We start from the raw sequence: 57671 nt of genomic DNA, 5'->3' as shown, positions 1-57671 counted from the left end.
CTGCGGATTGCATGATCGTGATAACCCGCCTGCCAGATTGCACCCTGGCTCCCTCGCCGCCGGTTGATTAGAAAGCTGCTGCGCGCCTTGAAGCGCTGCACGCAGTAGCCCAGCGAATGGCCACGTAGTTGAGCCAGCCAGTGGATGTGATCCGGCATGATCACCCAGGCAAACGATGCAGTCAGGCCTTCCCGATCCATCGATCCGAGGAGCTGCATGGCAAGGTCGGCATTGGCAGGGCTATCGAAAACACGATGGCGGTTCCGGCACACCATGGTGATGGTGTAGACGTTGCCGACTATGGATCGGCGGCCGGCAAGCAGTTGAGGGCTGGGCATGAGTTCGAGAATGCCCGCCAGGATGGATGCTCGACATCGGTTCACTGCCAACGTCAGGATCAGGGATCATCTTGATGCAGCGTCCGGGGATGTGGAGTCGCCTGGGTAGAGTCGACTGTTAATCGACTATCGCGCGAAGCGCGGGCTTTCCAGCATGGGAGGGAAGAGCAGTCGACTAACAGTCGACTCTACCCAGTCGACTCTACCCAGTCGACTCTACCCAGTCGACTCTACCCAGTCGACTCTACCCAGTCGGCTCTACCCAGCCGGTTCTACCCCGTCGGCCCTATCTGGGCAACGCAAACGCAATTACGTAATCGCCGTTCGGGGTTTCCATGAAATGGTGGCCGCCGGCCATGATCACCACGTACTGGAGCCCACCCTGCTCGTACACCATCGGGTTGGCCTGACCGCCGGCAGGCAGCTTGGCATGCCAAAGCTCCTTGCCGGTCTTCAGGTCGATGGCGCGCAGCAGGTCATCGGTGGCGGCGGCGATGAAGATCAGGCCGCTGGCGGTCACTACCGAACCGCCGTTGTTCGGCGTGCCGATCTCGATCGGCAGGTTGGAACGGATGCCGAACGGTCCGTTGCCGCGCGCACTGCCAAACGGTCGGTCCCACAGCAGCTTGCCGGTGCGCAGGTCGATGGCACGGATACCGCCATAGGGCGGCTGCTTGCACAGCAGGCCAGTGAACGGCAGCCGCCAGCCGGCGTTGACCTGGATGGCGTAGGGCGTACCCACCTGCGGGTCGCCCGCGCCTTCGGCACCGCCCTTGTCGAACCGGACCTTCTCGCGCGGCAGCCAGCCCAGCCGGTCGGCCTCCGCGCGTGGCACCAGCCGGTTGTAGTTGGGCATGTCGTTGTAGTTGGCCACGATCACGCCGCGGCGCGTATCGATGGATACGCTGCCCCAGTCCGAGCCGCCGTTGTAGCCGGGGTACTCGATGGAATGTCGGTCGCTGCTCGGCGGCGTGTAGAACCCTTCGTAGTACGCCTTGCGGAACTGGATGCGGCAGACCAGCTGGTCGATCGGGGTGATGCCCCACATGTCACGCTCGGTCAGGTCATGTTCGCGGCGCAGCGTGTGGTACAGCGAAAACAGCTGGGTGGGAGAACGCTGCTCGGGTTCGACGCCGCCGACCGGCACCTTGCGCTCTTCGGCCGCGGTCAGGAGCCGGCCATTGCGGCGATCGAGGATGTACATGTCACCCTGCTTGGTCGGCAGCAGGATTGCCGGCACCTTGCCCGCCGCCGTCGGGTAGTCGATCAGGCTGGCCTGCGAACCCAGGTCGTAGTCCCACACATCCTTGCGCACCGCCTGGAAATGCCAGACCGGCTTGCCGGTGGCCACGTCGATCGCCACCAGCGAGGTGGAATAGCGGTTCTGGTTTTCCGTGCGCGAGCCGCTCCAGTAGTCGCCCGCGGCATTGCCCAGCGGCAGGTAGACCAGGCCCAGCGCTTCATCACCGGTGGCGGTGGTCCACATGTTGGACGTGCCGCGCGTGTAGGTCTGCTCGCGCGGCGGCAGGCCGCTGCGCTCGGGCTGGTCCATGTCCCACGCCCAGCGCAGCTTGCCGGTGATGGCGTCGTACGCCTGGATCACGCCAGAGGGCGCATCGCGGCGCTGCCCATCCAGCACCTGATGACCGGTCACGATCACGCCGCGCACGATGGCCGGCGGCGAGTTGATCGACACGTAACCCAGTGGCACCTCGCCCATGCCCAGGGTGATGTCGACCTGCCCGTTGTTGCCGAAATTCGCGCAGGGGCGGCCGCTGTCCGCGTCCACCGCGATGATGCGACCGTCCAGCGTGCCTTCAATGATGCGCGCCCAGCACGCCGGTCGACTGCCCGGTGCAGCACTGCGGGTGACACTGGGCGGCGGCTCCGGCAGGGCCAGATCGGCAGCGACATCGGCCAATGCCGCGTCGGCAAGGGTCGGCGTGCTGGGCTGTTCGTAATAGCTCACACCACGACAGGCAGCGGTATAGGGAATCGAGGCATCCTTCACCTTTGGATCGAACCGCCACAGTTCCTTGCCGCTGCCAGCATCAAGCGCGATCAGGCGGTTGCGCGCGGTGCACAGGTACAGCCGATCGCCGATCTTCAGCGGCGTGGTTTCCGCGCCCCAGCGCTTCTTCGGCATATCGCCCGTACGGAACTGCCAGGCCGGCTGCAGCGTGGCCACATTGGCCGGGGTGATCTGCTGCAGCGGCGAATAGCGGGTGCCTGCATTGCTGCGGCCCCAGGCCGGCCAGTCGCCCTCGGCGGGCTGGTCAGCCGGCTGCAGGCCCGTGGTATCGCGCGTAGGTTCCAGTCCGGCGCTGACTGCGCCTTCCGGGAACGGCAGGTGCCCGTCCACTTCCCCATGCGGGGCAAAGGCCAGGCCGAAGGCGGCCACGAACACCAGCATCAGCACGCCCGCCACGCTGCGCGACAGGCGTTTTGAAACCGGCTCGCGCAGCGTCGGCGCCAGCAGCGCCAGCACGATGCCGAGCGCGGTCACCAGCCCGAGCCGCGGTACCCAGCGCCAGTAGTCGCTGCCCGATTCCCACCAGGTCCACAGCAGCGTGCCGAAGAACACCAGCGCATACAGCAGCGCGCCGCTGCGGCGGTTGCCGAACAGCAGGATTCCGCTGGCCAGCAGGCCGAGTCCGGCGATGGCGTAGTACGTCGAGCCGCCAAGGCTGAGCAGCCACGCGCCGAGCCCGCCGATGACCAGGCCGAGCACGACCAGCAGCAGCGACAGCACGGTGACGAGGGGATGCCGGGAGGCGCGAACGGGAGCAGGAGCGGACTGCGGCGTGGCGGACATCGTCGATCTCCGGGGGCAGCATGCGCCGTTATCCCACCGCCTGCGTGAAGCGCGCGCGTATGCGTGGCACCCGGATACGACGACGCCGGCACAGAGCCGGCGTCGTCGGGTACCTCAGGCTCGCGGCAGGATCACTCCTGCGCGGCGTCCTCGCTGCTGGCAGCAGCCGGTGCGCCGTCGGTCGTGGCCGGGGCGGCGGCAGCCACCTCGTCCTCGTCCTCGTCGATCGAGGCATCCATGCGCTCCACCGCCTGCAGCTTCTCGTCCTTGGAGAGGCGGATCAGGGTCACGCCCTGGGTGTTGCGGCCGACGCGGCTGATTTCCGAGCCACGCGTACGCACCAGGGTGCCACCATCGGAGATCAGCAGGACTTCGTCGCTGGAGCCCATCAGCACCGCGGCGACCAGCTTGCCATTGCGCTCGGTGGTCTGGATGCCGATCACGCCCTGGGTGCCACGGCCCTTGCGCGGATAGTCCGGCAGCGGGGTGCGCTTGCCATAGCCGTTCTCGGTCGCGGTGAGGATGTACTGAACGCTGGCGTCGTCGGCGCCGTCGATCACCGCATCGCCATTGCCGGCGGCTTCCTCGACACCGCTGTCGTCCTCGTTCTCGTCCTCGATGCCACCGGCACTTTCGGCCACGATCAGGCTGACCACTTCCTCGCCGGCCGGCATCTTGATGCCCCGCACGCCGGTGGCAGTACGGCCCATCGAGCGGACCTTGTCCTCGCCGAAGCGCACGGTCTTGCCGTTGGAGGCGAACAGCAGGATGTCGCGCTGGCCGTCGGTCAGGCCGACGCCGACCAGCGCGTCGCCCTCATCGAGGTTGATCGCGATCTTGCCGCGCGCCAGACGGAAGGCGAACTCACCCAGCGGGGTCTTCTTGACCGTACCGTTCTTGGTGGCGAAGAACACGAACTGGCCATCGGCGTAATCGCGCACCGGCAGTACGGCCTGCACGCGTTCACCCGGTTCCAGCGGGATCCAGTTGATGATCGGACGGCCGCGGGCGTTGGAGCCCGCTTCCGGCAGCTGGTAGACCGGCAGCCAGAACACCTTGCCCGAACTGGTGAAGGTCAGCAGCGTGTCATGCGTGTTGACCAGCCACAGCTGTTCGATGAAATCCTCTTCCTTGGTCGCGGCCGCACTACGGCCACGACCACCACGGCGCTGCGCGCGGTACACGCTCACCGGCTGGCGCTTCACGTAACCGGCATGCGACACGGTGACCACCACGTCTTCCGGCGCGATCAGGTCGAGGATGTCCAGGTCTTCTTCGCTGTGGCGGATCTCGGTACGACGCTCGTCGCCGAATTCGGCCTTCACACTGACCAGCTCTTCGCGGATCACCTGCAGCAGGCGGTCGGGATCTTCCAGGATGTGGATCAGCCCGGCGATCACTTCCAGCAGCTGCTTGTACTCATCGGTCAGGCGGTCCTGCTCCAGCCCGGTCAGGCGGTGCAGGCGCATTTCCAGGATCTGGGTGGCCTGGATCTCGGTCAGCTGGTAGCCGCCCTCGATCAGGCCCACGCCCTTGGGCAGGTCTTCCGGGCGCGAGGCTTCGGCGCCGGCGGCACCCAGCATCGCACCGACCAGGCCCGGCTCCCACACGCGGGCCAGCATGCGTTCGCGTGCTTCGTTCGGGTTCGGCGAGGTCTTGATCAGTTCGATCATCTCGTCGATGTTGGCCAGCGCGACGGTCAGGCCTTCCAGCACGTGGGCACGGGCGCGCGCCTTGCGCAGCTCGAACACGGTACGGCGGGTGACCACTTCGCGACGGTGGCGGACGAACGCCTCCAGCATCTGCTTGAGGTTCATCAGCTGCGGGCGGCCATCGACCAGCGCCACCATGTTGATGCCGAACACCGATTCCATCTGCGTCTGCTGGTACAGGTTGTTCAGCACAACCTCGGCAGATTCACCGCGCTTGATCTCGATGTAGATGCGCATGCCGTCCTTGTCGGACTCATCGCGCAGCTCGCTGATGCCTTCGATCTTCTTTTCCTTGACCAGCTCGGCGATCTTCTCGATCAGACGCGCCTTGTTCACCTGGTAAGGAATTTCAGTGACGATGATCGATTCGCGGCCGTTGTCGGCCACTTCGATATCGGCCTTGGCACGGATGCGCACGCGGCCACGGCCGGTGCGGTAGCCGGCGACGATGCCGGCGGTGCCGTTGATGATGCCGGCGGTCGGGAAATCCGGGCCCGGGATGTACTCCATCAGGCCGTCGACGTCGATCTCCGGGTTGTCGATCAGCGCGATGCAGGCGTTGATCGATTCGCTCAGGTTGTGCGGCGGGATGTTGGTCGCCATGCCCACCGCGATACCGGCCGAACCGTTGACCAGCAGGTTCGGGAACCGGGTCGGCATGACCGTCGGCTCCAGTTCCTTCTCGTCGTAGTTGGGCTGGAAATCGACGGTTTCCTTGTCGATGTCCGCCATCAGCTCATGCGCCAGGCGCGACATGCGCGCTTCGGTGTATCGCATTGCCGCGGCGGAGTCGCCATCGATGGAGCCGAAGTTACCCTGGCCATCGACCAGCATGTAACGCAGCGAGAACGGCTGTGCCAGGCGCACCAGCGTGTCGTACACCGACTGATCGCCATGCGGGTGGTACTTACCGATGACGTCACCGACGATACGCGCCGACTTGAAGTAGGGCTTGTTGCTGTGCGCGTTGAGTTCATTCATCGCGAACAGCACGCGGCGATGCACCGGCTTGAGGCCGTCGCGCGCATCCGGGAGCGCGCGGCCCACGATCACGCTCATGGCGTAATCGAGGTAGCTCTTGCGCATCTCGTCTTCCAGGTTGACCTGGATGATTTCCTTGGCGGTTTCTGCCATTCGGGTTCCGTTGTCTGGTAGCGGTCCAGTCCGGCGCAGCCCCCTGCGGGAGGGGGTCGTGCCGGAACCTCGATTCAACCTGCGGATATTACCACAACAGGCCGTTTTCCGCCTCCCTTTACGGGTATTTTACCTGCACAAATCAGGAACTTAGGGGGTTGCCGGCCCGCGGCCGGCACCACCGGGGGGCGGAGGTCACGCGGCCCCTCCCCGCGCGTCAGCCGCCGAAGGCGGCGCGCATGTTCTCCGGGGTCGGGTTCAGGATCACGCCGCGCTCGGTCACGATGGCATCGATCAGCTCGCCCGGGGTGACGTCGAACACCGGGTTCCAGGCAGCGATGCCCTCTGCCACCGTGCGGGTGCCGCCCACGCCGTACAGCTCGCCCGGATCGCGCTGCTCGATCTCGATCTGGCTGCCGTCCACGGTCTCCATGTCCACCGTCGAGGACGGCGCCACGACCATGAACTTCACGCCGTGATGGCGGGCGGCGATGGCCAGCTGATAGGTCCCGATCTTGTTGGCGGTATCGCCGTTGGCGCAGATGCGGTCGGCGCCGACGATCACCCACTGCACAGCGCCGGTCTTCATCAGGTGCGAGGCGGCCGAATCGGCGATCAGCGTGGCGTCAATGCCATCCTGCTGCAGCTCCCACACGGTCAGGCGCGCGCCCTGCAGCCACGGACGGGTCTCGCCAGCGAACACGCGGGCAATGCGGTGCTGGGCCATGCCGGCGCGGATCACGCCCAGCGCGGTGCCGAAGCCGGCGGTGGCCAGCGAGCCGGTGTTGCAGTGGGTCAGCACGCCGCTGCCGGCTTCGATCAGGCCTGCGCCCAGCGCGCCCATGTGGCGATTGGCGGCCAGGTCTTCCTCGGCGATGGCCTGCGCTTCGGCCTCCAGCTTCGCCTTCCAGTCAGCACCGGCGGCATTCAGGCAACGGCGCATGCGCGCCAGCGCCCAGGCCAGGTTGACGGCAGTCGGACGCGAAGCGTTCAGACGCTGCAGCGCCGGTTCCAGCTGCTGCAGCGCGTGCGCACCGTCTCCAGCCTGCACGTCACGTGCGGCCAGCACCACGCCCCAGGCGGCGGCGATGCCGATGGCCGGCGCACCGCGCACGGTCAACGCGTGGATGGCTGCAGCCACTTCGTCACTGTCATGGCAGACCACATGCTCGACCACGAACGGCAGCTTGCGCTGGTCCAGCAGTTGCAGGGCATCGCCGGTCCACAGGATCGGGCGGATATGGTCGTAACGGGCGTAGTCGATGTCGGAGGCAGTGTTCATGGGCCCATTGTAGGGCCACGCCCCCCGGGGTTGGAGCCCGCCCGGGCTCAATTCACCGAGAACTCGGCGCGGCAGCCACCGTCCACCCAGATGCCGTTGCGGTTCCAGCCCCAGGTACTGCCTTCCTCGCACGGGGTGCTGGACAACTGTTCGGTGACGACGGCGCCGACCGAAATGCTCGCGCCGCAGAAACGGCGCTTCTTCGACTTCGATTCACAGGTCAGCCGGCGTGGTACGTCAACGAATCGGCCGTCCTCGTCAGCCACTTCGAAATCCCCCTGGCAACCGCGGCTGGTCCAGACTTCATTGCGCTTGTAGCCCCAGCCCTGCCCTTCGCGGCATGGCAGCGCCGACAGCTGGCGCAGCAGGCGCACTGGCGCGCCATCCAGGCGCACCGGGCAGCTCTGCGGGCGACCATTGGATTCACAACGCACCACGCGACGGACCAGGCGCTTGCCCTCGCTGGCTACCGGTGCGCCACCCGCAGCGCGGCGTGCGCGGAACTCGGCGCGGCAGCCCAGCGTGACCCACACGCCACTGCGGTCGGTGCCCCATTCGCTGCCACGGATGCAGCTGCTGTTGGAAAGCTGGCGCACCAGGTCGACGCCGTTGCTGACATCGATATCGCAATGCACCCAGCCCATGTCGCGTGATTCGCAGGTCACCACTTCACCGTCGTAGCCGGCCTGCTGGGCAGATGCCGATGACGGCAGCCAGGCACCCCAGAGCGCGATGGAGTAAACCGGTGCAGCGACAACCGCAAACCACTTGACCAAAGCCTTCCCCAGCAGTAATGGATGAACTGCGTGCCAGTGTCCGGCATCTGCCGTGATAAGAGCATCATCCTGCTTACCGAAGCAAGCGCGGAATCGCGGAATTCCGTTCAGTCTTTGACGTTCAGGAACGCAGGTCGCTCATGCGTGGGCAAAGTCGTAGGCCAGCACGTCGGCGATGCGCGGCGTGCGGTTCATCGCCATCAGGAGGCGATCGACCCCCACCGCCACGCCCGCGCACGCCGGCATCGATGGCAGCGCGGCCAGCAGCGCCTCGTCCAGCGCCGGTTGCACCTGGCCACGTTCATGGCGTCGCTGCAGGTCACGCTGGAAGCGCGCGCGCTGCTCGTGGGCGTCGTTCAGTTCGTGATAGCCGTTGGCCAGCTCCACCGCGCCCAGGTACAACTCGAAACGCTCGGCCAGGGGTGGTGTACCGGCACGGATGCGCGCAAGCGCCGCCTGGCTGGCCGGCCAGTCATGGACCACGGTCATCACTGCGTCATCAAACTGCGGCTGGATGCGATGGGTCATCAACAGGTCCAGCCAGTCGTCGCGGGTCAAACCGACCGGATCGATGTGCACATCACCCAGCGCGGCCCGCAATGCAGCCTCATCGGCCTTGAACGGGTCAACGCCCACATGCTGCTGGAACAGCTCGCGGTAGCTCAGCACGCGCAGGGTCGCACTGCGCCCGACCAGCGCCAGCGCCTGGCCGATCAGCTCGGCGGTCTCCTGCACCAGGCGATGATGCTCCCAGCCAACCCGGTACCACTCCAGCATGGTGAATTCCGGGTTGTGGCGGCCGCCCGCCTCGCCATTGCGGAACACCCGGCCCAGTTCGTAACAGTCACCCACGCCCGCCGCCAACAGGCGCTTGAGCGGATACTCCGGCGAGGTGCGCAGCCAGCGGCGGCGTCCGCCGGCATCGACATGGCCGGTGAAATCGGTATGGAAGCTGTCGATGTTCGGCTCGGTGTTGCCGGCCACCGACAGGATCGGCGTTTCCACTTCCAGCACATCGCGTTCGGCGAAGAAGCGGCGGACCAGCGCATTGAGCGCGGCGCGCTGCTGCAGCGCGCGCAGCAGGGCCTCGCTCACAGGATGCCCTCCGGGCGCGGGTGGTCCAGCGGCAGGGTCAGCAGATCGCGGGTGTCATCGATGTAACCGCTCGCCAGATAGAGGCGACGGGCCAGCTCGTTGTGGTGGTTCACTTCCAGGCGCAGGCGGCTTACGCCGCGGCCCCGTGCCCGCTGTTCGCAGATGGCCAGCGCCTGCTTGCCGCGGCCGCGACCACGCGCACGATGGCTCAGGTACAGCTCGTCCAGCAGCATGAAGTGGCCGCCCTGCTCCAGGCTGAAGCCCATCGCGATCACTGCGTAACCGACCACCTCGGCCGCCTCGTCCAGCCACAGCAGCACTTCGCCGTTGCGTGGGTCGGCCAGCAGCGCATCCACGCCGCGACGCACGCGCGCGTCGTCGAAGTCGATCCTGTCTTCGGCATAGAACTCGCGCATCAACGCGATCAACAGTTCTTCGTCGGCACGGGTGGCCAGGCGGAAATCCAGTGGGGCAGTCTGCATCGGTATTCCTTTGTGCTTCATGCCGGGTGCCGGGCACCCGGCGGCGTCATCATTCGTGTTCGGCAAGATAGGCCAGCAGGCGGTCCTCATCCCACACCGGCACGCCCAGCGACTGTGCCTTGTCCAGCTTGGAGCCGGCCTCGGTACCGGCCACCACGAAGCTGGTCTTCTTCGACACACTGCCGGAGACCTTGGCACCCAGCGCTTCCAGGCGTTCCTTGGCGACATCGCGGGTGAGCTGGGCCAGGGTGCCGGTCAGCACCACGGTCTGCCCATCCAGCGGACCCGCCACGATCTCGGCCAGCGCCGGCGCCTTGGCCAGGATCTCCCGCATCGCGTTCTCAGCGGCCAACAGCATCGCACCGTGGCCATCAGCGTCCAGCCATTCGGCCAGACCGCGCGCGGTGTCATCGGGCAGACCGGCGTTGACGAACTGGCCATGCTCGGCGTCGAGCACCGCCTGTGCGCCGGGAAGCGCAGCCACCAGCTTTTCGGCGCGCAGGCGGGTGATGCCGGGGATCTCCGACTCGACCAGCAACTGCGCCAGATCCAGCCCGTCGCGCAGCTTGGCACTGGGCGCATGCACGTCGCTGATGCGCACCTGGCCGACCTGCAGCAGGTCATCGATGGCCTGCTGGTTGCCCTGCTGCTCGAAGAAGTGGCCAAGCGAACGCGCCACTTCGCCACCGATGTCCGGCACACGCTTGAACAACGGCCACGGCAGGTGACGGATCAGCTCCAGGTCACCGAACCACTGCGCCAGCGCCTTGGCGGTACTTTCGCCCACATGCTCGATGCCGAGCGCGAACAGCAGGCGCTCCAGCGTGGCCGCACGACTGGCGTCGATCGCCGCGATCAGGTTGTCGGCCCACTTGGTGGCGATCTTCTTCGTGTTCCATTCGAAGCTGGCCGGCTGCGCCAGCGCCTGCGCGCGCCAGCCCGGATCGTTGCCGTCCAGCTTGAGCACCGCATTGAGCACCGCACCACTGCCCTCGGCGGGAACGTGCAGCTTCAGCGCCGCTGCCAGCGCCGACGGCTCCTCGGCGTCGAGCACCAGCTTCAGGTGCAGCAGCGTATCGCGGCTGAGCCGGTACAGGTCGGCCACGCTCTTGACGATGCCCGCGTCCACCAGGGTTTCGATGTACTTGTCGCCGAGACCGTCGATGTCCATGGCGCGGCGCGAGGCGAAATGGGCAATGGCTTCCTTGCGCTGCGCCGGGCAGGACAGTTCGCCCGAACAACGCCACGCCGCCGCCCCCTCCTCACGCACGATCTCCGAGCCGCACACCGGGCAGCGCGTCGGCATCTGCCACGGCGTGGTGCCCTGCGGGCGGCGGTCGAGAATGACGCTGACCACCTCGGGAATCACGTCGCCAGCGCGGCGCACGATCACGCTGTCGCCGACGCGCACATCGAGGCGCGCGATCTGGTCGGCGTTGTGCAGGGTGGCGTTGGACACGATCACGCCAGCCACAGCCACCGGCGCCAGTCGCGCGACCGGCGTGGCAGCACCGGTGCGGCCGATCTGGATCTCGATCGCCTCCACCGTGGTGCTCTGTTCCTGCGCGGGGAACTTGTGCGCGATGGCCCAGCGCGGCGCACGGGAGACGAAGCCCATCGCCTGCTGACCCGCACGGTCATCCAGCTTGTAGACCACGCCATCGATATCAAACGGCAGGCCGTCGCGGCGTTCACCGATAGTGCGGTAGTAACCGAGCAGGCCGTCGGTGCCCTCCACCACTTTGCACAGCTCACTGACCGGGAAGCCCCAGGCGCCGAGCTGGGCCAGGGTGCCCGAATGGGTGTCCGGCAGCTCGCCGCCCTGCACTTCGCCGGTGCCGTAGGCGAAGAAACTCAGCCTGCGCTGCGCACTGATCCTCGGGTCGAGCTGGCGCAGCGAACCGGCCGCCGCGTTGCGCGGATTGGCCAGCACCTTGCCGCCCTGCAGGCGCGCACGTTCGTTGTAGGCCTCGAAGTCGGCGCGGGCCATGTAGACCTCGCCGCGCACCTCCAGCACATCCGGCCAGTCCTTGCCGTGCAGGCGCTTGGGAATGTCACCGATTTCGCGCAGGTTGGCGGTCACGTCCTCGCCGGTACTGCCATCGCCACGGGTCGCGCCAAGCACGAAATGACCGTCCTCGTAGCGCAGGCTGATCGCCAGGCCGTCCATCTTCGGCTCGGCCGAGAACCGCAGGCTGCGGCGGCCCAGGCGCTCATCGATGCGGCGCACGAAATCGGCCACTTCCTCGTCGCTGAAGGCATTGGACAGCGACAACATCGGTACCGCGTGGCGCACTTCCGGGAAGCGGCCAGAGGGGCGCGCACCGACCTGCTGGGTCGGGCTGTCGGCACGGGCCAGTTCCGGGTGCTCGCGCTCCAGCGCTTCCAGCTCGCGCACCATCCGGTCGTAGTCGACGTCGGGGATCTCCGGCGCGTCCAGCTCGTGGTAGGCGCGGTTGGCCTGGGCGATCTGCCGGCGAAGGTCTTCGGCGCGTTCGGCGGGGCTGGGGCTCATCGGGATCCGGTGGTTCTGGGATGGCCGGGGATTCTACCGCGCCCGGCCGTCAGGCCCTGTAACGCCCCCGCCTTTGCAACGTCGAGCGTGCTCGACGGGCACTCCCCGCTCCGGTGCCAACCTTCTCTCTCATTCCGATAGGTGCCAACCTTCTCCCTCGTTCCGGTAGGTGCCAACCTTGGTTGGCACATCTGCATGGCGCGACGCCCCAAAAAGCAGCTTGCCGCCCACCCTCGCCGGCGCTAGCGTGCGACGGTCTGCCCTTCGGAATCCTGCCCGTGACCCTGCCCGCTTCCCGTCGACGCTTCCTGCAACTGGCCGGCGCCGGCCTCGCCGTCGCCGGCAGCGGGCTGCCGCAACTCGGCCATGCCCAACCCGCGACTGCCGCCGCCCCCGCCCCCGCCGAGGGCGCGGTACTGCTGAACTTCAACGAATGCCCCTACGGCCCCTCGCCCGCAGCCCAGCAGGCGGCACGCGACAGCATCGCCGGTTGCGGCCGCTACCGTTTCGCACTGGCCGGTCAGGTGCGCGACGCCTTCATCGAACAGGCGCGCATTCCGGCCGATCACGTGCGGCTCTATCCGGGCTCCAGCGAACCGCTGAACCGGGCCGCCGTGCTGTGGACCGGCCCGCAGGCGGGACTGGTGGTGGCCGACCCGACGTTCGAGACGCTGGGCGAGGTCGCCGCCGCACACGGTGCATACGTGCAGAAGGTGCCGCTGCGCAACGATGGCGCACATGACCTGCGCGCGATGGTGGCCGCCGCACACGCGCGCCCGACCGGCCTGCTGTATGTGTGCAACCCGAACAACCCGACCGGCTCGATCAGCCCGCCGGATGAGCTCGCCTGGCTGCTGGCCCACAAGCCCTCGTCCACCCGCGTACTGGTCGACGAGGCCTACCTGCAGTACAGCGAGCAGCCGAGCCTGATCGCGCAGGTAGCGCAGCGCGATGACCTGATCGTGTTGCGCACGTTCTCCAAGCTTTATGGCATGGCCGGCCTGCGCCTGGGCGTGGCGGCCGCGCATCCCGACCGCCTGCGCGAACTGGCCAGCCTGGGCGACAACCCGCTACCCGTGCCAGCACTGGCCGCAGCACTGGCCAGCCTGCAGGATCCTCAGTTGATCGCGCAGCGGCGCCTGCAGAATGCCGAGGTGCGGCAGGCCACCGTCGCGTGGCTGGGCAGGCGTGGTTTCAGCTGCGTGCCGTCGGAAGCGAACTGCTTCGTGGTGGATGTGCAGCGCGACGGTGCCGCCTTTGCCAAGGCGATGGCAGACAACGGCGTGATCATCGGCCGCAGCTGGCCGATCTGGCCGCAGCGCGTGCGCGTGACCGTCGGCACCGAGGACGAGATGGCCGCGTTCCGCGGGGCATTTGCCAAGGTCGCCGGCGTACCGGCCTGACCCTGTTGGTGGGGGCGAACCTTGGTTCGCCCCATCCACGCATGGCGTGGATCCACTGTTGTGGGTGCCGACCGCTGGTCGGGGTGGGTGCCGACCGTTGGTCGGCACACCATGGCGCTCACCAGCGCGGGGTCTTGGTCAGCGGCGGTGCCTGGTGCTGGCGATCATAGGCACGCAGTTCGTCACGGATGTGCGCGATGCGCTGCCGGCCGAGAGCGTTGCGGCTGTCGTCCAGCACCACGCCGTCGAGCAGCTCGGCCATGCGCTGCACGGTGGGCAGCATCTTCTCCCAGGCATCCAGCGCGGTCAGCGGCGCCGGCAGGGTCAGGAAGAAGGCGATGGCCGGGGTCTCCATGGCGCGGATGTTGGCCATGTCGAAGCTGCCCGGCTTCATGATGCTGGCCATCGAGAAGATCGGGCCGCGCTCGGGGTGGCCTTCCACCAGGCGGTGGAACACGTTCATGTGGCCGAACACCAGGCCGGTCTTCTCCGCCGCCACCACGATGTCTTCGCCACGCAGCTGTTCGCCGGCGCGAGCGGCCACGAACAGCGACACGATCTTGTCGAAGTCCTGGGTGGCGCGCTTGCCAAGGTCGCTGGCCGCGCCGGCGTCGGTGTCGGCCAGGCCAAGCTCGGCCTGCTCGCCTTCCGAGCCCATGCCCGGCTCTACGCGGCCATCGGCCACAGTGACGCCATCATCGCCCAGCACCGGCTCGCGACGCTCGCCGCCGGTCGGTTCCGCGCTTTCCACGCGACGCCCCTGGGGCTTCTTCTTCGGACGGCCAAACAGGAAGATCGCAGCGATCAACAGCAGGCCGGCGGCCAGGATGCCGATGCGCAACAGTGCCGTGTCGGACATTCGATAGGTTCTCCGGCTAGTTCATTCAGGTAATTAGGATGGCACGTCAGGCCGCGCCCGCCAATCGTGCGGCTTCTTCCAGGTCCACGCTGACCAGGCGGCTGACACCCGGTTCGCGCATGGTCACGCCCGACAGCTGGTGCGCAGCCTCCATCGTCGCCTTGTTGTGGCTGACGAACAGGAACTGCACCTTCTCGCTCATTTCCTTGACCATGTTGGCCAGGCGACCGACGTTGGCTTCATCCAGTGGTGCGTCCACCTCGTCCAGCAGGCAGAACGGTGCCGGATTCAACTGGAAGATGGCGAACACCAGCGCTACTGCGGTCATCGCCTTTTCGCCGCCGGACAGCAGCGAGATGCTGGACACGCGCTTGCCCGGCGGGCGCGCCATGATGGTCACGCCGGTGTCGAGCAGGTCTTCACCGGTCAATTCCAGGTAGGCGTGGCCGCCACCGAACAGGCGCGGGTACAGCGCCTGCACGCCGGCGTTGACACGGTCGAAAGTGTCCTTGAAGCGGCCGCGGGTCTCGCGGTCGATCTTCCGGATGGCATCTTCCAGGGTTTCCAGCGCTGTGGTGAGGTCGGCGTGCTGCGAATCCAGGTAGTCCGAGCGCTGCGACGCCTCGCCGTACTCGTGGATGGCTGCCAGATTGACCGGCTCCAGCCGGCGCATGCGGGCATCGATCTGGTGCACGGCCTGCTCCCAGTCGCCCAGGCGGGCATCCTCGGGCAGTGCGTTGAGTACGTCCTGCAGCACGAACCCGGCCTTTTCCACCGCCGCCTGCAGGGTATCCGCGCTGAGCACCAGCGCCTGCTGGTCGAGCTTGCGCTGCGAAATACGCTCACGCTGGGCCAATGCCTGTTCGTCGCGCTGGTGGCGGGTCTGTTCGTAATTGCGCAGCTCGGCGTCGATGCCGTCCAGCAGCGTGCGCGCCTCGGTCAGCACGCGATCAGCGCGCACGCGCTCTTCCAGCGCATTCTGGTGTTCGGCCTGCAGCGCTTCGACCGGCGAATCACCTTCGTCCAGCTGCGAATGCAGCTCGCCCAGCCGCGAATCCAGCTGCCCGCGCTGGGTGCCCATGCGCTCCAGCGCCTGGCTCAACGAGGCCAGCTGCGCACGCTGCGATTCCAGGGTCAGGGCCAGCGAGTGCGCGCGCTCGCGTACCGCACGGGCGGCGTCGCGAGCCAGGTCGCGCGCCTCGGTCAACTGGCGGCGCTCGCCCTCCAGCCGCTGCCGGGTCGATTCCAGGTCGCCCATGCTGCTGACCGCGTTCTCCAACCGCGAGCGCGCTTCACGCGCTTGTTCGTTGTTGGCTTCAATGGTTTCCTGCAGCTGCTTCAGCTCGCCTTCGATGCGATCGATGCGCGTGCGCGCTGCCTCCACCTTGCCCTGCTGGCCCTGCAGCTGGCCGGCCAGTTCGGACACCGCGCGATGGGCCTGGTACAGCGCACGCTGCGCGTCTTCGCGCTGCTGTTCGGCAGCCTGCAGCTGCTCTCGGAAGCCGGCCAGCTGTTCTTCCAGTTCGGCCTCGCGGTCCTGCAGCTGCTCGATCTGCTCACGCAGTTCCTGGATCTCACGTTCGCGCAGCAGCGCGCCCTGCGCGGCGGCACCGGAGCGCGATACGCGCAGCCAGCCCTGGCCCAGGCGCTCGCCACTCTGGGTGATGATCGAATCGCCTTCCGGAAGGCTGGCCTGCAGCGCCTTGGCCTCGGACAGATCCCTGGCACCGTGCAGGTGTGCCAGCAGGCGCCGGATCGCTGCCGGGCCACGCACGCGTGCAGCCAGCGAGGTCGGCGCGACCTTCAGGTCTGCGCCATCGTTGGCGACCAGCGCAATGTGGCCCTCGCCCAGTTCGCCCAGCGCGTCGACCAGGCTGGCCGGGTCATCGACCAGCACGCCTTCGATCAACTGGCCGAGCGCGCTTTCCACCGCGTTTTCCCAACCGGCATCGACATCCAGGCGTTCGCCGACACGCGCCGCCGAGTCCAGCCCACGCGCCTTCAGCCAGGCCACGGCAGCACCCTGCTCCTGGCCCAGCGCGGCCTGCTGCAGGGTTTCCAGCGAAGCCAGGCGACCGCGAAGGCCATTGGCCTGCTTGCGCAGTTCGGCCAGTTCGTTCTGGCCATTGCGCTGCTGTTCCTGCACCGCCGCCACGCCCTGCTTGCGCAGCTCGACGTCTTCGCTCAGTTCATCCAGCGCGGTCTTCTGCGTGTCGTGCTGCAGGTGCAGCTGCTCGAAGGCTTCTTCCAGCGCATCCACGTCCAGCCCGGCGCGCTCGGCGGCCAAGGCTTCACGACGCCGGTCGGCATCGAGGATCTGCTTGTCCAGGTAGTCCACGCGCGTGCGCTCGACGTCGCCGGCGCGCGAGGCTTCCGAACTCTGCGAGGTGTGCTGTTCCCAACGCTGCTGCCAGCTGGCCAGCCGGTCTTCAGCCTCGCGCAGGCTTTCCTGCTTTATCTCGTTTTCTTCCTGCAGTTCTTCCAGCTGCGGGGTCGCGGCCTCTACCGCCTCCCGCAGCACCCTCAGCTTGGCCTCGTCGCCACTGATGTGCTGCCCCAGTTCGGCCAGGGCCTGCTGGGTTTCGTCGCGCGCCTTGTGCAGGCGCTGCGACAGCTCGCGCTGGTGCTGGATCTGCTGCTCCAGCCGGGCCAGCGTGCTGCCGACCTGATAGACCGCCGCCTGCGCGGTGTTGAGCGCATCGGCGGCCTCTTCGCGACGCACTCGCGAGGTTTCGATGCGGGCCTCTGCGTCGCGCTGATCGGCGATCAGCTGCTGCAGCTTGGTCTCTTCCTGCGACAGGCCTTCGCGCAGCTTCGACAGGCGCCCATCGAGGCCACGGAATTCCAGCGCCTTCCACTCGGCATCCTTGATCCGGCGCTCTTCCTGCAGGGCCTGGTACTGCTCGGCCTGCTTGGCCTGGCGCTTGAGGTGTTCGAGCTGCTTGCTGATCTCGTCGCGCAGGTCACCCAGCCGGTCCAGATTCTCACGGGTGTGGCGGATGCGGGTCTCGGTCTCCTTGCGGCGCTCCTTGTACTTGGAGATGCCGGCTGCCTCTTCCAGGTACACGCGCAGGTCTTCCGGGCGCGCCTCGATGATCTGGCTGATCATGCCCTGCTCGATGATCGAGTAGCTGCGCGGGCCCAGGCCGGTGCCGAGGAACAGATCGGTGATGTCGCGACGACGGCACTTGGTGCCGTTGAGGTAATAGTTGCTGGTGCCGTCGCGGCTGACCGTGCGCTTGACCGAGATCTCGTTGAACGAGGCGTACTCGCCGGAAATCGTGTGGTCGGAGTTGTCGAAGATCAGCTCGACCGTGGCCTGCGACACCGGCTTGCGGGCATTGGACCCGGAGAAGATCACGTCGGTCAGCGAGTCGCCACGCAGGCGGCTGGCCGAACTCTCGCCCATGACCCAGCGCACGGCGTCGATGATGTTCGACTTGCCGCAGCCATTGGGCCCCACCACGCCGGTCATGTTGGTCGGCAGGTGCAGGGTGGTCGGATCGACGAACGACTTGAAGCCGGACAGCTTGATCGTGGAAAGACGCATAGGGGTTCCGGACTGGGGCCGGCAAGCGGCCTGCGTTTACCCTCCAAGCCATTGATCCTGTTGGGATCGATGCCCGTGGAACGGGTGTGACGCCCTGAGTATACCGATGTGGACGTGTTCTACGAATGGGCGTGGAACATTGTCCACCCCCACCCCGTCGGACGGACCTGGCCCTACGCCGCGGAACGGCGCCAAAAACAAAACGGGCACCCTTGCGGGCGCCCGTTCTGCGGTGATGCCAGGCCTTGCGGCGTGGGATCAGGCTTCGGCGACGACGACGACCTTGACGGTGGTCTCGACGTCGGCGTGCAGGTGGACCAGCACGTCGTATTCGCCGATGTTGCGGAAGGCGCCTTCGCCCAGGATGACTTCGCTCTTTTCCAGCGGCAGGCCGGCGGCGGTGAAGGCCTCGGCGATGTCGCGCGGGCCAACCGAGCCGTACAGCTTGCCTTCGGTCGAAGCGTTGGCGGCGATGGTCACGCTCGCGCCTTCCAGCTTGGCCTTGCGGCCTTCGGCGTCGGCGTGGATGGCCTGGGCCTTGGCTTCGTATTCGGCGCGCTTGGCTTCGAACTCGGCCTTGTTGCTCTCGGTGGCCGGCACGGCCTTGCCCTGCGGCACGAGGAAGTTACGGCCGTAGCCCGGCTTCACGTCGACCAGGTCGCCCAGGTTGCCGAGGTTGGTGACTTTCTGCAGGAGGATCAGCTGCATGGTATTGCTCCAGATAAGTTATTCGTTAGCGAGGCGATGCCCCGCAACAAAGGCTGTCCGAATAGCTGGCACAGCGGGGGCGGCGCCGGGCCGCCCCGCTGGCATCAGACGTCGTGGTTGTCGGTGTACGGGATCAGGGCCAGGAAGCGAGCGCGCTTGACGGCGGTCGCCAGCTGGCGCTGGTACTTCGACTTGGTACCGGTGACGCGGCTCGGCACGATCTTGCCGTTCTCGGTCAGGTACTGGCGCAGGGTGTTGAGATCCTTGTAGTCGATCTCCTTCACACCTTCAGCAGTGAACTTGCAGAACTTGCGGCGACGGAAGAACTTGGACATGGGAAGGCTCCTTAGGCGGCGGAAGCGGCGTCGTCGCCGGCTTCGTTGTCAGCGGTGTTGTTGGACTCGCCTTCTTCGTCGTCACGACGACGGCGCTCACCGCGCTCCGGCTTGTCACCCTTCTCGTCCTTGCTCTTCATGATCAGCGACTGCTCGGTGTCAGCCTCGTCACGCTTGATGACCAGGTTGCGCAGCACGGCGTCGTTGAAGCGGAAGCTCTCGGTCAGTTCGTTCAGAACGGCCTGGTCGGCTTCGATGTTCATCAGCACGTAGTGGGCCTTCACCAGGTTCTGGATCGGGTACGCCAGCTGGCGGCGGCCCCAGTCTTCCAGACGGTGGATGGTGCCGTTGCCGTTCTCGACCAGCGACTTGTAGCGCTCGATCATGGCCGGGACCTGCTCGCTCTGGTCCGGGTGGACCATGAACACGATTTCGTAATGACGACTCATGTTTTTTTTCTACCTTTCGGATGTGGCCTTGCGGCCGGACAGCCCCCCGCCGTTGATACCGCGGTGGGGCAAGGATTCCCGCCGGGGAGGCAGGAAGCCGCGCATTATGGCGCAGATGGGGGTGCCGGGCAACCGGCGGGTCACAGGGCAACCTGAACCGGGGGCGCAGCCCCATGCCAACCCAGGCTGGCCGCTACCGGAGCCCCGCACAATCCACGAATCCGCCTGGATTCACCCCAGGTCGACGTGAAGGCGGTGCTGGCCGCATTCCAGGCACTGGAACAGGCAGCCGACCATCATCCCGTCCTGGCTCAGGTGCGCCAGCACCCAGTCGGCGTCGCGCGGATTGACCTCCGCCACATCGGGCCGGACCTGGTCGAGGATGGGCAGCAGATCGTCTCTGCCGGCGAAACCGAGGAAGGCGCAGGGCCGTTCACAATGGCTCAGCCAGACCGATTGCTGCCAGGACGGGTAGCCCGGGGTGCGCTCGCAGATCTCCAGCAGCAGCTCACGGGCGATGCTCGGCGGCGGGTCGGCCAGGTCTGGCGAGACCCCTTCGATATCACTCCAGCCGGTGAATTCACCCTCGTAGCTGGCCGCCGCCCTGCCGTCGGCGATACACCAGGGGCAAAGGTAATCCGGACGCAGACGGGTGTAGAACGGCCCGCGGTAGCGCAGTGTGCGCGGCTGGCCGCAGCAGTCACAGATTCCGTCGACCTCTTCGAAGGAGAGGGCGTAGGCGTTGGGATGATAGGTAAAAGCCGGTCGTTCCATCCGTGGGGTCCCTGCCGAGCCCCGCGTGCCGACCAAGGTCGGCAGCTACCGGGACGCGCCGGGCCGTCAGGCCTTGTCGGCGTCGGTGGTGAAGCTCTCGCCGCAGCCACACTCGGCGGTGGCATTGGGGTTGCTGAACGTGAAGGTCTCGCTCAGACCGTGCTTGCCGAAGTCGATCACGGTGCCGTCCACCAGCGCCAGGCTCTTGGCGTCGACATAGATCTTCACGCCGTCCTGCTCGAACACGGTATCGCCCTCGCGCTCGTCGCGTGCCAGGTCGGTGATGTGGCCCCAGCCGGAGCAACCGGTCTTGGTCACGCCGAAACGCAGGCCCAGCGCACCGGGGGTCTGGGCGACAAAGCGCTGCACGCGCTCGAAGGCAATGGGGGTCAGGCTGACGGCCATGGGGCTACTCCAGAGGTACGGGGACATTATAAGGAGCCGTTGCCGCGAAAAATGCCTCGCAAGCAGAACGCTGCAACCGGTAAACTCCCGTGTTCACAGATCGAGTCGATCAGCAGAGGATTCAAGTCATGACGGTGGTCAGCGTTGAACATGCGCTTGCCGGGAAGATCCCGGAAGGCGGCGAAGTCACGGTACGCGGATGGGTGCGCACGGTGCGCGGTTCAGCGAATCTGGCCTTCGTGAATGTGAGCGACGGCTCCTGCTTCGCCCCGATCCAGGTCGTGGCCGGCGACAGCCTGGCCAACTTCGACGAGATCAAGCGCCTGACCAGCGGCTGCTCGGTCATCGCCACCGGCACCCTGGTGAAGTCGCAGGGCAAGGGCCAGTCGTTCGAGATCCAGGCCAGTGCAGTGGAAGTGGTCGGCTGGGTCGAAGACCCGCTCACCTACCCGATCCAGCCCAAGCCGATGTCGCCGGAGTTCCTGCGCGAAGTGGCGCACCTGCGCCCGCGCACCAACCTGTTCGGCGCGGTCACCCGCATCCGCAACTGCCTGGCCCAGGCCGTGCACCGTTTCTTCCACGAGAACGGCTTCAACTGGATCAGCACCCCGATCATCACCACCTCCGACGCCGAAGGCGCCGGCCAGATGTTCCGCGTGTCCACCCTGGACATGGTGAACCTGCCGCGCGATGAGAAGGGCGCGATCGATTTCAGCCGCGACTTCTTCGGCAAGGAAACCTTCCTGACCGTGTCCGGCCAGCTGAACGTCGAGGCCTACTGCCTGGCGCTGAGCAAGGTCTACACCTTCGGCCCGACCTTCCGCGCCGAGAACAGCCACACCACCCGCCACCTGGCGGAGTTCTGGATGATCGAGCCGGAAATCGCCTTCGCCGACCTGGCCGAAGACGCACGCCTGGCCGAAGAGTTCCTGAAGTACCTGTTCCGTGCGGTGCTGAACGAGCGCAGCGACGACCTGGCCTTCATCGCCGAGCGCGTGGACAAGAACGCGATCACCAAGCTGGAAGACTTCATCAACGCACCGTTCGAGCGCATCGACTACACCGACGCGGTCAGCCTGCTGCAGAAGTCCGGCAGGAAGTTCGACTTCCCGGTCGAATGGGGCCTGGACCTGCAGACCGAGCACGAGCGCTGGCTGACCGAGGAACACGTCGGCCGCCCGGTGGTGGTGACCAACTATCCGGAGCACATCAAGGCCTTCTACATGCGCCTGAACGACGACGGCAAGACCGTTGCCGCGATGGACGTGCTGGCCCCGGGCATCGGCGAGATCATCGGCGGCAGCCAGCGCGAAGAGCGCCTGGACGTGCTGGACGCGCGCATGGCCCAGTTCGGCCTGGATCGCGAGCACTACAGCTGGTACCGCGATTTCCGCCGCTATGGCTCGGTGCCGCACGCCGGCTTCGGCCTGGGCTTCGAGCGCCTGGTGGTGTACGTCTGCGGGCTGTCCAACATCCGCGATGCGATCCCCTACCCGCGCGCCCCGGGCAGCGCGGACTTCTAAGCCCCATACGACCACGGAGGTACTGCCCCCATGACCCTGTTCTTCGCCCTCTGTTTCGTCGGCGTTGCAGTGGCCGGGTTCAGTGCCTTCGTGATCTTCTGGCCGCTGACCCTGGTGCACGTGCGCGACCGCCATCCGGCGCTCGCCGCGCGCTTCGGCAGCGGCGCCTTCCTCAAGCCCGATGCCCTGGCCTGGCTGCTGCGCCGCGACTATCGGCAGCAACCGGACCGCTCGCTGTCCGGGCTGGCGACACCGGCCTGGGTATCGCTGCTGACCCTGCTGGCCGGACTGGGCATGGCCGCCCTGCTCTGGCTCGCCTCGCTCTGGTAATACGCTCATGAACGACATCACCGCCTCGCGCGACAGCTGGTGGCTGGCCAGCCTCGGCAACACCCTGATCTGGGCGCGCCTGCGCGTTCGCCCGGCCGGCACCGCCGAAGTGCTCGACAGCGATGGCAACACGCTGAGCTACGACAGCGAAGACACCGCCCGTTCGCAGTTGTTCGACGCCGAGTTCGTCGAGTACGACGGCCTGGACGAGGAGGACGCACTGGTGCGCGGCTTCAGCCTGCACGAAGTGCAGCCGCCGCAGGCCGACAGCGACGAGGGTCTGCGTGGCCGCATGATCCAGTCGCTGGGCGGGCGCGCCTGACCTCTGCATGTTCACCCCGCGCGCCTTCGCCGAGACCGACCTGCTCTGGCTGGACCGCCTGCTGGCGCGCGACCCGTTCGTTACCGTGCTCACCCCCGGCAGCGATGGCCTGCCGGAGCTGACCCGGATGCCGGTGCTGTACCGGCGTGACGGCGACCAGATCGAACTGCGCGGCCACTGGGCCCGCGCCAACCCGCAGTCGCGCCACAGCGGCGCGGCCAAGGTACTGGTCGATGGCCCACACGGCTACGTCTCGGCCAGCTGGTATCCGGACAAGGAACCCGCTGCGCGGGTACCCACCTGGAACTACGCCGCTGCCGAGCTGCGTGGCCAGCTGCAGACCTTCGACGACGCTGATGCGCTGGCCGAACTGGTCGGCGCGATCAGCGACCGCTTCGAAGCCAGCGTCGGCCAGGCCTGGCGGTTCGATCCCGCGCGCGCCGAACACGGCCCGGAGCTGCGCGCCATCGTCGGCTTCCGCTTCCAGGTGGAACACGTGCAGCTGAAGCTGAAACTCAGCCAGAACCATCCCGACGCCAACCAGCAGGCCGTGATCGCCGCACTGGAAGCGCTCGCCTCCCCGTCCTCCCATGAGCTGGCGCAGTGGATGCGCTGGCACCGTGAACAGTCTGCCTCCAGCGGCTGATCACCCCAGCTTCCCGCGACGGCGCGACCATAACGGCCGCGCCTTGCCCCCACCCGACGCCAGGGATACCGCACATGAAAGACATCCAACGCCTGCTGCAGAACAACCGCGACTGGGCCGACCGCATCGCCAAGGAAGACCCTGAGTTCTTCCAGCAGCTGTCCAAGCAGCAGCATCCGGAATACCTGTGGATCGGCTGCTCCGACTCGCGGGTGCCGGCCAACCAGATCATCGGCATGGCCCCGGGTGAAGTGTTCGTTCACCGCAACGTCGCCAACGTGGTCGCGCACACCGACCTGAACTGCCTGAGCGTGGTGCAGTACGCGGTGGACCAGTTGAAGGTGAAGCACATCCTGATCGTCGGCCACTACGGCTGCGGCGGCGTGCACGCCTGCCTGCACAATACCCGCGTCGGCCTGGCCGACAACTGGCTGCGCCATGTCGGCGACGTGGTGCAGAAGCACCAGGGCATCCTCGATGCAATCGAGGATGACGAGCTGAAGCATGCCCGCCTGTGCGAACTGAACGTGATCGAGCAGGTCGCCAACCTGTGCCGTTCGACCATCGTCGAGGACGCCTGGGCGCGCGGGCAGAAGCTGATGGTGCACGGCTGGGTCTACAGCCTGAAGAACGGCCGGGTCAGCGAAATGGGCATCGATGTCGGTGGACCGGAGGAGCTGAAGCCGGCCTATGAAAAGGCACTGTCCTACGTGCCCCGCCAGGGCCGGCGCGACTGACCTCACTACGGACCACGACCATGCTCGCCTCGCCGATCAACCTGCACGCCTGGATCGAAGAAAACCGCCACCTGCTGAAGCCGCCGGTGGGCAACAAGATGATCGACAACGGCGACTTCATCGTGATGGTCGTGGGCGGGCCGAATTCGCGCACCGACTATCACTACGACGAAGGCCCGGAGTGGTTCTACCAGCTCGAGGGCGAGATGGTGCTGAAGGTGCAGGAGGACGGCGCGGTGCGCGACATTCCGATCCGCGCCGGCGAGATCTTCCTGCTGCCGGCCAGAGTGCCGCACTCGCCGCGGCGCCCGCCCGGCGGCATCGGCCTGGTGGTCGAGCGCAAGCGCCTGCCGCACGAGAAGGACGGCGTGATCTGGCACTGCGAACGCTGCAACCACAAGCTGCACGAAGAGTTCTTCCCGCTGCAGAACATCGAGACCGACCTGCCCAAGGTGTTTGCGCGCTATCACGCCAGCCTGGAGCTGCGTACCTGCAGCCAGTGCGGGCACGTGGATCCGCTGCCGGTGCCGGCGGCGGGCTGACGCCCACACCGGTAGGCGCCCACCTTGGTGGGCGCATGGATCCACGCGCGCCAACCAAGGTGGGCCACTACCAGAAAACGCGGCGCTTGAAGCGTGGCCGCGTCTACCGGGCCATGCCCCAGGCGCTACACTGGCGGTCCCGTTGCAGCCTGTTGCCCGACCATGTCCGACCTGCTCAGCCGCACCCACGCCATTGCCCTGGACGCCGCCGATCCGCTGCGCCCGCTGCGTAACGAATTCCTGATTCCGCGCCATGGCGGTGGCGAGCAGACCTACTTCGTCGGCAACTCGCTGGGCCTGCAGCCGCGTGGCGCCCAGGCCGCGGTGCAGGAAGTGATGAAGCAATGGGGCGAGCTGGCGGTGGAAGGCCACTTCACCGGCCCGACGCAGTGGCTGTCCTACCACCGCCTGGTGAGCGCGCAGCTGGCCCGCGTGGTCGGTGCACTGCCCAGCGAAGTGGTGGCGATGAACACGCTGAGCGTGAACCTGCACCTGATGATGGTCAGCTTCTACCGACCGACCGCGCAGCGCCCGGTGATCCTGATGGAAGCCGGGGCATTCCCGACCGACCGACACGCGGTCGAAGCGCAGATCCGTTTCCACGGGTTCGACCCGGCCGAGTGCCTGGTGGAAGTGCAACCGGACGAAGCCAACGGAACGATCTCGCTCACCGCGATCGAGCGCGCCATCGCCGAACACGGTCCGCGCCTTGCACTGGTGCTGTGGCCCGGCGTGCAGTACCGCACCGGCCAGGCCTTCGACCTCGATGCAATCACCCGTGCTGCCCGCCTGCAGGGCGCGCGCATCGGCTTCGACCTGGCGCACTCGGTCGGCAACCTGCCGCTGCGCCTGCATGACGTCGCACCCGATTTCGCCGTGTGGTGCCACTACAAATACCTCAACAGCGGCCCGGGTGCGGTGGCCGGCGCGTTCGTGCACGAGCGCCATCACCGCGACACCACGCTGCCGCGCTTTGCCGGCTGGTGGGGCCATGAGGAAGCCACCCGCTTCCAGATGGCACCGCAGTTCACCCCCGCCATCGGTGCCGAAGGCTGGCAGCTCAGCAATCCGCCGATCCTCGGCCTGGCGCCGCTGCGCGCGTCGCTGGACCTGTTCGAGCGCGCCGGCATGGAGGCACTGCGCAGCAAGTCGCTGGCGTTGACCGGCATGCTCGAAGCGCTTGTACGTGCACGCCTGTCCGGCGTGCTCGACATCATCACCCCGGCCGAGCTGCAGCGCCGCGGCTGCCAGCTGTCATTGCGCGTGATCGGTGGCCGCGAGCGCGGCCGTGCGCTGTTCGAGCACCTGCGCGGCATCGGCGTGCTCGGCGACTGGCGCGAGCCGGACGTGATCCGCATCTCGCCCACCCCGCTCTACAACCGCTACCTGGACGTGCACCACTTCGTCGAGGAAGTGGAAGCCTGGGCCGGCCTCTAAGCCGGTCCCTCCCCTACTGCTGGACAGTTCGTTGATCGCACATGCTTCCCGCTCGTTGAGCATTATCGGTGCCGGCCTCGCCGGGTCGCTGCTGGCCATCCTGCTGTCACGCCAGGGCTGGCGCATCACCCTGTACGAACGCCGTGGCGATCCACGCGTGGCCGACTATGAGAGCGGCCGCTCGATCAACCTGGCGCTGGCCGAGCGTGGGCGCAATGCGCTGCGCCAGGCCGGTGTGGAAGACGAGGTCATGGCGCGCGCGGTGATGATGCGCGGACGCATGGTGCATCCGCGCGAAGGCGAACCGCAGCTGCAGCGCTATGGCCGCGACGACAGCGAAGTGATCTGGTCGATCCATCGCAGCGACCTCAACACCACGCTGCTGGAACTGGCCGAACAGGCTGGCGCGACCGTACACTTCCACCGCCGCCTGCACACCGTCGATTTCGACGCCGGCTACGCACGCTTCATCGACGACCGCGACGACAGCCCGCATGACATCCGCTTCGACACCCTGATCGGTGCCGATGGTGCAGGCTCGGCGCTGCGCGCGGCGATGAACCGGCGGGCGCCGCTGGGCGAGGACATCGCGTTCCTCGATCACTCCTACAAGGAGCTGGAAATTCCGCCGGCCGACGATGGCAGCTTCCGCATCGAGCGCAATGCGCTGCATATCTGGCCGCGCGGCCATTACATGTGCATCGCCCTGCCCAATCACGAAGGCACCTTCACCGTCACTTTGTTCCTGCCCAACCAGGGCGATCCCAGCTTCGCCACGATCAATACCGGCGCGCAGGCCGAGGCGCTGTTCGCGCGCGAGTTCGCCGACACCCTGCCACTGATCCCGAACCTGCGCGCAGACTGGGAACAGCACCCGCCGGGCCTGCTTGGCACGCTGACGCTCGATCGCTGGCACCAGCAGGGCCGTGCCGTGCTGATCGGCGACGCCGCGCATGCGATGGTGCCGTTCCACGGCCAGGGCATGAACTGCGCGTTCGAGGACTGCGTTGCGCTGGCCCGCCACCTGATGGAGGCCGATGATCTGGAAGGTGCATTCGCCGCGTTCGAAGCCGAGCGCAAGCCGAATGCACGTGCCATCCAGCAGATGGCGCTGGAGAACTACCTGGAAATGCGCGACCGCGTCGCCGACCCTGCATTCCTGCTGCAGCGCGAACTGGAACAGGAACTGCAGCGGCGCTGGCCGACCCGCTTCGTGCCGCACTACACCATGGTCACCTTCCTGCACACGCCGTACGCCGAGGCGCTGCGCCGCACCGAACTGCAACGCGACATGCTGGTGGCCGCCACCACCGGCCATGATTCACTGGACAACATCGACTGGGCCGCGCTGGAAGCGCAGATCCACGCGCAGCTGCCGGTCCTGGAGGGCGCGCACTGATGGCTGACAGCTTCCTGTTCTACGATCTGGAAACCTTCGGCCAGGACCCGCGGCGCACGCGCATCTCGCAGTTCGCCGCCATCCGCACCGACGCCGATCTCAACGAAATCGACACCCCGGTCAGCTTCTTCGTGCGCCCGGCCGATGACCTGCTGCCCTCGCCGATGGCCACCCTGGTTACCGGCATCACCCCGCAGCAGGCACTGGCCGAGGGCATCAGCGAGGCCGAGGCCTTCGACCGCATCAACGAGCAGCTGTCGCGCCCCGGCACCTGCGCGCTGGGCTACAACACGCTGCGCTTCGACGATGAGTTCGTCCGCTACGGGCTGTTCCGCAACTTCCACGACCCGTACGAACGCGAGTGGCGCAACGGCAATTCACGCTGGGACCTGCTGGACATGCTGCGGCTGATGCGCGCGATGCGCCCGGACGGCATCCAGTGGCCGCTGCGCGAGGATGGCGCCACCTCGTTCAAGCTCGAACATCTGGCCGAGGCCAACCACGTGCGCGAAGGCGATGCACACGAAGCACTGTCCGACGTGCGCGCCACCATCGGCATGGCGCGGCTGTTCAAGCAGTCGCAACCACGCCTGTGGGACTACGCCCTGAAGCTGCGCGACAAGCGCTTCGTGGGCGGCCTGCTGGACGTGGCCGCGATGAAGCCGGTGCTGCACATTTCCATGCGCTACCCGGCCAGCCGCCTGTGCGCGGCACCGGTGCTGCCGTTGGCCGTGCACCCGACCATCAACAACCGGGTGATCGTGTTCGACCTGGAAGGCGAGATCGACGATCTGCTGGAGCTGCCTGCCGAGGTGATCGCACAGCGCCTGTACATGCGCGCCAGCGAGCTGCCCGAAGGCGCGGCACGGGTACCTCTGAAGGAAGTGCATCTGAACAAGGTGCCGGCGCTGATCGCCTGGAACCACCTGCGTGCCGATGATCACGCGCGCCTCGGCCTGGATGTGGCTGCGATCGAAGCCAAGGTGGAGCGCCTGCGCGCGTTCGCCCCGCAGCTGGCCGAAAAAGCCCGGCAGGTCTACAACCAACCCCGCGCCGCCACCGTGGCCGACGTCGATGCCTCGCTGTACGACGGCTTCCTCGGCAACGGTGACAAGCCGCTGCTTGCGCTTGCACGCACCACTGCGCCCGAGCAGCTGGCCGCGCTGGAAGGTCGCTTCCGCGACCCGCGCCTGCCGGAGCTGCTGTTCCGCTACCGCGCGCGCAATCATCCCGACAGCCTCGCGCCGCCTGAACGCCAGCGCTGGCAGGATTACCGCCGCCAGCGCCTGCTCGGAGACGGCGGCCTGGGCGAACTCAACCTGCCCCAGTACCAGCAGCAGCTGGATGCACTGGCCGCTGAAGCGCCCGATGACACCCGGCGCCAGGCCCTGCTGCAATCGCTGCGCGACTGGGGCCAGCACCTGCAGGAGACGCTGTGAGCACTTATTTCTCGGACGCCAGCTTCAAGTTCCTGCGCAGCCTTGCGCGGCACAACGACAAGGCCTGGTTCAACGATCACCGCCAGCAGTACGAAGACCACGTGCGGCAGCCGTTCCTGCGCCTGCTGGGCGACCTGCAGCCGGCGCTGGCCGAGGTCAGCGAGCACTTCCGCGCCGATACCCGTGGCGTCGGTGGCTCGCTGTTCCGCATCCATCGTGACGCGCGTTTTTCCAACGACAAGTCGCCGTACAAGACCTGGCAGGGTGCACGCCTGTTCCATGAGCGCCGCCGCGAAGTGGCCGCGCCCTCGTTCTACGTGCACCTGCAGCCTGGCGAGAGTTTCGTCGGCGCTGGCCTGTGGCATCCGGAACCGGAAACCCAGCGCCGCGTACGCCACTTCATCCTCGACAATCCGGGCAGCTGGAAGGCCGCCGCGCATGCACCGGCCCTGCGCAAACGCTTCGATTTCGAGGAGAGCGAAAAGCTGGTGCGGCCCCCGCGTGGCTTCCCGGCCGACTTCGAGTTCATCGACGACCTCAAGCACCGCAACTGGGTGATGTGGCGCTCGCTGGACGATGCCACCATGACCGGCCCGCGCCTGCTGTCCACGCTGGGCAAGGACCTGGCTGGGCTCGGCCCGTTCGTTGACTACCTGTGCGCGGCGCTGGACCTGGAGTTCTGAGCCGCATCACCTGCCGTTCACCACTGGCTGCCTCACTTGCGGCAGTCTGGACAGCATGAAGAAGCTCACTGCACTGGCTGTGCTGCTGGTCCTGGCCTTGGCTGCGTGGTGGTTCGGCGGCCCGTACATGGCCGTGCATGGCCTGTCCAAGGCCATCGAAGAACGCGACACGGCGCGACTGGAACGCTATGTCGATTTCCCTCGCGTGCGCAGCAGCCTGCGCGCCCAGCTCAACGACTATCTGGTACGCCAGGCCGGCCCGGATGTAGCGGCCAGCCCGTTCGGCGCCCTGCTGTACGGCCTCGGCGACCAGATCGGCGGTGCAGCGGTGGAGACCATGGTGACCCCGACCGGGATCGGCGCAATGCTGCAGGGCCACGTGCTGTGGAAGCGCGGCCGCAATGAACTGCAGGGCGGTGATGCCTTCGGCGCGACCGAGCCGGCACGGCCATTGAAGAACGCCGAGCATCACTTCGAAGCGGTGGACCGCTTCGTGATCGACGTCGATCGCGGCCCCGACCAGCCGCCGATGAAAGTGGTGCTGGAACCGCAGGGCCTGCGCTGGAAGGTGGTGGATCTGCAGTTGGGGATGTCCGGCAGCCCGTGACGGGTCATGCCCTTCGACGGCGCTGCTTTCGGTAGGTGCCCACCTTGGTGGGCATGGGTCCAGGACGGCGCCAACCAAGGTTGGCGACTACCGCGGTACAGCGCTCTGGTAGACGCCCACCTTGGTGGGCGCCGATGCATGGCAGTGCCAACCAACGGTTGGCACCTACCCGGCATGGTTTCACCCCTCGTTGGCGACACCGTGCGGTACGTGGCCGGCGGCCACGTGTTCGCGCGCACTGTCGATGTTGTGCTGCGAGTCATCGAAGAAGATGTCGGCACCGAACGCCTGCAGGAACGGCCCCTTGTGGCGGCCGCCGAGGAACAGCGCTTCGTCCAGGCGCACTCCCCACTCGCGCAGGGTGCGGATTACGCGCTCATGCGCCGGTGCCGAGCGTGCGGTCACCAGCGCAGTGCGGATCGGCGCGCTCTCGCCGGCCGGGAATACTTCCTGCAGCGTATGCAGGGCCGACAGGAAACCGCGGAACGGGCCGCCGCTGAGGGGTTCGCGGGCCCGTTCACGCTCGTGCCGGCCAAACGCCTCCACGCCCTGCTCGCGTGAGATGCGCTCGCTCTCGTCACCGAAGATCACCGCGTCACCGTCAAAGGCGATGCGCAGCTGGCCGGCCGGGCGACCGGTATCGATCTGGTCGGCCGCTGCGGCGGCGGTTTCGCCGGGCGGCTTGGGCAGGATGGTCGCTGCGGCGATGCCGTGGCGCAGCGCGCTGCGCACCGATTCCGGGTTGGCCGACAGGAACAGGTCGGTGCCGAACGGCTTCACATACGGCCAGGTCGGCTCGCCGGCAGTGAACGTCGCGCGGATGATGCCCAGGCCGTAGTGCTGGATCGAATTGAAGATGCGCAGGCCGGTATCGGCCGAGTTGCGCGACAGCAGGATCACCTCGACGCGAGGATTCTCCGGGCTGGCCCCCTGGTTCAAAGCCAGCAGCTTGCGTACCACCGGAAACGCCACGCCGGGGCCGAGGATATCGTCCTCGTGCTGGCGCTGGAATTCGGCATAGGCCGCCACGCCATCGCTCTCGAACAGCGCGTGGCTTTCCTCGAGGTCGAACAGCGCGCGCGAGGTCACCGCGACGGTCAGCAAACGGGGGGAGTTGTCGCCCATCGGTGGGGGTCCTTCAAGCGGTCGGCACGGCCGGCTGCCCATTGTCCTCAAAAAACGAACTGTTCGCTCAGGATCCGGTCTTCCAGGTTGTGCTCCGGGTCGAACAGCAGGGTCACGCGGCGGTCCTTCGACTCACGGATGGTCACCTCGACCACGTCGCGGGTCTCGTGCGAGTCGGCAGTCACGCTGACCGGGCGCTTGTACGGATCGAGCACGCGGAAGCGCACTTCGGTATCGGCCTTCAGGATCGCGCCGCGCCAGCGCCGCGGCCGGTACGGGGCCAACGGCGTCAGCGCGATGGTGTGCGAGCCCAGCGGCAGCACCGGACCATGCGCGGAATAGTTGTAGGCGGTGCTGCCGGCCGGGGTGGCCACCAGCACGCCGTCGCCGATCAGTTCGGCCACGCGCTCCTGGCCGTTCAGATCGATACCGATATGCGCGGCCTGCCGGGTCTGGCGCAGCAGCGAAACATCGTTGTAGGCCAGCGAACCGGTACTGGTGCCGGACTCGGTCAGCGCCACCATTTCCAGCGGGCGCAGGTTGGCCGGTTCTGCGCGTGCGATGCGGGCCTGCACGTCGTCGTCTCCACGGTACTGGTTCATCAGGAAGCCGACCGTGCCCAGCTTCATGCCGAACACCGGCTTGCCCAGGTGCCCATGCCGATGCAGGGTCTGCAGCATGAAGCCGTCGCCCCCCAGCGGGCACAGCACGTCGGCCTGCTCCGGCGCGTGATCGCCATAACGCGAGATCATCGCCGCGCGGGCCATCTGCGCGGGCTCGGCGGTGCTGGCCAGGAAAGCGATGCGGGGGGTGTCGCTCATCGGTGGATCCGGGGGGAAGGCATGAGGAAGAGCATAACCGAGCGCCGGGGGTTGGACCCCGCTGGGCGGATGACCGGCCCGTCCGCCGGGACACGCCGTAAACCCATCCATGGGGGCTCGGTCGCGCCATCCATGGCGCTCACGGTCCCGGCGGACGGGCCGGTCATCCACCTGGCAGGTTCACGGCCGGCGTCGGGTCAGATGGTCGCAAAGGTCAAGGGCAGAAACAAAACGGCCCCGCTTTCGCGGGGCCGTTCCGGTTCACGCATGCCAGGCATGGCCTGGCACTACTTCACTTACGCGCCGTGTGCCGCCAGCTGGCCCAGGCGCTGCACCGCGACCGAAACGGTCGGGTAGTCCAGGGTCTTCTGCTCGGCCAGTTCGGCCAGCATCGCCAGGGTGAAGCGCAGGCTGTTGTCGTCGCGGCCCATCCAGGCTGCGACCTTGGCCTCCGCGCTGCTGCCCTTGGTGCCCAGCACCTGGCCGGCCAGGTTGCGGTGGTTGGCGGCCAGCTCGTCACGCAGCACGCCACGTGCCACGGCGTGCCAACGACCGTTGACCTCCAGCGCATCGACCTGCTCGAACAGCCACGGCAGCTGCAGGGCGTCGCCCAGGCGGAAGTGGACCTTGGACACGTCCACCGGCTTCAGCTTGCGGGTGCGGGCCAGTTCGATGATGTCGAACGCCGGCTCCAGGAAGTGCAGTTCGGCCAGCTGCTGCGCCAGCGCGGACGGCAGGCCCTTTTCCTTCCACTCGGCCACCAGGGCCTCGTAGGTCGGACGCTGCGAATCCGGCAGCACACCCGAGGCAACGCGGATGTCGTTGAACGGACCCTGGTAGCGGTTGACCGCTTCGGTGATGCCCGGCATCGCGCCCGGGCGCGACAGCAGCCAACGCACGAACGAACGCTGCAGCTTCCAGATCACTTCCAGTGCGTCGATCTGCACCGACTCCGGCACCTTGCCGTCGAGTGCATCGATCTGCGCCCACAGCGCGCGTGCATCCAGTGTTTCGCGGCTGATGGTGTAGGCCTTGGCGACCTCGGCGATGGAACGGCCGGTGTCTTCCTGCATGCGCATCAGGAAGGTGGCGCCCATGCGGTTGATGGTCTGGTTGGTCACGGCCGTGGCGATGATTTCGCGCTTCAGGCGGTGACGCTCCATCGCGTCGGCGTACTTCTTCTGCAGCGGGGTCGGGAAGTAACGCTGCAGTTCCTTGGACAGGTACGGATCTTCCGGGATGTCCGATTCCAGCAGCTGGGCGAACGCCACCAGCTTCGAGTAGGACAGCAGCACCGACAGTTCCGGGCGGGTCAGGCCCTGGCCGCGTGCCTTGCGCTGGGACAGCTCGGCGTCGGACGGCAGGAACTCGATCTGGCGATCCAGCAGGCCCTGCTGTTCCAGGGTACGGATGAAGTGCTGCTTGGAACCCAGGCGCTTGACCGCCATCCGCTCCATCAGGCTCAGCGCCTGGTTCTGGCGGTAGTTGTCATTGAGCACCAGCTCGGCGACTTCATCGGTCATCGAGGCCAGCAGCTTGTTGCGCTGCTCGACGGTCAGCTTCTTGGCCCGCACCACATCGTTGAGCAGGATCTTGATGTTGACTTCGTGGTCGGAGGTGTCGACACCGGCCGAGTTGTCGATGAAGTCGGTGTTGAGCAGCACGCCGGCCTGGGCGGCTTCGATGCGGCCCAGCTGGGTCATGCCCAGGTTGCCGCCCTCGCCCACCACCTTGCAGCGCAGCTCGCCACCGTTCACGCGCAGGGCGTTGTTGGCGCGGTCGCCGACATCGCTGTGCTGCTCGCTGGCAGCCTTCACGTAGGTACCGATGCCGCCGTTCCACAGCAGGTCGACCGGTGCCTTCAGGATCGCGCTCATCAGATCGTTCGGCGACAGCGCCTTGACGTTGTCATCCAGGCCCAGCGCTTCACGCACCTGCGGGGTGATCTCGATCGACTTCAGGCTGCGCGGGTACACGCCGCCGCCCTTGCTGATCAGCTTGGCGTCGTAGTCCGCCCAGCTCGAACGCGGCACGGTGAACAGGCGCTCACGTTCGACGAACGTGGTGGCCGCATCCGGGTTCGGGTCCAGGAAGATGTGGCGGTGGTCGAAGGCAGCGACCAGGCGGATGTGGCGCGACAGCAGCATGCCGTTGCCGAACACGTCGCCAGACATGTCGCCGACGCCGACCGCAGTGAAGTCCTGGGTCTGGCTGTCACGGCCCAGCGCACGGAAGTGGCGCTTGACCGATTCCCACGCACCGCGTGCGGTGATGCCCATGCCCTTGTGGTCATAGCCAACCGAACCACCGGAGGCGAACGCATCGCCCATCCAGAAGCCGTGCGCGATGGCCAGGCCATTGGCGATGTCGGAGAAGGTCGCGGTGCCCTTGTCGGCGGCCACCACCAGGTACGGATCGTCCATGTCGTGGCGCACGACATCCACCGGCGGCACGATCTTGTTGTTGACGATGTTGTCGGTGATGTCCAGCAGGCCCTGGATGAACAGCTTGTAGCAGGCCACGCCGTTGGCGAAGATCGCGTCGCGGTCGCCGTTCACCGGCGGGGTCTTGGCGAAGAAGCCGCCCTTCGCGCCGACCGGCACGATCACGGTGTTCTTGACCATCTGTGCCTTGACCAGGCCCAGCACTTCGGTACGGAAGTCTTCGCGACGGTCCGACCAGCGCAGGCCACCACGGGCGACCGCGCCGAAGCGCAGGTGGGTACCTTCCACGCGCGGGCCGTAGACGAAGATCTCGCGGTACGGGCGCGGCTTCGGCAGGTCCGGCACCAGCGCCGAATCAAACTTGAAGCTGATGACATGGCCGTGCTGGCCGTTGGCATCGGTCTGGTAGTAGCTGGTGCGCAGGGTCGCGTCGATCACGCCCATGAACGAGCGCAGGATGCGGTCCTCGTCCAGGCTGGACACACGGTCCATCAGCTTCAGCAGCGCATCGCGCGCAGCCTGCATCTGCGCGTCGCGGTCACCCTTGCGGGCGTCGACCACGGTCTTGAGCACCTTCAGGGTGGCGTCGTCGCCAGCAGCCAGCACATCGAAGTGGGCCTTCAGCTGGGCCTGGCCGGCGGCGATGTCGTCCTTGCTCTCGTGGCCGGTAGCCGGATCGAAGCGCGCTTCGAACAGCTCGACCAGCAGTCGGGCCAGCAGCGGGTAGCGCGCGAAGGTGCCTTCCACGTAGGCCTGCGAGAACGGCACGCCGGTCTGCAGCAGGTACTTGCAGTAGCCACGCAGCATGGCGACCTGGCGCCAGTGCAGGCCGGCAGCCAGCACCAGGCGGTTGAAGCCGTCGTTCTCGGCATCGCCGTGCCAGACGCGGGCAAAGGTCTCGCCGAAGGCTTCATCGACGCTGGCGGCATCGATCGCGCCGGCGGTCGATTCGACCTCGAAGTCCTGCACGTACACCGGGGCGTTGTCGACCGACAGGCGGTACGGACGCTCGGCGATCACGCGCAGGCCCATGTTTTCCATCATCGGCAGCGCGTCCGACAGCGGGATGTCGTCCAGCTGGCGATACAGCTTCAGGCGCAGGCCATCACCGCTTTCGCGCGGCACGGCCTGCAGGCTCAGGCGCAGGTCGTCCGGGCCGGTCAGGGCATCAAGCTGGCTGACATCGTTGGCAGCAACAGCCGTGCTGTTGTCTTCGATGTAGCCGGCCGGCAGCGCCTTGCCGATACGCGCGGCGATGCGCAGGCCTTCGGTCTCGCCGTGGCGGGCCACCAGCGCTTCGCGCAGGTCGTCCTGCCAGTTGCGCAGCACCTGGGCCAGCTTCTGCTCCAGTTCGGCGGTATCAACGTCGAGCATTTCACCCGGCTTCGGGCGCACGATCAGGTGCACCTGGGCCAGCGGCGATTCGCCCAGCACCACCGAGCTATCCACGTACTCACCGTGCAGCGCGTCCTTCAGCATCGCCTCGATGCGCAGGCGCACGTCGGTGTTGAAGCGCTCGCGCGGCAGGTAGACCAGCGCGGAAATGAAACGGCTGTACTTGTCGCGGCGCAGGAACAGGCGGCTGCGCACGCGTTCCTGCAGGCCCAGCACGCCCATCGCGGTGCGGAACAGTTCGTCCTCGCTGGACTGGAACAGTTCTTCGCGCGGCAGCGTTTCCAGGATGTGGCGCAGGGCCTTGCCACTGTGGCTGGCCGGGGCCAGGCCCGACTGCTTCATCACGTGCTCGTGGCGCTGGCGCACCAGCGGGATTTCCCACGGGCGACGGTTGTAGGCGCTGGAGGTGAACAGGCCAAGGAAGCGCTGCTCGCCGATGATCTTGCCCTTGGCGTCGAATTCCAGCACGCCGATGTAGTCCATGTAGCCGGCGCGGTGCACGCGCGAACGGGCATTGGTCTTGGTCAGGATCAGCGCGTCCTTCAGGCCGGCCGTGGCGTTCAGGCCCTGCGCGGCCAGGGTCTTGACCGGACGGGCGGCGGACTTGTCCTTGCCGCGCATCAGGCCCAGGCCGGTGTCGTTCAGCGGCGCCAGTACGTCTTCCTTGCCCTGCTTCTCGACGCGGTACTCGCGGTAGCCGAAGAAGGTGAAGTGGTTGTCGGCGGCCCAGCGCAGGAACTCCTGTGCTTCCTTGCGCGATGCATCGTCGACTGGCAGCTGGCGCTTGCCCAGGTCGTCGGCCAGCGCCAACGCCTTGTCCTTCATCAGCTGCCAGTCGCGCACGATCGCGCGTACTTCGTCCAGCGCCTTGTTGATGGCCTGTTCGATGGCGGCCATGGCTTCGGCCGGCTGGCGGTCGATCTCCAGCAGCATCACCGACTCGGCATCACCCTCGCCGACCTTGACCAGCTTGCCGGCCTTGTCGCGGGTGAAGCGCAGCACCGGGTGGCCCAGCACGTGGACGCCCACGCCCTGCTCGGCCAGCGACATGGTGACCGTATCCACGAGGAACGGCATGTCATCGTTGACGATCTGCAGCACGGTGTGCGGCGATTCCCAACCGTTGGCCTTCGCGGTCGGATTGAACACGCGGACGTTGGCCTTGCCGGCCTTGCGGGCACGCGCGAATTCCAGCGTCTCAGCCGCGAGAGCGGCCCACTCTTCAGCGCTGTGGTGCGGGAACTCGTCCGACTCCATGCGCTTGTAGAAGTCAGTAGCAAAGGCCACAGCTTCGGCCTGTGCGGCCGCGGGGTAGCGCTTGCGCAAGGCCGTGTACACCGGCTCCAGGGAGAAACCAGCGGTCACTGCGACCTCCGACTCTGCTGGTTTCGTCTTGTTCTTCACGGTCTTGGCTGCGGTTTTTTGCGGTTTCATGGCAGAGCGATGCGCTTGCTCAGTTGGGAAAATGAAATTGTAGCCCTACCGCGCGAAAAGGCCTTGCTGCAGGACGGAATAAGCAGATTCGGGTTTGCTGCGGTTCAAACGCCTATTCAGTTCGCACCGGTATGGTGCTGGCGCCTGTTTCAGCACTGGCGACAGGATCGGCAAAACGTGTTACCGGAAGACACACGCGGCGACGCCGATGCGATTCCACAATCCTGAACTGGACGGTATAGTCCACCGCGTGAACCCGGCCTACCTCCCCGTTGCCCTCGATGCACGCGATGAGCGTGTGTTCGACGCCGTACGCGAACTGCTGGCCCAGCAGGGCATGCAGATGAGCATGGAGGCGGTGGCCCAGCACGCCGGCTGCTCCAAGCAGACCCTGTACTCGCGCTACGGCAGCAAGCAGGAACTGCTGCGCCGGGTGATGCAGCGCCACGTCGGCCACGCTACCGGCGCCATGGTTCGTGCACTCCGCACTGACGACCTGCGTGCCAGCCTGCTCCAGTTCGCCACCGACTTCCTGGAGCACTTCAACCAACCGCACGTGGGCCAGGCCTGCCGGCTGATCGCCGCCGACGCGGCCCAGTTTCCCGAAGAGGCGCGTACGCTGTACCGGCACGGAGCCGGCGCACTGACGCTTCATCTTGCTGAATGGATTGAAACCGTTTGCATGCGTGGCCAGCTCCGGCATGACGACCCGCACTTCATGGCCGAACTGCTGCTGAGCATGATTGCCGGTCAGGATTTCGACAAACAGCGTTTCCATACCCCCCATCGTGATGACGCGCGGCTGCGTCGGCGCTGGGCAGAGTTCTCCGTCGACAGCTTCCTGCGCGCCTTCGCGCCTCAGCCGTCGCCGGCCCCGTCTTCAAACCAACCCCGGAGTTCCTCCTGATGACCGCCCCACTCCGCACCCTTGCCTTGACGTGCGCCGTTGCTGTCGCGCTGGCTGCCTGCAAGAAGCCGGAACAGCAGACGCCCCCGCCGCCGGAGGTGGGCGTGATCGACGCCAAGCCGCAGACCCTGCCGCTGCAGCGCGAGCTGGTCGGTCGCCTGTCGCCGTTCCGCAGCGCCGACGTGCGTGCGCGCGTGCCGGGCGTGCTGCTCAAGCGCGTCTACCAGGAAGGCTCGCAGGTCAAGCAGGGCCAGACCCTGTTCCTGATCGACCCAGCGCCGCTGCGTGCCTCGCTCAACGCCTCCGAAGCACAGCTGGCCTCGGCCCGCGCGACCTACGCCAACGCCAAGGTGGCCGCCGACCGTGCACGTTCGCTGGCGCCGCAGCAGTTCGTCTCCAAGTCCGACCTGGACAACGCTGAATCGGCCGAGCGTACCGCGCTGGCGGCGGTCAAGCAGGCCGAAGCAGCGGTGACTTCCTCGCGCATCAGCCTGGGCTACACCGAAGTAACCGCACCGATCAGCGGCGTGGCCAACAAGCAGCAGGTCACCGAAGGCGCGCTGGTCGGCCAGGGCGATGTGACCCTGCTGACCACCGTCGACCAGCTCGACCCGCTGTACGTGAACTTCTCGCTGAGCGTGGACGAGCTGACCCAGCTGCGCGCGCAACAGGCCAAGGGCGCGCTGGCGCTGTCGGGCGACGGCAAGGCCACGGTGAACGTCAAGCTGGCCGATGGCAGCACCTACAGCGAGCCGGGCACCCTGGACTTCTCCTCGACCACGGTCGACCCGGCCACCGGTGCGGTGTCGTTGCGCGCGTTGCTGCCGAACCCGCAGCAGATCCTGCTGCCGGGCGCCTTCGTCAGCTTCCAGGCCAACCTGGGCGAACGCAACAATGCCTTCCTGGTACCGCAGCAGGCCCTGCTGCGCGACACCACCGGCGGCTACGTGATGGTGGTCGGCGCCGACGGCAAGGTCGCGCGCAAGAACGTGAAGACCGATGGCGCGCAGAACGGCAACTGGCTGGTCAGCGACGGCCTGGCCGCCGGCGACAAGGTGATCGTGGCCGGCGTGCAGAAGGTCAAGGAAGGTGCACCGGCGGTGGCCAAGCCGTGGACCCCGGGGCAGGACGCCAACGGCAAGCCGGCCGCGGGCGGCGCCGCTCCGGCGGGCACCGCACCGGCTGCTGGCAAGGCACCGGCCGACGCGGCCAAGCCCGAGCAGGCCGATGCGGCCAAGCCGGCCGCCACCGATTTGAACAAGCAGTAACGGGAACCTTCCGTCATGCCTAAATTTTTCATCGAACATCCAGTCTTCGCCTGGGTGGTGGCGATCCTGATCTCGCTCAGCGGCGTGATCGCGATCCTCAACCTGGGCGTGGAGTCCTATCCCAACATCGCCCCACCGCAGGTCACCGTCTCGGCCACCTACCCGGGCGCCAGTGCCGACACCACGGAAAAATCGGTCACCCAGGTGATCGAGCAGCAGCTGACCGGTATCGATCACCTGCTGTACTTCAGCTCTTCCTCGTCGTCCAACGGCCGTGCGCAGATCACCCTGACCTTCGAGACGGGTACCGATCCGGACATCGCCCAGGTGCAGGTGCAGAACAAGGTCTCGCTGGCCACGCCACGACTGCCTTCGGAAGTGACCCAGCAGGGCGTGGTGGTGGCCAAGGCCAACGCCGGCTTCCTGATGGTGGTGGCGCTGCAGTCCGATACCCCGACCATCAACCGTGATGCGCTGAACGACATCGTTGGTTCGCGCGTGCTCGACCAGGTCTCGCGTATCCCCGGCGTCGGCAGCACCCAGCAGTTCGGTTCCGAGTACGCCATGAACATCTGGCTGAACCCGGAAAAGATGCAGGGTTATGGCCTGTCGGCCAGCCAGGTGCTGGCTGCGGTGCGCGCGCAGAACGTGCAGTTCGCCGCCGGTGCGCTTGGCTCGGATCCGTCGCCGGAAGGCCAGCACTTCACCGCCACGGTCTCGGCCGAAGGCCGCTTCAGTTCGCCGCAGGAGTTCGAGAACATCATCCTGCGCGCCAACGCTGACGGCTCGCGGGTGCTGTTGAAGGACATCGCCCGCGTTGCCTTCGGTGCCAACAACTACGGTTTCGACACCCAGTACAACGGCAAGCCGACCGGTGCCTTCGCCATCCAGCTGCTGCCGGGCGCCAACGCCCTGAACGTGGCCGAGGCGGTGCGCGCCAAGATGGACGAGCTGCAGCCCAGCTTCCCGGCCGGCGTGACCTGGTTCTCGCCGTACGACAGCACCACCTTCGTCAAGATCTCGATCCAGGAAGTGGTCAAGACGCTGTTTGAAGCAGTGTTCCTGGTGTTCCTGGTGATGCTGATCTTCCTGCAGAACTTCCGCGCCACGCTGATCCCGACCCTGGTCATCCCGGTGGCGCTGCTCGGTACCTTCCTGGGCATGTGGATGATCGGCTTCACGATCAACCAGCTGACCCTGTTCGCGATGGTGCTGGCGATCGGCATCGTGGTCGATGACGCGATCGTGGTGATCGAGAACGTCGAACGCATCATGACCGAGGAAGGCCTGGCGCCGAAGCCGGCCACGCAGAAGGCGATGACCCAGATCACCGGCGCGGTGGTGGCGATCACCGTCGTGCTGGCTGCGGTGTTCATCCCGTCCGCCCTGCAGGGCGGCGCCGCCGGTGAGATCTACAAGCAGTTCGCCCTGACCATCGCCATTTCGATGGCGTTCTCGGCGTTCCTGGCGCTGGGCTTCACCCCGGCGCTGTGCGCGACCTTCCTGAAGCCGACGCACAACGACAATCCGAACATCGTCTACCGCACCTTCAACAAGTACTACGACAAGATCAGCCACACCTATGTCGGCCACATCACCTCGGCGGTGCGCCATGCGCCGCGCTGGATGATCCTGTTCGTGGTGCTCACCGCACTGTGCGGCTTCCTGTTCACCCGCATGCCGGGCAGCTTCCTGCCGGAAGAAGACCAGGGCTATGCGCTGGCGATCGTGCAGCTGCCGCCGGGCTCGACCAAGGGCCAGACCAACGAAGTGTTCGCACAGATGCGTGGCATCCTGGAAAAGCAGGATGGCTATGAAGGCATGCTGCAGGTGGCCGGCTTCAGCTTCGTCGGCTCCGGCGAGAACGTGGGCATGGGCTTCATCCGCCTGAAGCCGTGGGAAGAACGCAAGTTCACCGCACCCGAGTTCATCCAGAACATGAACGGCGCGTTCTACGGCATCAAGGAAGCGCAGATCTTCGTGGTCAACCTGCCCACCGTGCAGGGCCTTGGCCAGTTCGGCGGCTTCGACATGTGGCTGCAGGACCGCAGTGGTGCCGGTTACGAGCAGCTGACGCAGGCCCGCAACATCCTGCTCGGCCAGGCCGCGCAGAAGCCGGACCACCTGGTCGGCGTGCGCCCGAACGGCCTGGAAAACGCGCCGCAGCTGCAGCTGCATGTGGACCGCGTGCAGGCGCAATCGATGGGCATGTCGGTGTCGGACGTGTACAGCACCATCCAGCTGATGCTGGCCCCGGTGTACGTCAACGACTTCTTCTACGAAGGCCGCATCAAGCGCGTGACCATGCAGGCCGATGGTCCGTACCGCACCGGCCAGGAGTCGCTGAAGAGCTTCTACAGCCCCTCCAGCCTGACCAAGAACGCCGATGGCACCAATTCGATGATCCCGCTGAACACGGTGGTCAAGTCCGAATGGGTGTCGGCACCGCCGTCGCTGAGCCGCTACAACGGCTACTCGGCGATCAACATCGTCGGCTCGCAGGCCCCGGGTACCAGCTCGGGCGAGGCGATGCAGACCATGGAGAGCATCGTCAACGACGATCTGCCGGCCGGCTTCGGCTACGACTGGTCGGGCATGTCCTACCAGGAAATCCTGGCTGGCAACGCGGCGACGCTGCTGCTGGTGCTGTCGATCGTAGTGGTGTTCCTGTGCCTGGCCGCGCTGTATGAGAGCTGGTCGATCCCGGTGGCGGTGCTGCTGGTGGTGCCGCTGGGTGTGCTCGGTGCCCTCGGCCTGTCGATGCTGCGCGGCCTGCCAAACGATCTGTTCTTCAAGATCGGCCTGATCACCGTGATCGGCCTTGCGGCGAAGAACGCGATCCTGATCGTGGAGTTCGCGGTGGAGCAGCGCGCCGCCGGCAAGAACCTGCGCGATGCCACCATCGAAGCGGCCCGCCTGCGTTTCCGCCCGATCCTGATGACCTCGTTCGCGTTCATCATGGGCGTGATCCCGATGGCGATCTCCACCGGCGCGGGCGCCAACTCCCGCCACGCCATCGGTACCGGCGTGATCGGCGGCATGCTGTTCGCCACCCTGCTCGGCCTGTTGATGATCCCGGTGTTCTTCGTGGTCGTGCGCCGCATGCTGGGCGACAAGCTGGATGAACCGTCCAAGGAGTTCATGGAACGCCAGCGCGACGCGGATGCAGCACACCGTCCGGATCGTTGATCCAGCGGTGAACTGAAAGGAGAAAGGCCCCGGAGCGATCCGGGGCCTTTTTTGTTGCCGCTTCTGGATCCATGCCGCCCCAGGTTGGCATCTACCGGAGCGACGCATACCCGGTAGTCGCCAACCTTGGTGGGCGCTGTCCGGGCAGCGTCTCAGCGCAACACTGCGATCACCACGCATGCCGCCACAATCGCCAGTGCAGGCCATTGCATCGGCAGGAAGAAGAAGTGATGCGGAGCATGCTGCCCAGGTGCACGCGGCTTTCGATTGAGCACGAAACCCAGCACCGTGTTGATTGCCGAGCCAAGGCCGAACGCCAGCAGGACCTGACTGAGTGAAGTATTGCCGCGACCTACCGCTGGATCCGGGAACAGGATGAGGATGAGCAGCACGGCAGCGATCGGTGTGAGCAGGGTCAGCAGCCCTGCGCCTCGATAGATGAGCATGTGGTGGCGTCCATGAATGGTGGAGCATTCTGCGACCAAGGAGCGGGAATGCCAATGGACCGTTGGCATGTCGACTGCCCGGAGACCGGTCGCATACGGCCTGTACTGAAAAGTCCCTTCCACTGCTGCGCCGACAACGAGGCGCTCAAGGCGTCTACCGGTTTCGCATAAGGCTCCCGCTTTGGATTCCTGGGCGCGCAGTAGTGCGGCACGCCCGGATCGTTGCTATCCAGATACCTCCGCGGCAATCGATCCGATGCCGCCCAGGAGACAGTTCATGGAAAGAGCACCACTACGACGCTTCAGCCGCCCCGCCCTTCTGCTTGGTGCGCTCTTCGCGGCCAGCAGCGTCCAGGACGCACATGCGGCAGGCGTTCTCGTCTGCGACAACTGTCGCGATCCACGCGCGCTGGCGCTGTCCTCGGGCACGGGGCCCACCATCGTCGCCGACTTCCAGCAGCGCCGGCTCCATGGTTTCGATGTGGAATACGATCGCGAGCTGCGTCGCTATCGCGCCACCAGGGCGCAGATTCCCGGGCCAATCAACGCATCCTTCAATCGGATCATGGGGATGCTCGACAACAACGTGCCAACCGTACAGTTCGCGCCGCGGCAGTGGGCCGGAAGAGGAGTCCAGTACGAGGTTCATCCTGATGACCCGCAATACGCCAACGGCATAGGCTTCCCGGAAGAGCACAAGAACCTCAACGCCTACGATGTCGTGCAGATGGCAACCGAGCGATTCAGGCTGGAGAGCGCCATGGGCAAGGCATTCACTGGCGCCACGACATCGTCGAGGGCCTGGAACAGCATGGCGATATTCCTGTCCTCGATCGGCCTGAGCTTCGTCAGCAAGGCCCTCGGAATCGACGGTGCAATCTACAGGATCACCTGGCGCGATGGCTCGAAGACTACGCTGGTCATCGTCTCTTCGTCAGTGGACACCGCCAGATACGTGCAAGGCCAGAGCAAGGACGCCAATGGCAACATGATTCCCGACGGCGCGGCAACCAGCCCCGGCCTGGCCCAACACTTCGCCGGCACCTACAACTTCAACAGCCGGGACGATCTGGATCGATGGATCGACTCCGGTCGCCTCTATGGGGTGAACATGTTCCCCGGTGCTCCACCTGAGTCGCTGCAGATCGTCTGTGAATGGAACGGAACGGATATCGTTTGCCGATTGCCACGTTGATCGCACAAGGGAAACGGGGCGGCAATCGCCGCCCCGTCGCGTCCATCAGCGCAACCCGGTCTCGTTGCGCGCGATCACCAGGCGCTGGATCTCCGAGGTGCCCTCGTAGATCTCGGTGATCTTGGCATCACGGAAGTAACGCTCCAGCGGCATCTCCTTCGAGTACCCCATGCCGCCGTGGATCTGCACCGCCTGGTGGGTGATCCACATCGCTGCTTCCGAAGCGGTCAGTTTGGCCACCGCTGCTTCGGTGCTGAAACGCTTGCCCTGGCCCTTCACCCACGCGGCACGCAGGGTCAGCAGCAGCGCTGCGTCCAGCTTGCACTTCATGTCGGCGATCTTGGCCTGGGTCATCTGGAAGGTGCCGATGGCCGCGCCGAAGGCCTTGCGCTCCTTCACGTATTCCAGGGTCGCCTCATAGGCGGCGCGGGCGATCCCGATGGCCTGCGAGGCGATGCCGATGCGGCCAGCATCGAGCACGCTCATGGCGATCTTGAAGCCCTCGCCTTCCTGGCCCAGCACGTCTTCGGCCTGCGCCACGTAATCGTTGAACTCGATCTCGCAGGTGGCCGAAGCGCGGATGCCCAGCTTCGGCTCGGTCTTGCCGCGACCGAAGCCCGCCTTGTCGGTATCGATGAGGAAGGCGGTGATGCCGCGCGCGCCCTTGTCCGGCTCGCTCATCGCGAACAGCACGATGTACCTGGCCACCGGGCCGGAGGTGATCCAGCTCTTCTTGCCGTTGATGACGAAGGTGCCGTCGGCCTGCTTCACCGCGCGGCAGCGCATGGCGGTGGCATCGGAGCCGGACTGCGGCTCGGTCAGCGCGAACGCGCCAATGGCCTCGCCCTCGGCGATGGCACGCACGTAGGTCCGCTTCTGCTGCTCGGTACCGTGGGTGAGGATGCCGTTGCAGAACAGCGAGTTGTTGACCGACATGATGGTCGAATGGGCTGCGTCGGCGGCGGCGACCTCCACCATCGCCAGCACGTACGCAACCGGGTCCATGCCCGCGCCACCGTATTCGGTCGGCACTTCGATGCCCATCAGGCCGTTCTCGCCCAGCAGGCGGATGTTGTCGAGCGGGAACTCGCCGGTACGGTCATGGTGCTCCGCGCTCGGGGCGATCTTCTCCTGCGCGATGCGCCGCGCAACGTCCTGCAGCATCAACTGCTCTTCGGTAAAGCTGAAATCCACAACACCCTCCCGGGTACATGAAGTTATGGGCTACATACGGCGCGCCCAGGTGCCCCGATTGTACCGGGGCCCGGCTGTTCCCGTACGCTGGCGACTTGACCGCGACGGGCCCTTTCAGCGACTATATCTCTATATCGCGATAGGTAGATATTTATGGATCTTGAAGACTGGTCGACCCGCCTGAAGGTGTTCGCCGATGCGACCCGCGTGCGCCTGCTGGCGCTGCTGGAGCAGGAGGAACTGACCGTGGCCGAACTGTCGGCGATCACCCGGCTGGCACAGCCACGCGTGTCCACCCACCTGGCGCGCCTGAAGGAAGCCGGCCTGGTCCGCGACCGCCGTGCCGGCGTATCGGCCTATTACCGCTTCGACGAGGCCCAGCTGGACCCGGCGCAGCGTGCATTGTGGCATGCCTTGAGCAACGGAAGCGATGACCCGCTGCTGCGCCAGGACGCTGAACGCGTCGCTGCCGTGCTGGCCCACCGCGCCTCCGACCAGAACTGGGCCGACAGCGTGGCCGGCGACATGGAACGCCACTACTCCCCGGGGCGCACCTGGGAAGCCCTCGCCCGCACCGCGCTGCCGCTGCTGGAGACCGGCGACGTGCTGGACATCGCCTCCGGTGACGGCGTGCTGGCCGAACTGGTGGCCCCGCATGCCAAGCGCTACATCTGCATCGACACCAGCGCGCGCGTGGTCGCCGCCGCCAGCGAGCGCCTGCGCCGTCTGCCCAACGTGGAAGTGCGCGAGGGCGACATGCATGCGCTGCCCTTCAAGGACAACAGTTTCGATCTGGTAGTGCTGATGCACGCGCTGACCTACGCCAGCAAGCCGGCGCAGGCGGTGACCGAAGGCGCGCGCGTGCTGCGCCCGGGCGGGCGCCTGCTGCTGTGCAGCCTGGCCCGCCACGAACACAAGGCCGCGGTGGAAGCCTACGGCCACGTCAACCTCGGCTTCAGCGACAAGGAGCTGCGCAGGTTCGTCGACAAGGCCGGCCTGCAGGTATCCAGCCTGGAGACGGTCACCCGCGAGAAGCGTCCGCCGCACTTCGAAGTGATTTCGCTGATCGCCCACAAACCCTGAGCCCGAGAACGCCATGCCTGCCCTGCCCTGGTTGCATCCTGAGCGTGCCAACGCCCTGCTCGACGCCCTGCGCGAGCGGATCCTGATCATCGACGGTGCGATGGGCACGATGATCCAGCGCCACGGCCTGCAGGAAGACGATTACCGTGGCGAACGCTTCGCCGGCGGTTACGACCATGCACATGGCCCGGGCTGCGACCACGCGGCACCGGAAGGCCATGACCTGAAGGGCAACAACGATCTGCTGCTGCTGACCCGGCCGCAGATCGTCGCAGACATCCACACCGCCTACCTGGAAGCGGGCGCGGACCTGGTCGAGACCAACACCTTCAATGCAACCTCGGTCAGCCAGGCCGACTACCACCTCGAACACCTGGTGTACGAGTTGAACAAGGCCGGCGCTGCGGCCGCGCGCACCTGTTGTGACGCCGTGGCCGCAACCACCCCGGGGAAGCCGCGCTTCGTGATCGGGGTGATCGGCCCGACCAGCCGCACCGCCTCGATCAGCCCGGACGTGAACGATCCGGGCTTCCGCAACACCAGCTTCGACGAACTGCGCGACACCTACCGCGAAGCCATCGAGGGCCTGATCGACGGCGGCGCCGACACCATCATGGTCGAGACCATCTTCGACACGCTCAACGCCAAGGCCGCGCTGTATGCGCTGGAGGAAGCGTTCGATGCGCGCGGCGCGCGGTTGCCGGTGATGATCTCCGGCACCATCACCGACGCTTCCGGTCGCACCCTGTCCGGGCAGACTGCGGAAGCCTTCCATGCCTCGCTGGCGCATGCACGGCCGCTGTCGATCGGGCTGAACTGCGCGCTGGGCGCCGATGCGATGCGACCGCACGTGGAAACCCTTGCACAGGTCGCCGACTGCTACGTCAGCGCACACCCCAATGCCGGTCTGCCCAATGCCTTCGGCGAGTACGACGAGACGCCGGAGGACATGGCCAACACCCTGCGAGGCTTCGCCGAAGATGGCCTGCTGAACCTGGTCGGCGGCTGCTGCGGCTCCACGCCCGACCATATCCGCGCCATTGCCGCGGCTGTGGCCGGGCTGCCGCCGCGCGCACTGCCCGGCACCCGGGAGCAGGCCGCATGAATGTCGCCGCCACCGTTCCGCACTTCCCGCCCTATTGCTGCTGAGCCGACGCCTGCCATGACGCCTGTCCGCCCTACCCGCCTGTCCGGCCTGGAACCCCTGGTCATCACCCCGGACCTGCTGTTCATCAACGTCGGCGAACGCACCAACGTGACCGGCAGCGCGCAGTTCCGCAAGCTGATCAAGGAAGGCCGCTACGAAGAAGCCGTGGACGTGGCCCGCCAGCAGGTGGCGAGCGGCGCGCAGATCCTCGACGTCAACATGGACGAGGGCCTGATCGATTCGGAAGCGGCGATGACCCGCTACCTCAACCTGATCATGTCCGAGCCGGACATCGCCCGCATCCCGGTGATGGTCGACTCCTCCAAGTGGAGCGTGATCGAGGCCGGCCTGAAGTGCCTGCAGGGCAAGAGCGTGGTCAACTCGATCTCGCTGAAGGAAGGCGAGGCACTGTTCCGCGAGCACGCACGCAAGGTGCTGCGCTACGGTGCTGCCGCGGTGGTGATGGCCTTCGATGAAAGCGGGCAGGCCGATACGTGTGCGCGCAAGGTCGAGATCTGCACCCGCGCCTACCGCATCCTGGTCGACGAGATCGGCTTCCCGCCGCAGGACATCATCTTCGACCCGAACATCTTCGCCGTCGCCACTGGCATCGAAGAACATGACAACTATGCGGTGGACTTCATCGAAGCCACCCGCATCATCAAGCAGACCCTGCCGCACTGCCATGTGTCCGGCGGCGTCTCCAATGTCTCGTTCTCGTTCCGCGGCAACGAAACGGTGCGCCAGGCCATCCATTCGGTGTTCCTGTACCACGCCATCGCCGCCGGCATGGACATGGGCATCGTCAATGCCGGTGCCATGCCGATCTACGATGAGCTGGAGCCGGAGCTGCGTGAGCGCGTGGAGGATGTGATCCTCAACCGCCGCAGCGATGCCACCGAGCGCCTGCTGGAGATCGCCGAGCGCTACAAGGGCAGGAAGGGCGCGGCGAAGACCGAAGACCTGGCCTGGCGCGACAAGCCGGTGGCGCAGCGCCTGGCGCATGCGCTGGTACACGGCCTGGATGCCTTCGTGGAAGAAGACACCGAACGGGCTCGACAGGCCTCCAGCCGCCCGCTGGACGTGATCGAAGGCCCGCTGATGGACGGCATGAACATCGTGGGCGACCTGTTCGGCGCCGGCAAGATGTTCCTGCCGCAGGTGGTGAAATCCGCGCGTGTGATGAAGAAGGCCGTGGCCTACCTGCTGCCGTACATCGAGGCGGAGAAGGCGCGCAGCGGCGACACTGCCAAGAGCAACGGCAAGATCATCATGGCCACGGTGAAGGGTGATGTGCATGACATCGGCAAGAACATCGTCGGCGTGGTCCTGGCCTGCAACAACTTCGAGGTGGTCGACCTTGGCGTGATGGTGCCGGCGCAGAAGATCCTCGATGCCGCGCGCGAGCACAACGCCGACCTGATCGGCCTGTCCGGTCTGATCACTCCCTCGCTGGAGGAGATGAGCCACGTCGCCCGCGAGATGGAGCGCCAGGGTTTCAATCTGCCGCTGCTGATCGGCGGCGCCACCACCTCGCGCGCGCACACCGCGTTGAAGATCGACCCGCACTACAAAGCGCCTACGGTGTGGGTGAAGGACGCCTCGCGCGCGGTCGGCGTGGCCCAGTCGCTGATCTCGCGCGACCTGCGCGAAGCCTTCGTTGCCGCCAACGAGGCCGACTATGCCGAGATCCGGGCACGGCACCGCAATCGTGGCGATGCCAAGCGCCTGGTGTCGCTGGAACATGCACGCGGGCAGAAGTTCCAGGGCGACTGGGGGAACTACACGCCGCCCGCACCGAAGCAGCCAGGCCTGCACGTCTTCGATGACTATCCGCTGGCCGAGCTGGTCGAGTACATCGACTGGACGCCGTTCTTCCAGGCCTGGGAGCTTGCCGGCAAGTTCCCGGCGATCCTCACCGACGAGATCGTCGGCAGCCAGGCCAGCGAGCTGTACCGCGATGCCCGCGCGATGCTCGACCGCATCGTCGGCGAGAAGTGGCTGACCGCCAAGGCCGTGTTCGGCCTGTGGCCGGCCAACAGCGTCGGCGACGACGTGCGCGTGCAGCACCCACAGGGCGAGACCACCCTGCACTTCCTGCGCCAGCAGGTGGACAAGCCGGCCGAGCGCCCGGATTTCTGCCTGGCCGATTTCATCGCCCCGACCGACAGCGGCAGGCAGGACTGGATCGGCGCGTTCGCGGTCACTGCCGGCATCGGCATCGATGCCCACGTGGCGCGCTTCGAAGCCGAGCATGACGACTACAACGCGATCCTGCTGAAGGCCCTGGCCGACCGCTTCGCCGAAGCCCTGGCCGAGCGCCTGCATCAGCGTGTACGCACGGAATTCTGGGGTTATGACCAGGCCGAGACGCTGGACAACGACGCCCTGATCGATGAGCAGTACCGTGGCATCCGCCCCGCTCCCGGCTATCCGGCGTGCCCCGATCACAGCGAGAAGCGGCGCCTGTTCGATCTGCTGCGGGCCGAGGCCAACGCCGGCATGGAACTGACCGAGAGCTTTGCGATGCTTCCGACCGCCGCAGTGTCGGGCTACTACTTCAGTCATCCGCAAAGCCAGTATTTCGTGGTCGGGCGCCTCAGCCGCGAGCAGGTCACCGACTACGCCCGGCGCAAGGGCGTGGAGCGCGCCCAGGCCGAGCGCTGGCTGGCCTCCAACCTCGACTACGATCCCGAATGACACAGAATGGGGACGGAGGGGATCAAGTCGCTTGTGGCACAAATGACTTGATCCCCTCCGTCCCCTTTTTGCTTCATCATTCCGCGATGACCGTTCCCGTTGCCCGTCTTTCCAGCTTCTACCTGTTCTATTACGCGGCGCTGGGCGCGTTCACTCCGTACTGGAGCCTGTTTTTGACCGCGCGCGGGATGAGCGTGACCGCCATCAGCGTGATGATGGGGCTGTGGTATGCCACACGCGTGGTTGCACCCAGTGCCTGGACCTCGCTGGCAGCCACCTCACCGCAGCCGATCCGACTGTTGCGCATCGGCTGCGTGCTGACCCTGATCAGCTTCGCCGCATTCCTGCTGCCTCTGCCGCAGCCATGGATGTATCCGGCGATGATCGTGTTCTGCTTCTTCTACAACGCGGTGATGCCGCAGTTCGAGTCGATCACCCTCACCCATCTCGGCAGCGACAGCCATCGCTACGGCCTGATCCGGGTCTGGGGTTCGCTTGGCTTCATCGCCATCGTCACCCTGTTCGGCTGGCTGATTGAAGGTGATGGCACCGCCGGCCGCGCCGGGCTGCTGCCCTGGATGATGCTGCCGCTGTTCGTCCTGCTGGTCGCCTCGGCCTTCAGCAACCACTACGCACGCGACATCGGCAGGACCGGCGGCGATGCCAGCGGCTTCTGGCAGATCGTGCGCCGCCCGCCGGTGCTGGCGTTCTTCCTGGCCGCTTTCATGGAGCAGCTCTCGTTCGGCCCGTACTACACCTTCTTCTCGGTCTACATGGACCACCACGGCTATCGCACATCCACGCTCGGCCTGCTCTGGACCATCGGCGTGGTGTTCGAAGTGGGCGTGTTCTTCACCATCGGCCGCGTCTTCCGCCGCTATGACGCCAGCTGGATGCTGCTGATCGCACTGGTCAGTTCCTGCCTGCGCTGGGCCGTGACCGCACTGTACCCGGAAAACCTGCCGGTGATGCTGCTGGCGCAGACCGCGCACGCGCTGGGCTTTGCCGCGTTCTTCGCCGCGGCGATGCAGATGCTGGCGATCTACTTCCCGGGTCGCCTCAATGGCCATGGCCAGGGCCTGCTGTACGGTTTCTCGTCCGGTGTCGGCGGCGTGCTGGGCGCGCTCATCGCCGGCCAATTGTGGAAGATCGACGAGGGACGCACGGCCTTCCTCGCAGGTAGCGGATTCGCTCTGGTCGGCGCACTGCTGTGCTTCTTCGCGCTGAGCCTGCCGTTGATCCGTGCACGCCACAGCACTGCGCGCGTCCGGTAACGAAAACGCCGGGCAATGCCCGGCGTTTTCATCGTGCAGCAGGTGCAGTTACCAGACCAGGTCGTCCGGTACCTGGTACTGCGGGTCCGCGTAGGGATCTTCCTCGGCCGGCGCGTTCGGGTCGACCTTCAGTGCCACCGATGCGGCAAACACCGCTTCGGACTGTGCCAGCACTTCGGCGGTCACCAGCAGGTAACGGCCATTGAGCTGGACCACGCCCAGCTCACCGGCATTGAGCGCGGTCAGCTGTTCGGCAGTCACGTAGATGCGCTTGATCTTGCCGCCATACGGGAAGTGGCGAGCGATATCAGCCGCCTCGGAGTTCAGGCCCTTGTCCTTCAGCAATTCTTCCAGCTTGGCCTTCGCCTCGCGGCGCACGCGTGCTTCTTCCTGCTTCAGGCGCTCGGTCTCGATGCGCTCCTCCTTCTCACGCTGCGCACGGATGGCATAGGCTTTGGCCAGATCCATCTCTTCGGCGCTGCGCGGCTTGCGCGGGCCCTGCTGGCCCGGGCCACGCGCCGGGCCACCGGGCCTGCCCGGGCCACCGTGGCCATTCCCGCGACGCTCGCCGGGCTTGTGCTCGCCCTTGCCAGCGCCCTGCGGCTTTCCATTGCCGTTGCCACCCTTGCCCTGCGGGCGGCCATCACGGCGGGGACCATCATTCTTGCGCTCGGGCTTGGGCGCGGGCTTGAAGCCCAGGCCCATCAGCTGGTCGCGGAGGGTATCGCTCATAGGATTCGGATCAGTAGTGCGGCGGCGGTGGTTCGCTCGCCGGATCGGAAGAATTCAGTGCGTTGCGGACCTTGCCCAGGTCCTCCAGCAGCACACGCAGCACGTCGGCGTTGCGCATGCCCTGCATGCGGGCATCGGCCAGCGCATCGCTCAATTCGGCAAGCGCCTGTTCCTGGAAGGACACGCGCATTTCCAGTTCGACCAGGCGCGCTTCCAGCGCCTGCTCGCGTTCGGTCGGCAGCAGGTCAGACATGCAGCGAACGCCCCCGGCCAATGCCGTAGTACGCCAGGCCGGCAGCTTCCACTTCGGCAGGATCGTACAGATTGCGCCCATCGAACACCGCCGCGTCCTTCAGCTGCTCGCGCAGCTTCTGGAAGTCGGGGCTGCGGAACTGCTTCCATTCGGTGACCACCACCAGCGCATCGGCCCCTTCGAGGGCCTCATCAGCACTGCTGCAGAACACCAGGTCATCGCGCTCGCCGAAGATGCGCTGCGATTCATGCATCGCCTCCGGATCATAGGCACGCACCGTGGCACCGCCTTCCCACAGCTGCGCCAGCAGGCGACGGCTGGAGGCTTCACGCATGTCGTCGGTATTCGGCTTGAAGGCCAGGCCCCACACGGCAAAGGTCCTGCCACGCACGCCTTCGTCCTCGCCCTTGTCGTAATGACGCTGGATGAGGGCGAACAGGTGGCCCTTCTGCGCATCGTTGACCGCTTCCACCGCGTTCAGCAGCTTCGGCTCAAGACCATGCTGCTGGGCGGTGCGGGCCAGCGCCTGCACGTCCTTGGGGAAGCAGGAGCCACCGTAGCCGGCGCCCGGATAGATGAAGTGCCAGCCGATGCGCGGGTCCGAGCCGATACCCTGGCGGACCTGCTCGACGTCGGCACCGACGCGCTCGGCGATGTTCGCGATTTCGTTCATGAACGAAATCTTGGTCGCCAGCATCGCGTTCGCCGCGTACTTGGTCAGCTCGGCCGAGCGCACGTCCATTTCCACCACGCGGTCGTGGTTGCGGTTGAACGGCGCATACAGACGACGCATCACCGCGACCGACTCCTCGCTGGTCGCACCAATGATGATGCGGTCCGGGCGCATGCAGTCGGCAACCGCGTCGCCTTCCTTCAGGAATTCCGGGTTGGACACCACGTCAAAGGTGATGTCCGCGCCACGCGCGGCAAGTTCCTCGGCAATGGCCGCACGCACCTTGTCGGCGGTGCCCACCGGCACCGTCGACTTGTTGACCACCACGGTCGGCACGCTCATGTGCCGGCCAATGGTACGGGCCACGGCCAGTACGTACTGCAGGTCAGCGCTGCCATCCTCGTCCGGCGGGGTACCGACGGCGATGAACACCACCTGGCCATGCGCGATCGCGGACGCGGCATCGGTGGTGAATGCCAGCCGCGACGCGGCGTGGTTGGCCTTCACCATCGGCTCCAGGCCGGGCTCATAGATCGGGATGATGCCCTGGTTGAGGCCATCCACCTTGGCCTGGTCGATATCGACGCAGACCACCTGATGACCGACATCGGCCAGGCAGGTACCGGTCACCAGACCTACATAACCGGTACCGAAAATCGCAACGCGCATGTCCGTGCAGGCTCCGTGGTGGCTTACGGCAGGACGCCCAGCAGCTCGACGTCGAACGTCAGAGTCGCGTTCGGGCCGATCGGGCCACCCGGCGTGCCGTTCTCGCCATAAGCCAGATTGCCCGGGATCCAGAAGCGGTACTTCGAACCGACCGGCATCAGCGCAACGCCCTCGGTCCAGCCCTTGATCACCTGGTCCAGGCCGAACTCGGCCGGCTGACGACCATAGGAGCTGTCGAACACGGTGCCGTTGAGCAGCTTGCCTTCATAGTTCACGCGCACCTTGCTGCTCGGCAGCGGGCGCTCGCCGCTACCCGGGCGGATGACCTGGTACTGCAGGCCCGAGGCCGTCGTCACGACGCCCGGCTGGGTCTTGTTCTTGGCCAGGAAGGCATTGCCTTCTTCGCGGTTGGTCTGCGCAGCAGCGGCAGCCTTGGCCTGCATTTCAGCCTGCTTGCTGCCCATGAAGGCCTGGATGGTGGCGGTCGCGTCAGCTTCCGTCATCTTCGGCTGGCCCTTGGTCAGGCCGGTGCTGATCGCGTCAAACAGCGAGGCAACATCGATGTCGTCCTTCAGCTGCGCCAGCGACGGGCCCACAGAGTAGGAACCGATCATCTGCGACACCTTGACGCGGTCGACCTTCGGCGGCTGCGAACCCGGCGCCATGCCCGGCACCTGCTGGCCACTGCGGGCCATCACGACCTGGCGCAGGGCCGCGTCGGTGGCCTTGGCCTGTTCCTGGGTGATCTGCGGCTGCAGGCCTTCGAACGAACGCTCCACGGCGGTGCGCAGCGTGGCCACGTCGATCTCATCGGCGATCGGGGTGAACGACTTGGCCACGTCCAGGCCGATGGCGTAGCCGAGCTTCTGCTTGGGGGAATTCAAGGTTGCGGTCTCCTTGGCGGCTGCGGGGGCAGCCGATTGTTGCGACAGAGCGACACCTGAAGTGCCCATCGCCAGAATCAGAACCGACGCCGCGGCGCCGCGCATTCCCATCTTCATTCGCTGCATTCCTGGAAGTGTCTGGGCGCCGACGTCGGCGCGAAAAGAAGCATTGTCGCACGCATGCCGTCGATGTCGAGGCATCCGTGCCGGATATCAATGTGCGGCCGCTGCGGCCAGCGCCTTGTCGATGGCCGCAGTCAGCCGCGGATCATCCGGCGTCACCTTGCTGGCGAACTGGGCGATGACCTTGCCATCGCGGCCGACCAGGTACTTGTGGAAATTCCAGCCCGGTGCCACGCCGGTGGCCGCGGTCAACCGTTGATAGAGCGGCGTCGCCTCCGCACCGACCACGTGCACCTTCTCGAACATCGGGAACTTGACCCCGTAGGTGAGCGTGCAGAAATCCTGGATCTGCTTCTCGTCACCGGGCTCCTGGCCCTTGAAATCGTTGGACGGGAAGCCGAGCACGGCAAAACCTCGGCCGGCATAGCGCTTCTGCAGCGCCTCCAGGCCTTCGTACTGAGGGGTATAGCCGCACTTGCTTGCGGTATTGACCACCAGCAGCACCTGTCCGTGGTAGCGCTGCTGCAGGTTGACCTGCTGCTTGCTGGCCAGCGGGCGGTAGTCGAGGTCGAGAAGATCGGCCGCCAGCACCTGGGTGGAACCGGCCAGGCCGGCTACCAGCAGGGTCAGCAGGGACAGGCCGCGCAGGCGGCGCGGCATAACGGTCGGCAAGGGCATCGAGAGCAGTCCGCGGTGGCCATTCACAGGGCCGGCCGGTAGCGGCCGGAGTCGGCCGAACTATAGCACCGGGCCCCCCTTCCCCCTTGTTGCAAGGGGCGCCTGGGGCTTCGCGCGGCGTGGCGCTTTCCTGCACGACCCGCCAGCAACGGCGCAGTAATGACATAGCATGGACAACGCTGAATGGAAGGCGGGCCTAGGTCGGCCCGCGCCAGAACCTGATTTCCCTTTCGAATCAATCGGATAAACGGATATTTCAGCGATTTGACCACCCCTGCCATCAGTTGGGGACGGCAAGGGGTTGCACGTAGGCGTGCCGGTGTTATAGTTGCATACAACACCAGTCACCTGAGACAGGGGGAAGCCATGAACGCCCGGATCCGTCGCAACCTCACCGCACCCGCGGCCGCTGCTGTTTCGACCCTGATCGTGCTGGCCTGGCTGGCCACGCCCACCGCCCCCGCCTCGCCCGACAGTGCGCAGGATGCAATCGCTACACCGGCCGGGAACGCCGATCCCTCCCCCCCTCCCCCGCGTCGGCTGCACAGCTCCCTGTCCATGCCGTATTTCTCGTTCGCCCAGCCGCTGACCCCACGGAGCTGAATATGAGCGACATCCAGTGGAGCGACGGCGCTCCCATCTACCGTCAGTTGAAGGAGCGCGTGATCGCCATGATGCTCGACGGAATCCTCAAGCCGGGCGATGCCCTGCCTTCGGTGCGCCAGGTGGCCGCCGATTACCAACTGAACCCCATCACCGTTTCGCGCGCTTACCAGGAACTGGCCGACGAAGGCCTGGTCGAAAAGCGCCGCGGGCTGGGCATGTTCATGACCGAGCAGGCCGCCACGCAGCTGCGCAGCAGCGAGCGCGAGCGCTTCCTCAATGAAGAATGGCCGGCCGTGCTGGAGCGCATCCAGCGCCTGGGCCTGAGCCTCGACGAATTGCTGCCCCAGGGGAAAGTCTGATGAATAGCACCGCAAGCGAACCGGTCATCACCGCCCGCGGCCTGCGCAAGGCCTACAAGTCCACCGTTGCCCTCGACAGTGCCAGCTTCAGCATTCCGAGCGGGCGCATCGTCGGCCTGATCGGTCCCAATGGCGCCGGCAAGACCACCGCGCTGAAGGCCATTCTTGGCCTCACCTCGGTGGAAGGTGAGTTGAGTGTGCTCGGGCGCGACCCGCGGCTGCACCGCGACGAACTGATGAACGACATCTGCTTCATCGCCGACGTCGCCGTGCTGCCGCGCTGGCTGAAGGTGCGCGAAGCCATCGATTTCGTCGCCGGCGTGCATCCGCGCTTCGACCGCGCCCGCTGCGAGCGCTTCCTGGCCAACACCAAGCTGCAGCCGAAGCAGCGCGTGCGCGAGCTGTCCAAGGGCATGATCGTGCAGCTGCACCTGGCACTGGTGATGGCCATCGATGCCCGCATCCTGGTACTGGACGAGCCCACCCTGGGCCTGGACATCCTGTACCGCAAGGAGTTCTACCAGCGCCTGCTGGAAGACTATTTCGACGAGCAGAAAACCATCATCGTCACCACCCACCAGGTGGAAGAGATCGAGCACATCCTCAGCGACGTCATGTTCATCCGTGATGGCCGCATCGTGCTCGATGCGGAAATGGACGAGGTCGGCCAGCGTTACACCGAACTGCTGGTCAACGCCGACCAGCTGGAGACCGCGCGCGCCCTGAAGCCGATCGACGAACGCAGCCTGGCGTTCGGCAAGACCGTGATGCTGTT

Annotated in this window: 48 protein-coding genes (2 of these 48 running past the window's edge); 23 read left to right on the top strand and 25 right to left on the bottom strand. The window is 66.4% G+C overall.

Translation table 11 applies throughout. The features are described from left to right. The 8 genes from JLDANKMP_RS08335 to ligA all read right to left on the bottom strand — a co-directional run. Nucleotides 1-383, bottom strand: partial view of a transposase gene (locus JLDANKMP_RS08335; RefSeq protein WP_313770488.1) — the 5' portion only. The gene continues 145 nt to the left of window position 1, outside the view; only the first 383 of its 528 coding nucleotides appear in the window; the start codon lies at nt 381-383; its stop codon lies off the left edge, out of view. Nucleotides 384-624: 241 nt separating this feature from the next. Then, on the bottom strand, nt 625-3153 hold the full coding sequence (locus JLDANKMP_RS08330) for a membrane-bound PQQ-dependent dehydrogenase, glucose/quinate/shikimate family (RefSeq protein ID WP_212560897.1): 2529 nt from the start codon (nt 3151-3153) through the stop codon (nt 625-627). A gap of 131 nt (nt 3154-3284) precedes the next feature. Further along, the gene (gene gyrA, locus JLDANKMP_RS08325; protein WP_024957224.1) at nt 3285-5999 is read right to left on the bottom strand and encodes a DNA gyrase subunit A; all 2715 of its coding nucleotides are present in this window, start codon (nt 5997-5999) and stop codon (nt 3285-3287) included. Between the two features lie 217 nt (nt 6000-6216). Next, the gene (mtnA, locus tag JLDANKMP_RS08320) at nt 6217-7281 is read right to left on the bottom strand and encodes an S-methyl-5-thioribose-1-phosphate isomerase (protein ID WP_212560896.1); all 1065 of its coding nucleotides are present in this window, start codon (nt 7279-7281) and stop codon (nt 6217-6219) included. A gap of 47 nt (nt 7282-7328) precedes the next feature. After that, nucleotides 7329-8057: a DUF3011 domain-containing protein gene (locus JLDANKMP_RS08315; RefSeq protein ID WP_212560895.1), complete on the bottom strand. Its 729-nt coding sequence runs from the start codon at nt 8055-8057 to the stop codon at nt 7329-7331. A gap of 138 nt (nt 8058-8195) precedes the next feature. Continuing rightward, complete coding sequence (gene epmA, locus JLDANKMP_RS08310; RefSeq protein WP_212560894.1) at nt 8196-9152, bottom strand: EF-P lysine aminoacylase EpmA; 957 nt, start codon at nt 9150-9152, stop codon at nt 8196-8198. Beyond that, on the bottom strand, nt 9149-9634 hold the full coding sequence (locus tag JLDANKMP_RS08305; RefSeq protein WP_005413904.1) for a GNAT family N-acetyltransferase: 486 nt from the start codon (nt 9632-9634) through the stop codon (nt 9149-9151). The genes epmA and JLDANKMP_RS08305 overlap by 4 nt, the downstream gene beginning before the upstream one ends. A gap of 49 nt (nt 9635-9683) precedes the next feature. Beyond that, a complete protein-coding gene (ligA, locus tag JLDANKMP_RS08300; protein WP_212560998.1) occupies nt 9684-12155 on the bottom strand; it encodes an NAD-dependent DNA ligase LigA in 2472 nt (823 codons plus the stop codon). A 272-nt stretch (nt 12156-12427) separates the two neighbouring features. Between ligA and JLDANKMP_RS08295 the strand changes: the two genes are divergently transcribed. Continuing rightward, the gene (locus JLDANKMP_RS08295; protein ID WP_212560893.1) at nt 12428-13552 is read left to right on the top strand and encodes a pyridoxal phosphate-dependent aminotransferase; all 1125 of its coding nucleotides are present in this window, start codon (nt 12428-12430) and stop codon (nt 13550-13552) included. Nucleotides 13553-13670: 118 nt separating this feature from the next. Here JLDANKMP_RS08295 and zipA read toward each other — a convergent pair whose 3' ends face one another. The 7 genes from zipA to JLDANKMP_RS08260 form a co-directional block, all read right to left on the bottom strand. Beyond that, on the bottom strand, nt 13671-14411 hold the full coding sequence (zipA, locus tag JLDANKMP_RS08290; protein WP_005410225.1) for a cell division protein ZipA: 741 nt from the start codon (nt 14409-14411) through the stop codon (nt 13671-13673). A gap of 46 nt (nt 14412-14457) precedes the next feature. Further along, nucleotides 14458-17961 carry a chromosome segregation protein SMC gene (gene smc, locus JLDANKMP_RS08285; protein ID WP_212560892.1) on the bottom strand — a complete coding sequence of 1168 codons (3504 nt, stop codon included), beginning with the start codon at nt 17959-17961 and terminating at the stop codon, nt 14458-14460. 258 nt (nt 17962-18219) lie between these two features. Further along, nucleotides 18220-18669 (bottom strand): 50S ribosomal protein L9, encoded by a 450-nt coding sequence (gene rplI, locus JLDANKMP_RS08280; RefSeq protein WP_005410227.1) that lies wholly within the window; start codon nt 18667-18669, stop codon nt 18220-18222. Nucleotides 18670-18773: 104 nt separating this feature from the next. Continuing rightward, on the bottom strand, nt 18774-19004 hold the full coding sequence (rpsR, locus tag JLDANKMP_RS08275) for a 30S ribosomal protein S18 (RefSeq protein WP_002804494.1): 231 nt from the start codon (nt 19002-19004) through the stop codon (nt 18774-18776). An 11-nt stretch (nt 19005-19015) separates the two neighbouring features. Continuing rightward, nucleotides 19016-19453, bottom strand: a complete 438-nt coding sequence (gene rpsF, locus JLDANKMP_RS08270; protein WP_005410228.1) for a 30S ribosomal protein S6 — start codon at nt 19451-19453, stop codon at nt 19016-19018. 231 nt (nt 19454-19684) lie between these two features. Further along, nucleotides 19685-20227: a CbrC family protein gene (locus JLDANKMP_RS08265; RefSeq protein WP_212560891.1), complete on the bottom strand. Its 543-nt coding sequence runs from the start codon at nt 20225-20227 to the stop codon at nt 19685-19687. 66 nt (nt 20228-20293) lie between these two features. Next, nucleotides 20294-20632 (bottom strand): iron-sulfur cluster assembly accessory protein, encoded by a 339-nt coding sequence (locus JLDANKMP_RS08260; RefSeq protein ID WP_005410230.1) that lies wholly within the window; start codon nt 20630-20632, stop codon nt 20294-20296. A 128-nt stretch (nt 20633-20760) separates the two neighbouring features. Here JLDANKMP_RS08260 and asnS point away from each other — a divergent pair, with 128 nt between their 5' ends. The 11 genes from asnS to JLDANKMP_RS08205 all read left to right on the top strand — a co-directional run bounded on the left by asnS (nt 20761) and on the right by JLDANKMP_RS08205 (nt 30297). Continuing rightward, the gene (gene asnS / locus JLDANKMP_RS08255; protein WP_005410231.1) at nt 20761-22155 is read left to right on the top strand and encodes an asparagine--tRNA ligase; all 1395 of its coding nucleotides are present in this window, start codon (nt 20761-20763) and stop codon (nt 22153-22155) included. A gap of 30 nt (nt 22156-22185) precedes the next feature. Beyond that, nucleotides 22186-22485, top strand: coding sequence for a hypothetical protein (locus tag JLDANKMP_RS08250; RefSeq protein WP_005410232.1), 300 nt, complete (start codon nt 22186-22188; stop codon nt 22483-22485). A gap of 7 nt (nt 22486-22492) precedes the next feature. After that, complete coding sequence (locus JLDANKMP_RS08245; protein ID WP_006453002.1) at nt 22493-22807, top strand: hypothetical protein; 315 nt, start codon at nt 22493-22495, stop codon at nt 22805-22807. Nucleotides 22808-22814: 7 nt separating this feature from the next. Then, nucleotides 22815-23453: an FMN-binding negative transcriptional regulator gene (locus tag JLDANKMP_RS08240; RefSeq protein ID WP_049397591.1), complete on the top strand. Its 639-nt coding sequence runs from the start codon at nt 22815-22817 to the stop codon at nt 23451-23453. Between the two features lie 74 nt (nt 23454-23527). Then, the gene (gene can, locus JLDANKMP_RS08235; RefSeq protein WP_212560890.1) at nt 23528-24190 is read left to right on the top strand and encodes a carbonate dehydratase; all 663 of its coding nucleotides are present in this window, start codon (nt 23528-23530) and stop codon (nt 24188-24190) included. 20 nt (nt 24191-24210) lie between these two features. Further along, a complete protein-coding gene (locus JLDANKMP_RS08230; RefSeq protein WP_005413911.1) occupies nt 24211-24732 on the top strand; it encodes a 3-hydroxyanthranilate 3,4-dioxygenase in 522 nt (173 codons plus the stop codon). 162 nt (nt 24733-24894) lie between these two features. Continuing rightward, on the top strand, nt 24895-26169 hold the full coding sequence (gene kynU / locus JLDANKMP_RS08225; protein ID WP_212560889.1) for a kynureninase: 1275 nt from the start codon (nt 24895-24897) through the stop codon (nt 26167-26169). A gap of 31 nt (nt 26170-26200) precedes the next feature. Continuing rightward, nucleotides 26201-27568 (top strand): NAD(P)/FAD-dependent oxidoreductase, encoded by a 1368-nt coding sequence (locus JLDANKMP_RS08220; RefSeq protein WP_012480765.1) that lies wholly within the window; start codon nt 26201-26203, stop codon nt 27566-27568. Beyond that, a complete protein-coding gene (gene sbcB / locus JLDANKMP_RS08215; protein WP_049403118.1) occupies nt 27568-29007 on the top strand; it encodes an exodeoxyribonuclease I in 1440 nt (479 codons plus the stop codon). Before JLDANKMP_RS08220 ends, sbcB begins: the two co-directional genes overlap by 1 nt. Then, complete coding sequence (locus JLDANKMP_RS08210; RefSeq protein WP_005410240.1) at nt 29004-29690, top strand: DUF2461 domain-containing protein; 687 nt, start codon at nt 29004-29006, stop codon at nt 29688-29690. Before sbcB ends, JLDANKMP_RS08210 begins: the two co-directional genes overlap by 4 nt. A 55-nt stretch (nt 29691-29745) precedes the next feature. Beyond that, on the top strand, nt 29746-30297 hold the full coding sequence (locus JLDANKMP_RS08205; protein WP_212560888.1) for a DUF2939 domain-containing protein: 552 nt from the start codon (nt 29746-29748) through the stop codon (nt 30295-30297). Nucleotides 30298-30477: 180 nt separating this feature from the next. On the opposite strand, the gene JLDANKMP_RS08200 is transcribed toward JLDANKMP_RS08205, so the two are convergent. The 3 genes from JLDANKMP_RS08200 to JLDANKMP_RS08190 form a co-directional block, all read right to left on the bottom strand. Next, a complete protein-coding gene (locus JLDANKMP_RS08200) occupies nt 30478-31422 on the bottom strand; it encodes a 5'-nucleotidase (protein WP_005410242.1) in 945 nt (314 codons plus the stop codon). A gap of 47 nt (nt 31423-31469) precedes the next feature. Beyond that, a complete protein-coding gene (locus JLDANKMP_RS08195; protein ID WP_005410243.1) occupies nt 31470-32243 on the bottom strand; it encodes an NAD kinase in 774 nt (257 codons plus the stop codon). 296 nt (nt 32244-32539) lie between these two features. Next, on the bottom strand, nt 32540-37516 hold the full coding sequence (locus tag JLDANKMP_RS08190; protein WP_212560887.1) for an NAD-glutamate dehydrogenase domain-containing protein: 4977 nt from the start codon (nt 37514-37516) through the stop codon (nt 32540-32542). A gap of 250 nt (nt 37517-37766) precedes the next feature. Here JLDANKMP_RS08190 and JLDANKMP_RS08185 point away from each other — a divergent pair, with 250 nt between their 5' ends. Genes JLDANKMP_RS08185 through JLDANKMP_RS08175 form a run of 3 tightly spaced genes read left to right on the top strand, consistent with a single transcriptional unit; the run spans nt 37767 to nt 42880 of the window. Then, entirely contained in the window at nt 37767-38423 is a 657-nt protein-coding gene (locus JLDANKMP_RS08185; protein ID WP_005410245.1) for a TetR/AcrR family transcriptional regulator, read from the top strand. Beyond that, nucleotides 38423-39691, top strand: coding sequence for an efflux RND transporter periplasmic adaptor subunit (locus tag JLDANKMP_RS08180; RefSeq protein ID WP_212560886.1), 1269 nt, complete (start codon nt 38423-38425; stop codon nt 39689-39691). Before JLDANKMP_RS08185 ends, JLDANKMP_RS08180 begins: the two co-directional genes overlap by 1 nt. A gap of 15 nt (nt 39692-39706) precedes the next feature. After that, the gene (locus tag JLDANKMP_RS08175) at nt 39707-42880 is read left to right on the top strand and encodes a multidrug efflux RND transporter permease subunit (RefSeq protein WP_005413921.1); all 3174 of its coding nucleotides are present in this window, start codon (nt 39707-39709) and stop codon (nt 42878-42880) included. Nucleotides 42881-43032: 152 nt separating this feature from the next. On the opposite strand, the gene JLDANKMP_RS08170 is transcribed toward JLDANKMP_RS08175, so the two are convergent. After that, the gene (locus JLDANKMP_RS08170; protein ID WP_033833585.1) at nt 43033-43326 is read right to left on the bottom strand and encodes a hypothetical protein; all 294 of its coding nucleotides are present in this window, start codon (nt 43324-43326) and stop codon (nt 43033-43035) included. A gap of 277 nt (nt 43327-43603) precedes the next feature. On the opposite strand from JLDANKMP_RS08170, the gene JLDANKMP_RS08165 reads away from it, so the two are divergent. Beyond that, entirely contained in the window at nt 43604-44521 is a 918-nt protein-coding gene (locus JLDANKMP_RS08165) for a hypothetical protein (RefSeq protein WP_099473779.1), read from the top strand. 45 nt (nt 44522-44566) lie between these two features. Here the strand turns inward: JLDANKMP_RS08165 and JLDANKMP_RS08160 are convergent, their stop codons facing one another. After that, on the bottom strand, nt 44567-45715 hold the full coding sequence (locus JLDANKMP_RS08160; protein WP_212560885.1) for an acyl-CoA dehydrogenase family protein: 1149 nt from the start codon (nt 45713-45715) through the stop codon (nt 44567-44569). 153 nt (nt 45716-45868) lie between these two features. Here JLDANKMP_RS08160 and JLDANKMP_RS08155 point away from each other — a divergent pair, with 153 nt between their 5' ends. The 4 genes from JLDANKMP_RS08155 to JLDANKMP_RS08140 all read left to right on the top strand — a co-directional run bounded on the left by JLDANKMP_RS08155 (nt 45869) and on the right by JLDANKMP_RS08140 (nt 51919). Next, entirely contained in the window at nt 45869-46798 is a 930-nt protein-coding gene (locus JLDANKMP_RS08155) for a metalloregulator ArsR/SmtB family transcription factor (protein ID WP_005410251.1), read from the top strand. Nucleotides 46799-46811: 13 nt separating this feature from the next. Next, a complete protein-coding gene (locus JLDANKMP_RS08150) occupies nt 46812-47903 on the top strand; it encodes a homocysteine S-methyltransferase family protein (RefSeq protein ID WP_212560884.1) in 1092 nt (363 codons plus the stop codon). 57 nt (nt 47904-47960) lie between these two features. Further along, nucleotides 47961-50645, top strand: coding sequence for a methionine synthase (metH, locus tag JLDANKMP_RS08145; protein ID WP_212560883.1), 2685 nt, complete (start codon nt 47961-47963; stop codon nt 50643-50645). Nucleotides 50646-50731: 86 nt separating this feature from the next. Then, the gene (locus JLDANKMP_RS08140; protein ID WP_212560882.1) at nt 50732-51919 is read left to right on the top strand and encodes an MFS transporter; all 1188 of its coding nucleotides are present in this window, start codon (nt 50732-50734) and stop codon (nt 51917-51919) included. A 48-nt stretch (nt 51920-51967) separates the two neighbouring features. On the opposite strand, the gene JLDANKMP_RS08135 is transcribed toward JLDANKMP_RS08140, so the two are convergent. From JLDANKMP_RS08135 to JLDANKMP_RS08115, 5 genes are all read right to left on the bottom strand, one after another. Continuing rightward, nucleotides 51968-52651 (bottom strand): DUF2058 family protein, encoded by a 684-nt coding sequence (locus tag JLDANKMP_RS08135; RefSeq protein ID WP_212560881.1) that lies wholly within the window; start codon nt 52649-52651, stop codon nt 51968-51970. Nucleotides 52652-52661: 10 nt separating this feature from the next. Next, nucleotides 52662-52904 (bottom strand): SlyX family protein, encoded by a 243-nt coding sequence (locus tag JLDANKMP_RS08130; RefSeq protein ID WP_005410256.1) that lies wholly within the window; start codon nt 52902-52904, stop codon nt 52662-52664. Then, a complete protein-coding gene (locus JLDANKMP_RS08125; protein ID WP_005410257.1) occupies nt 52897-54246 on the bottom strand; it encodes a UDP-glucose/GDP-mannose dehydrogenase family protein in 1350 nt (449 codons plus the stop codon). Before JLDANKMP_RS08125 ends, JLDANKMP_RS08130 begins: the two co-directional genes overlap by 8 nt. 23 nt (nt 54247-54269) lie before the next feature. Beyond that, entirely contained in the window at nt 54270-55247 is a 978-nt protein-coding gene (locus tag JLDANKMP_RS08120) for an FKBP-type peptidyl-prolyl cis-trans isomerase (protein WP_212560880.1), read from the bottom strand. 96 nt (nt 55248-55343) lie between these two features. Further along, a complete protein-coding gene (locus tag JLDANKMP_RS08115) occupies nt 55344-55931 on the bottom strand; it encodes a glutathione peroxidase (protein ID WP_249336826.1) in 588 nt (195 codons plus the stop codon). Nucleotides 55932-56297: 366 nt separating this feature from the next. Between JLDANKMP_RS08115 and JLDANKMP_RS08110 the strand changes: the two genes are divergently transcribed. The 3 genes in view from JLDANKMP_RS08110 to JLDANKMP_RS08100 are tightly spaced (at most 2 nt apart) and all read left to right on the top strand, a layout consistent with a single transcriptional unit that may run on beyond the window. Then, nucleotides 56298-56534, top strand: a complete 237-nt coding sequence (locus JLDANKMP_RS08110) for a hypothetical protein (protein ID WP_005413929.1) — start codon at nt 56298-56300, stop codon at nt 56532-56534. Between the two features lie 2 nt (nt 56535-56536). Next, nucleotides 56537-56896 (top strand): GntR family transcriptional regulator, encoded by a 360-nt coding sequence (locus JLDANKMP_RS08105; protein ID WP_005410261.1) that lies wholly within the window; start codon nt 56537-56539, stop codon nt 56894-56896. Beyond that, on the top strand, nt 56896-57671 hold the 5' portion of the coding sequence (locus tag JLDANKMP_RS08100; protein WP_005410262.1) for an ABC transporter ATP-binding protein. The gene runs 100 nt beyond the window's last position; only the first 776 of its 876 coding nucleotides appear in the window; its start codon is at nt 56896-56898; its stop codon lies beyond the right edge, outside the window. The genes JLDANKMP_RS08105 and JLDANKMP_RS08100 overlap by 1 nt, the downstream gene beginning before the upstream one ends.

Source organism: Stenotrophomonas sp. PE591 (assembly GCF_018320795.1).
Classification (GTDB): Bacteria; Pseudomonadota; Gammaproteobacteria; order Xanthomonadales; family Xanthomonadaceae; genus Stenotrophomonas; species Stenotrophomonas maltophilia.
The sequence above is the reverse complement of the archived record's forward strand: the minus strand, read 5'-3'. Positions and strand labels throughout refer to the sequence as shown.

Excerpts from the sequence above, each read along its gene's own strand:
- JLDANKMP_RS08130 (WP_005410256.1), bottom strand. The coding sequence starts at position 52,904 with ATGTCTGACCTGCTGCCGACCGAACGCGAGCAGGCGCTGGAAGCGCGC.
- metH (WP_212560883.1), top strand. The coding sequence starts at position 47,961 with ATGACGCCTGTCCGCCCTACCCGCCTGTCCGGCCTGGAACCCCTGGTC.
- asnS (WP_005410231.1), top strand. The coding sequence starts at position 20,761 with ATGACGGTGGTCAGCGTTGAACATGCGCTTGCCGGGAAGATCCCGGAA.
- kynU (WP_212560889.1), top strand. The coding sequence starts at position 24,895 with ATGTCCGACCTGCTCAGCCGCACCCACGCCATTGCCCTGGACGCCGCC.
- JLDANKMP_RS08175 (WP_005413921.1), top strand. The coding sequence starts at position 39,707 with ATGCCTAAATTTTTCATCGAACATCCAGTCTTCGCCTGGGTGGTGGCG.
- JLDANKMP_RS08265 (WP_212560891.1), bottom strand. The coding sequence starts at position 20,227 with ATGGAACGACCGGCTTTTACCTATCATCCCAACGCCTACGCCCTCTCC.
- JLDANKMP_RS08110 (WP_005413929.1), top strand. The coding sequence starts at position 56,298 with ATGAACGCCCGGATCCGTCGCAACCTCACCGCACCCGCGGCCGCTGCT.
- gyrA (WP_024957224.1), bottom strand. The coding sequence starts at position 5,999 with ATGGCAGAAACCGCCAAGGAAATCATCCAGGTCAACCTGGAAGACGAG.
- rplI (WP_005410227.1), bottom strand. The coding sequence starts at position 18,669 with ATGCAGCTGATCCTCCTGCAGAAAGTCACCAACCTCGGCAACCTGGGC.
- can (WP_212560890.1), top strand. The coding sequence starts at position 23,528 with ATGAAAGACATCCAACGCCTGCTGCAGAACAACCGCGACTGGGCCGAC.
- JLDANKMP_RS08250 (WP_005410232.1), top strand. The coding sequence starts at position 22,186 with ATGACCCTGTTCTTCGCCCTCTGTTTCGTCGGCGTTGCAGTGGCCGGG.
- JLDANKMP_RS08105 (WP_005410261.1), top strand. The coding sequence starts at position 56,537 with ATGAGCGACATCCAGTGGAGCGACGGCGCTCCCATCTACCGTCAGTTG.
- JLDANKMP_RS08200 (WP_005410242.1), bottom strand. The coding sequence starts at position 31,422 with ATGGGCGACAACTCCCCCCGTTTGCTGACCGTCGCGGTGACCTCGCGC.
- JLDANKMP_RS08140 (WP_212560882.1), top strand. The coding sequence starts at position 50,732 with ATGACCGTTCCCGTTGCCCGTCTTTCCAGCTTCTACCTGTTCTATTAC.
- JLDANKMP_RS08240 (WP_049397591.1), top strand. The coding sequence starts at position 22,815 with ATGTTCACCCCGCGCGCCTTCGCCGAGACCGACCTGCTCTGGCTGGAC.
- JLDANKMP_RS08205 (WP_212560888.1), top strand. The coding sequence starts at position 29,746 with ATGAAGAAGCTCACTGCACTGGCTGTGCTGCTGGTCCTGGCCTTGGCT.
- rpsR (WP_002804494.1), bottom strand. The coding sequence starts at position 19,004 with ATGTCCAAGTTCTTCCGTCGCCGCAAGTTCTGCAAGTTCACTGCTGAA.
- smc (WP_212560892.1), bottom strand. The coding sequence starts at position 17,961 with ATGCGTCTTTCCACGATCAAGCTGTCCGGCTTCAAGTCGTTCGTCGAT.
- JLDANKMP_RS08180 (WP_212560886.1), top strand. The coding sequence starts at position 38,423 with ATGACCGCCCCACTCCGCACCCTTGCCTTGACGTGCGCCGTTGCTGTC.
- JLDANKMP_RS08330 (WP_212560897.1), bottom strand. The coding sequence starts at position 3,153 with ATGTCCGCCACGCCGCAGTCCGCTCCTGCTCCCGTTCGCGCCTCCCGG.
- JLDANKMP_RS08190 (WP_212560887.1), bottom strand. The coding sequence starts at position 37,516 with ATGAAACCGCAAAAAACCGCAGCCAAGACCGTGAAGAACAAGACGAAA.
- JLDANKMP_RS08305 (WP_005413904.1), bottom strand. The coding sequence starts at position 9,634 with ATGCAGACTGCCCCACTGGATTTCCGCCTGGCCACCCGTGCCGACGAA.
- JLDANKMP_RS08230 (WP_005413911.1), top strand. The coding sequence starts at position 24,211 with ATGCTCGCCTCGCCGATCAACCTGCACGCCTGGATCGAAGAAAACCGC.
- zipA (WP_005410225.1), bottom strand. The coding sequence starts at position 14,411 with ATGTCCGACACGGCACTGTTGCGCATCGGCATCCTGGCCGCCGGCCTG.
- JLDANKMP_RS08245 (WP_006453002.1), top strand. The coding sequence starts at position 22,493 with ATGAACGACATCACCGCCTCGCGCGACAGCTGGTGGCTGGCCAGCCTC.
- JLDANKMP_RS08170 (WP_033833585.1), bottom strand. The coding sequence starts at position 43,326 with ATGCTCATCTATCGAGGCGCAGGGCTGCTGACCCTGCTCACACCGATC.
- JLDANKMP_RS08115 (WP_249336826.1), bottom strand. The coding sequence starts at position 55,931 with ATGCCCTTGCCGACCGTTATGCCGCGCCGCCTGCGCGGCCTGTCCCTG.
- JLDANKMP_RS08125 (WP_005410257.1), bottom strand. The coding sequence starts at position 54,246 with ATGCGCGTTGCGATTTTCGGTACCGGTTATGTAGGTCTGGTGACCGGT.
- rpsF (WP_005410228.1), bottom strand. The coding sequence starts at position 19,453 with ATGAGTCGTCATTACGAAATCGTGTTCATGGTCCACCCGGACCAGAGC.
- JLDANKMP_RS08135 (WP_212560881.1), bottom strand. The coding sequence starts at position 52,651 with ATGAGCGATACCCTCCGCGACCAGCTGATGGGCCTGGGCTTCAAGCCC.
- JLDANKMP_RS08155 (WP_005410251.1), top strand. The coding sequence starts at position 45,869 with ATGGATCTTGAAGACTGGTCGACCCGCCTGAAGGTGTTCGCCGATGCG.
- JLDANKMP_RS08150 (WP_212560884.1), top strand. The coding sequence starts at position 46,812 with ATGCCTGCCCTGCCCTGGTTGCATCCTGAGCGTGCCAACGCCCTGCTC.
- JLDANKMP_RS08165 (WP_099473779.1), top strand. The coding sequence starts at position 43,604 with ATGGAAAGAGCACCACTACGACGCTTCAGCCGCCCCGCCCTTCTGCTT.
- JLDANKMP_RS08260 (WP_005410230.1), bottom strand. The coding sequence starts at position 20,632 with ATGGCCGTCAGCCTGACCCCCATTGCCTTCGAGCGCGTGCAGCGCTTT.
- sbcB (WP_049403118.1), top strand. The coding sequence starts at position 27,568 with ATGGCTGACAGCTTCCTGTTCTACGATCTGGAAACCTTCGGCCAGGAC.
- JLDANKMP_RS08120 (WP_212560880.1), bottom strand. The coding sequence starts at position 55,247 with ATGAAGATGGGAATGCGCGGCGCCGCGGCGTCGGTTCTGATTCTGGCG.
- JLDANKMP_RS08195 (WP_005410243.1), bottom strand. The coding sequence starts at position 32,243 with ATGAGCGACACCCCCCGCATCGCTTTCCTGGCCAGCACCGCCGAGCCC.
- mtnA (WP_212560896.1), bottom strand. The coding sequence starts at position 7,281 with ATGAACACTGCCTCCGACATCGACTACGCCCGTTACGACCATATCCGC.